Raw genomic sequence first — 57,671 nt, forward strand, 5'->3', positions numbered from 1 at the left:
ACTTTGCTGGATAAGGCGCCGAGTTGCCGGCGTTGTGCGGGCGCACCCGTGTGGTAATTTTCCCATAAATTCGTTCGGTAAGCAGGCGGTAAAGGTACCCCACTATCCTCCGGGACTATACACCTAGGGCGGTCAGACCGGACCGTTCAACCCGCGCCCGGTGGCAGCCGGATAAATCTGGGCAAGGACAAGACCACAGGGCCAGGGCTGGAAATCCAGACAGGGAATAAGTCAACTACCGGCGCTTCAGCGGCGGCTTTTTGGCCTTGGGCTTCGCGGCACCGTCCACCAGCAGGCCGTTGCGGTAAGTCACGGTGCGGTCCACGGTCTGGCCGTCTGCCTTGTAGTAAGTCCACACGCCGCTCTGCTTGCTGTTGCGGTATTGCCCGCTCACGGCCGCCGTGCCGTCCTCACGCAACTCGCGGAAAGCGCCCTGAATCTGGCTGCGCACGTAGGTCGTTTCCTTCCGCAGCTTGCCCGAGGGGAAGAATTCCTGCCCGATTCCACCCATGAAGCCGTTCAGATACGGCTGCCGGCTTTGCACCTCCCCGTTCTCGAAGTAGGTGAGGCGGTCGCCCAGCAGGCGGCCGCTGGGGCCGTAGGTTTCGGCTTTGCGCACGGCCTTGCCATCGGGGTAATACTCGCGCCAGGTGCCGGCCGGGCGGTTGTTCCTGAACTGTTCTTCGGCCTGCACCACCTTGCCCTCGGCATCCTGGTAGCGCGCGATTTTGCGGTCGCGGCCGTTGTTGGCGTAATCCGTTTCCTCGCGCAGGTGGCCGTTCTCGAAGTATTCGAGGCCCTTGCCCGTCGGGATGCCGTTGCGGTAAGTCAGCTTGCTTTTCACCTGCCCGCTCTCGAAGTAGCTGGTAGCGGGGCCGTCGAGGTTGCTGGTGCCGGTGGGCGGGGCCACGCGCTTGGTCAGGTCATCGCCGAGGGCGTTGCGTACCGGTCGCTGCACCAGCGGGGCGGGGGCGTAGGTGCTCTCGGTCTGCAATTTGCCGCTTTGGTAGTAGCTGCGGTAGCGCCCGCGCCCGTTCTTGTCGGCCAGCACCTCCACCTCAATCTGGCTGTTCGGGTAATAGGTTTTGTAGGGCCCCGACAGCAGCCCGCGCGTGAAGCTGCCCTCACTCTGCACCGCGCCGTTGGGGTAGTAAAACTTTACCGCGCCGCTGGGCTGTCCGTTCTCATAGTTTATCTCGGCCTGGGTCTTGCCGTCCGGATACACGGCGCGTAAGGCCCCATTTGGCTGGCCCTTCACCAGCGTGGTTTTCAGGCGTACCGAGCCGTCGGGGTGAAAGTAGGTCAGCTCGCCATTCGGCTCGTCGTCCACAAAAAAGCCGGCCTGCGCCACCTTACCATCATCATAGTATGTTTTGAAAGGCCCCTGCCGGATGCCATCGCGGTACGTCGCCTCCAGCCGCCGGGTGCCGGTAGAATGAAATTCCACGTACGCCGAGTCGCGCTTGCCCTGCGTGAAGCTGGTTTGCTGCTCCAGCTTGCCATTGCGATAAAAGCGCTTGTACGAGCCCTGCGGCACGGTATCGGCCGCCACCAGGGCCGTGTACACCTCGCGCCTGTGGATTTTAGTCGAGTCGAAAAACGTAATGAACCGGCGCACCCGCTGGCCCTGCGAAGGGAAAGCCAGCGTTAGCAGAAGCAAGGGCAACAAATATCTCATAAATCACTGATTATCGCTGATTAACCGTGATTTCACAGATTAACCGCAGAATGCAAACGGTAACCGCTCCGTGTTTCGTTTAATTGAGCGGCATTTCTCCCTAACAAAGAAAGAGCCACTCCAATAAAGGAGTGGCTCTTCTCAATTTATCTCACCTGCTTCCTGACCAAAAAATCAGCAAAGAATAACCGGCAAACTAACAAGAAAAATCAGCGAAATCACGGTTAATCAGCGACAATCAGTGATTTACAGCAGGGATTCTACTACAATGGCGCTGGCCCCGCCGCCGCCGTTGCAGATGCCGGTGACGCCGATTTTACCGCCTTCGTTCTTCAGCACGTTCATCAGCGTAGTCACGATGCGCGCGCCCGAAGCGCCCAGCGGGTGGCCCAGGCTCACGGCCCCGCCGTACACGTTCACCTTGCTGCCTTCCAGGTTCAGGAGCTGGTTATTAGCCAGGCTCACCACCGAGAAAGCCTCGTTGATTTCGTAGAAATCCACATCTGCCGCCGTCTTACCAGCGTTTTTCAGCGCCTTCGGGATAGCCAGCGAGGGCGAAGTGGTGAACCACTCCGGCGCCTGCTCCGCGTCGGCAAAGCCCAGAATGCGGCCGATGGGGGTGAGGCCCAGGGCATCCGCTTTCTCACGGCTCATCAGCAGCACGGCGGCCGCGCCGTCGTTCAGGGTTGAGGCGTTGGCGGCCGTCACGGTGCCGCCATCTTTGATGAAGGCCGGTTTCAGGCCGGGTACTTTGCTGAAATCGACTTTCAGGTATTCCTCGTCGTCCTCAATCACCGTGGTTTTGCCGCGGCTCTCGATGGTTACGGGCACAATTTCGTCCTTCTTCTTGCCGGCCTTGGCGGCCGCCGCGCTGCGGGTGTAGCTCTCGATGGCGAAGGCGTCCTGCTGCTCGCGGGTGATGCCCATTTCCTTGGCCGTGTTCTCGGCCGCGTTGCCCATGGCGTAATCGTTGTACGGGTCCCAGAGGCCGTCCTTCATCAGGCCGTCAATCATGGCGCCGTGGCCATATTTGGCCCCAAAACGGGCTTTGTCCAGGTAATAAGGCACGTTGCTCATGCTCTCCATGCCACCAGCCAGAATCACATCGGCCTGCCCCAGCATAATGGCCTGGGAGGCAAACATAATGGCCTTCGAGCCCGAAGCACACACTTTATTCACGGTCGTGCACTCCACGGTATCGGGGAGGCCGGCTTTCTTGGCCGCCTGCCGGGCCGGAGCCTGGCCCAGGTTGGCCGAAATCACGTTGCCCATAATCACCTGCTCTACTTCCGAGGCGGCAACCCCGGCTTTATCCAGGGCCCCTTTCAGCGCAATGGCGCCCAGCTCAATGGCCGAGAGCGAAGCCAGCGCCCCTCCAAACGAGCCAATGGGCGTGCGGACGGCAGATATGATGACAACTTCTTTGGTTTGCATACAGTGAGATTAAGTGAGTTGGATGGGAGGTTGAATCAGGCCGCAAAAGTACGGATTTAACGGTCCCGAAGCGGATGCCGCTCCAGCTGCGCCCGCCGGCACCTGGTGGCTGCCACTTGCCCTGACTCACCACGTCGGCTGGTTGGGGTCGGGCTTCTGGGTGGCCGGCCGCGTGACTTGCTGCAAATACTGCCGCTCCTGGGCCCGCAGGGTTTCCAGCAGCTGCCGCGCCTGAGCCGGACTCAGGTTCATGGCTTGCAGCCGCTCACGCTGGGTTTGCAGGCTGAGGTCAGCCCCGGTGGCGGCATCCGTGCCGGGGCGGTTGCCGCGCGCACGTCCCGCCGGGTTCGCCGCGGCCGAGGTCCGGTCGAGCCCGCGCTGGGTGCCGGGGGTGGCCCCGCTGGCCACCGGCTGGGGCGCACCATCGCCCGGCCCCCGGCCTCCTGCTACATCCCCCGGTCCCGCGCCGGGCCGTTGGTTATCGGGCTGGCCGGCGGGGTCGGGGCGGCGCTCGGGAGGAGGAGTGGGGGATGCCGGGGCTGGCTTTGGCGTATTTATTTCGCCCTGGCGCTCGGTGCCCGCCTTTTCCGCCGGCTTATTCTTCTCAGAAGCATTCTTTTCGGGCGAAGGCTTTGGTGCGCCGGGCGCGGGAGCCGGCGGCGGTGGCCCAATCCGTGGGCTGTTGGGCCGATGCGCGAGGTAGTCGCTCAGGGCTTCATAATTGGCCCGGGCACCAGCATTGCGCGGGTCCATAATCAGGGCCTGCCGCAGCAGGCCCAGCGCCTGCGCCAGCTCGCCCTGCCGGGCGGCCTGCACGGCCAGCTGCTGCCGCGCCACACTGCCCAGCCCGGCCGGGCTGCCGCTCAGCAAGCGCCCGTAGGTAGCGTGGGCCGCCCCGGGCCGCCCCGCCCGCGCCAGCGCGTGGGCCAGATTGAGCAGCAGGCGCGGGTCCGGCTTGCGGTGCGCCGCCGCCGCGCTTGCCGCCGCCCCAAATGCCTGCGCCGCCCGTTCGGCGTCGCCCCGGGCATAGGCCGCCGTGCCGGCCGCCACCGCCTGGTTGCGGGCTCGTACCCAGGTAAGCAGGCTCCACGAGGGCCCGCCGGCTAACAGCGCCAATAGCAGCAGGTACTTCATGAGGGCCGGATGATAGTAACCGTTAAAACAATGTCCAGCAGCAGCAGCAGCAGCGCCGCCGCCAGGGGGTAGCGGTAGCGGTTGTCGGCCACGGCCACGGTACGTACCTGCTCGGCCGTGCCTTGCATCGTGCGCAACGACTGCCCTAACATGGTAAAGCCGTTTTGCTGATTATTCAACTCCCCGTATTGCCCCCCGGTTTGGGTGGCCAGCTGCCGCAGCGGGGCGGCCCGCAGGCGGCTCCTCACCACCCTGCCGCGTCCATCGCGCACCACGGCACCCCCCGCCTTCGGGATTTCGGCCCCCTCTGCCGTACCCACCCCCACCGCGTAGATGCGGGCCCCGGTGCGTCCCAGCGCCCGCAGCACCGGCTCCAGGTTTTCGCCAAAGTCCTCGCCATCGCTCACCACTACCAGCGCCGTCGCGCGTGGGGCCGTCGCTGCCGGCACGGTCGCCCCCGCCGAGGGCGTGAGGCGGCTCAGGACCAGCTCCAGCGGGGTGCGTAAGGTCGTTGGTCCGGCGGGCAGCAGACTGGTGCGCAGGGTGCTGATGAATACCTGCACGGCGTCCTGGTCGAAGGTCAGGGGGCATTGCACCACCGCTTCGGCCCCGAATACCACCAGCCCCAGCCGGTCGGCCGGAAACTGCGCCACCAGGGTTTGCAGCTCGGCCTGGGCGCGCAGCAGGCGCGAAGGGGCCACATCCGGCGCATCCATTGACCGCGACACGTCGACCAGCAGCCACACATCCTTGCCGGCCGTGCGCACCGGCTGCTGGCTCACGCCCAGCGCGGGCCCCAGCGCGGCTCCCAGCAGGCAGGCGCCTGTCAGCAGGCGCAAAACCAGCTTCCAGCCCCGATGCCGGGGCCGGCTGCCCAGGGCGCGGCCCAGGCGGCCGGCGCGCCGCCACTGATTTAGCAGCAGCAGCAGGCACCCGGCCAGGGCCAGCCCCACGACTACAAAATCAGGATAAGCCCAGGTCAGCACGGTCCGGTTAGGTTGTTGGGTAGTAGTTGTCGGGTGTCCGGTCTAGGGTAGTCAACTGACTAACAATTGACAACGAGCACCAGACAACTGGTTTGCTTTTGAACGACTACTTAATAAAGGTCAATATTACGGCAGCATTGCGGCCATTACCGCCTAGGGCCGCTTGTGCCGCCAGCTGGTCTGGCCAACCAGCAGCCCACATCCTGAAAAACAGGCCGCACAATTTTTTTAGCGATAAAAAGATAAATTTTTTACCCAAAGTGTGGTTTTCTGAGTTGTGCCCGTATATTTGCACCCGCTTCAGACGGAAGCGAAACCGACCTGGAGAGGTGGGTGAGTGGCTGAAACCAGTAGTTTGCTAAACTGCCGTAGCTCTAAAGGTTACCGGGGGTTCGAATCCCCCCCTCTCCACTATAATGTTGGGTTGCGAAAGCTTCCCGTTGGGGCTCCACCCAGTAGGGGGCAGTCAAAACTCAGCATTATTTTTTTCGGGGTGTAGCGTAGCCCGGTATCGCGCCTGGTTTGGGACCAGGAGGTCGTAGGTTCGAATCCTGCCACCCCGACATTTTCCCGTTTCGACCCCGTAGCTCAGCTGGATAGAGCAACTACCTTCTAAGTAGTCGGTCTTTGGTTCGAATCCAAACGGGGCCACTGCAAAAGTCCCTTCCCGGAACGGGGGAGGGACTTTTGCATTTTTGGCAACGGTAGCTTGATTTAACTAAGGTGAGAATCCTGACCAGTGCCAGTCAAGCTGTTACCTGACCAGGGTGCAATTGCAAAATACGGCGGTTGCCGCGCAAAACTCGGTTCAATTTGCTATCTTGGGCCCGCAAACCCGTTTGTCAAACATCGGTCGCGCGATGTATTTCAGTCTTTTCAATCGTTAACCACCCCCGTTTTCAATTCTCCACTCCATCCATTTTCAGCGTTAAAACACTTGTTGTCATGAAGAAATCGTTACTTTTTTTGGGCTTGCTTGGCTATGCAAGCAGCGTTAATGCGCAAACCACTCCCAACCTCGGTCCCTGGGTTCTGGTAAATACCGTCAACCCCGGTTCATTTGCCCCCGGCTACCTGGTGCGCGATATGAAAACCGTTTCGCCAACCGTGGCTTGGGCCGTGGCTGAGGAAAACACGCCAGCGGGCGTTTCCAATGCCTTTTTCGTGACCAACGAAGCAACCGGCACTCAGTTCGACTTCGGCGCTATCAACGCGGCCAACGGTGCCCAGAACTTCCAAACGGGTAATATCTCGCCCGTGGGCGTGGCTGGCACGCCGGCTGCGGCTACTACGGCCGTTGCGGCTACTTACCCGGCTGGTGCTGGCGGCGAGATTCTGCGCACCACCAACGCCGGCATCAGCTGGACTAAAGTGACCACCGCCTCGCAGTTTATTGGAAATCTGGGAGGCTTCTGCAACTTCGTTCACATGTTTGACGCGCTCGAAGGGGTGTCGCTCGGCGACCCGACCAACGGCTCGTTTGAGATTCTGCGTACCACCGACGGCGGCGTGACCTGGACGCGTCTTCCTGCCGCAAGCTCACCCGCTCCGCTGACCGATGAATACGGCCTGGCCCGTTCGTTCTTCGCCCGTGGCAACACTATTTGGGCTGGTATGGGCTCGTCGAATGATGCCAACCGAGTGCGCATATTCAAGTCGACCAATCGTGGCCTGACCTGGACTGCCAGCGCCGTTACCACTTTGCTGGGCAGCACCAGCCGTCTGGCATTCAAGGATGACCTGAACGGGATTGCGTACAACGTGAAAGTGGTAGCTGGTGCCGTGAGCGAAGTTAACGTCATCCGCACCAGCGACGGCGGCGCTACCTGGTCGCCGATTACCCCGATAAATACGGCCACCGGCAGCTTCTTCCGCTACGATATCGATGCCGTAAACGGCCGTTATTACAGCGTAGGAGTTCGTTACCCTAATGCCACGCCCGCTGTGGCTGCCGACTTCGGTACCTCCTCCAGCACGGACGGTATCAACTGGACCAATATCAACACCAGCCAGGGCTTCTTTGCCTTCGACCTGATTGCAAACGGCACGACCAATGCCCAGGGCTACGCCGGCGCTGCAACCGATGCCACGGGTTCCGGTGGTATCTATAAAGCCGCAAGCGTTATCACCGCTACCAAAGATGCCGCGCTGCAAAGCACGTTGAGCGTGTACCCCAACCCAAGCGCCACCGGTGCCTTCACCGTGGACCTGGGTTCTACCCTGCAGGCCGGCGCCCAACTCACCGTAGTGGACGCCCTTGGCCGTCAGGTGAAGGCCCAGACGCTGAATGCTACGGCCATTGGTTCGAAGAAACTGAACCTTGACCTGAGCAGCGAGAAATCGGGTGTCTACACCCTGCAAATCCGCACGGCGGCTGGCATCGCCACCCAAAAGCTGGTGGTTGAGTAACCAACTGGTTTACCCAAGTTGAAAAAGGCCTTTCCTCGCGGGGAAAGGCCTTTTTTTTACAGCTTACGATTGGCCCAAAACGCGCTTTTTTTACCGTCAAAGCGAGTGCGGTGCGAATAAAAAAATACAAGGACCAAAGCCGCAAAAATCGTTAAAAATGGGATTAATTAGGTACTTTTGAGTGTTCAGTACCTAGCGGCCCGTTGGGCTGTTTTATGACCTGATTTAATCCCGCCCTCATGAGCGAAACAACAGCAAAAATTCCCCAGTCGGACTATTCGGCCGATAGCATTCAGGTACTCGAAGGGTTGGAGGCCGTGCGCAAGCGGCCCAGCATGTACATCGGCGACACGGGCATGAAAGGCCTGCACCACCTGGTGTGGGAGGTGGTCGACAACTCCATCGACGAAGCGCTGGCCGGGCACTGCGACCTGATTAACGTTACCATCAACGAAGACAATTCGGTGACCGTGCGCGACAACGGCCGCGGCATTCCCGTCGATTTTCACGCCAAAGAAGGCCGCTCGGCCCTGGAAGTGGTGCTGACCGTGCTGCACGCCGGCGGCAAGTTCGATAAAGGCTCCTACAAAGTATCCGGCGGCCTGCACGGCGTGGGCGTGAGCTGCGTGAACGCGCTCAGCACCGACCTGAAAGTGACCGTGCGCCGTAACGGCCACAAGTACGAGCAGGAATACAAAATCGGTATTCCGCAGTACGACGTGAAAGAGGTGGGCCTGAGCGAGGAGCATGGCACGGAAGTGCAGTTTCTGCCCGACGCCAGCATCTTCACCGAAACTGAATACCGCTATGACACCGTGGCCGGCCGCCTGCGCGACTTGTCCTACCTCAATAAAGGCATCCGCATCACACTCACCGACCGCCGCGAGAAGCTGGAAGGCGGCGTGTTCCGGGGCGAGGAGTTTTACTCGACCGGCGGCTTGCGCGACTTCGTGCAGTACCTCGACGGCGAGCAGCGGCCTTCGCTGCTGTCCGAGCCCATTTACGTGGAAAGCGAGAAGGGCGGCACGCCCGTGGAAGTGGCGCTGCAGTACAATACCTCGTACCAGGAAAACGTCTATTCCTACGTCAACAACATCAACACCATTGAGGGCGGTACGCACGTAGCGGGCTTCCGCTCGGCGGTGACGCGGGTGCTCAAAACCTACGGCGATAAGAACAAGCTGTTCGAAAAAGCCAAGGTAGAAATCACCGGCGACGACTTCCGCGAAGGCCTCACGGCCGTAATTTCGGTAAAAGTGCAAGAGCCCCAGTTCGAAGGCCAGACCAAAACCAAGCTCGGCAACTCCGAGGTGAGCGGCGCGGTAAACTCGGTAGTGGGAGAGATTCTGACCCAATACCTGGACGAGAACCCCAACCAAGCCAACCGCATTATGGAGAAGGTGATTCTGGCCGCCAAGGCCCGCATCGCCGCCCGCAAGGCCAAGGACATGGTGCAGCGCAAGGGCGTACTATCGAGCAACAGCCTGCCGGGCAAGCTGGCCGACTGCTCGGAGTCGGACCCCGAAATCTGTGAGCTGTACCTCGTCGAAGGAGACTCGGCTGGTGGCACGGCCAAGCAGGGCCGCAACCGGGCGTTCCAGGCCATTTTGCCGCTGCGCGGTAAAATCCTGAACGTGGAAAAGGCTCAGGAGCACCGCATTCTGGAGAATGAGGAAATCAAGAACATGATTACCGCCTTGGGCGTCACGTTCAACGAGCGTAAGTCGCTGGCCTTTACCACCGATGACGATGGCACGGAATCTGGCCCGCTGAACTTCAGCAAGCTGCGCTACCACAAGGTCATCATCATGACCGACGCCGACATCGACGGCTCGCACATCCGGACCCTGATTCTGACCTTCTTCTTCCGCTACATGCGCGAGCTGGTGGACCGGGGCATGATTTACATCGCCCTGCCGCCGTTTTACTTGGTGAAACGCGGCAAGGAGGAGCGCTACTGCTGGACCGAAGAGGAGCGCATGGCCGCCCAGGTAGAACTGGGCCGGGGCAAGCCCGACACCGTGAGCGTGCAGCGCTACAAGGGCTTGGGCGAGATGAACGCCGAGCAGCTGTGGTCGACCACCATGCAGCCCATGACCCGTACACTGAAGCAGGTAACGGTGGAATCGGCAGCTGATGCTGACCACCTGTTCTCCATGCTGATGGGCGATGAAGTGGCCCCCCGCCGGGACTTCATCGAGCGCAATGCTAAATACGCCAAACTGGACGTCTAGTACCGTAAATTATACAGATTTCGTCGATTGAAGAAGGGCAGCCGCATGCGGCTGCCCTTCTTTTTTCATCTTGCTTCGTGTCGCGGGGCTTCGGGTGAGGCGTGAGAAATTTCAAGGAACTGATGCGACAATTAATTTCTTCCGGGAGGGATATTCGTGACTGGCATTTCACAGTGGGAAGCGGTAGAGCGTATGCACACAGAAGTATTCGGGGACATTCGACTGGCGACTTCGGTGCTGGAAATTAAGGCATTTATTGACCCACGGAAGTTGGTAGAAATCGAAGCCACAGCCATTATTTCTGCGTAAAGTATTATTCGTAGGGCAGATTTCACGTATTTTGCCCTGCATTCCATTACCCACTATGAAACTGTTCAAGTCCGCCGACCTTATCCGCAAAAGCAAGTACATCAGCCGCGACCTGAGCTGGCTCCGGTTCAACTACCGGGTGCTCGACCAGGTGCAGGACCCCAGCCGGGCCCTGTTCGACAAGCTGAAGTTTCTGGCTATCACCAGCTCTAACCTGGACGAATTCTTTATGATTCGCGTGGGGTCGCTGTACAACTACCTCGATTATGGCAAGGAGCGGATTGACTATTCGGGCCTGCGCGAGCTGCCGTTCCGGCGCAAGCTGCTTGATTTCGCGCACCGGTTCGTGAACGACCAAAGCCTGACGTACCTGAATGAGTTGAAGCCTAATTTTGAGAAAAACGGCTTCAATATTCTCAAGATGGCCGACCTCACGGAGCTGGAGGTGAAGAAAGCCGACGGCTACTTCAAAAACACGGTGTTTCCGCTGCTCACGCCGATGATGTACGACTCGTACCACGGCTTCCCGCTGATGATGAACCAGATGCTCATCTTTGGCGTGGTGACGCGCATTGGCAGCAACGGCGCGGTGGGCCTCGATGGGGAAGCTGAAAAAGGGCAGGAGCGACTCACCTTCGTGCAGATTCCGCAGAACCTGACCCGCTTCTTTGAACTCACGCGCAAAGACAAGGTCATCTTCGTGCCCATTGAGGAAGTGGTGCGCGAGTTTCTGCCGCGCCTGTTCCGCAACGTGGAAATCATTTCGGCCGACCTGTTCCGCATCACCCGCAACGGCGACTTTACGCTGGAAGAGTCGGATGATATCGATAACGACTTCATCAAGGAAATTCAGGTGGGCCTGAAAACCCGCAAGCGCGGCCGCGTGGTGCGCGTGGAGGTGGAGCCCAACGCCTCGGCCGTGCTGATGGCGGTGTTGCGCGAGCGGTGGAATATTGATAACGGCAACGTCTTCGTTATTAATTCGCTGATTGATTTGAAGGGACTGTGGCAGATTGTGCGTCATGCCAGTTTCCGGGGCAAGGCGGCCCGGCAGCCGGCTTCCGTGCCGCCGCTCAGCCTGCCCGAAGGGGCCGACGACAACCTGTTTGAGTACCTCAAGCACCACGACGTGCTGCTGCATCATCCTTATAATAGCATCGACCCGATGGTGCGGCTGCTGGAGCAGGCCGCCGTGGACCCCCACGTACTGGGCATCAAGCAAACGATTTATCGCCTGGCCGACGACTCCCGCGTATCGGCCGCGCTGCTGAAGGCGGCGGAGAACGGCAAGCACGTTTCGGTGCTGTTTGAGGTGAAGGCCCGGTTTGATGAGGAGAAGAATATCCGGGAAGGGGCGCGGCTGGAGAAGGCCGGCTGCTTCGTGATTTACGGCGTGAGCAAGTACAAGACGCACACCAAGCTGCTCATGATTATCCGCAAGGAAGGGGAGAAGGTGACGCGCTACGTGCACATCGGCTCGGGCAACTACAATGAGCAAACGGCCCGCCTCTACACCGACGTGAGCCTGCTGACGACCAACGACACCTACGGCCACGACGTGTCGGAATTCTTCAACGTCATCACCGGGCACTCGCAGCCCGACGACTACGAATACCTCATCACCGCGCCCAAGGATATGCGCCAGCAGCTCATTCACCTCATTCGGGAGGAAGTGAAGCAGGCCAAAAAAGGCCAGCCCAGCGGCATCGTGATGAAGATGAATTCTCTGGAAGACAAGGAAATGATTGATGAGTTTTACAAGGCCGCGAAGGCTGGGGTGCCCATTCGGTTTATCGTGCGCGGCATTTGCTGCCTGCGGCCGGGGCGGCCGGGCCTGAGCGATAACATCGAGGTGCGCAGCATCGTGGGCGAATACCTGGAGCACACCCGGCTGTTCTATTTCCACAACGGCGGCGTTGCCAAGGTCTACGCTGGCTCGGCCGATATCATGGTGCGGTCGTTCGACCGGCGCATCGAGGCACTGTTTCTGATTGTTAATCCGCAGCTCAAGCGCGAGGCTATTAATATTCTGATGATGAATATGATGGATAATCAGAATAGCTACGTGATGCGCGAGGACGGAGCCTACATTCGGCAGCAGCCGGCCCCGGGTGAGCCGGTGGTGAATGTGCACCGCGACTTCTTCAAACGCGACGAGGCGCAGTTGGCCACCGCTACGCCCGAGGGACTAATGGCCTTGATGGGGGTGCAGGCCCAGCGTCGGCTCGACGTTGCCACGGCCCTGCTGGAGTCGCAGCAAGCCGCTATCGCCGAGGCCGCTGAGGCTGCCGAGACGGACGTGGACGACGGCTTTGGTGAAAGCGAGCAGGACGAACTTTGCGAAGATGACTCCACCCCCGTCGGGCATATTGATGAGGAAGGCGTTGGGGCTGATGTAGTGCCCGAGCAGCCCGTTTCGCTTGGCAAACGGTAGATTTTTCCGCCTGGCATTCACTGGCCCGGGCGTCAACAAAAAGCCCCGAATCATTCGCGAGTCGGGGCTTTTTGCTACGTACGAAACTTACTCCATTTCGGCCGGATGGTTTTGCACGTCGGGCACCGGGAGTTTGGCGGGGTGGCCGCCTTCGGCGTTCATCTCGTCGAAGAATTCTTCGAACAGCGCTTGCAGCATGCCATCTTTCAGGCCAATGTCGGGCACGACCATGGTGTTGATGTTGGCCCACTGCATGGCGGAAAGGTAGATGTGGCCGGCCGGAATGATGACATCGGCGCGGTCAGGGTTGAGCATGGCTACGTTCACGCGCTCGGTCATGCTCAGGCCGGCGAGGCGGTTGAGGGTGGCCTCGATGCTGCGCCGGGTGATATGCTTGTCGGGGGCGGCGGCGGTGAGGCTGTAGATTTTGTTGATGTTGCCGCCCGTGCCAATGGCGCGCGTGACGTGGTATTTGCGGGCATTCTCCCGCACCCAGGCTTCCATGCGCGTCCAGAGCTCGGCCTGGTCCTCGGTATTGGCGGTTCCGCTTTCTTCCTGCTGCATGCGGCGGATGGAGCCGATTTCGAACGACTGCGCGGCCACCTTGCGGCGGTCGTGGTAGATGTTGAATTCGGTGCTGCCGCCGCCTACGTCGATGTGCAGATAATGACGCTTGTCTTCCAGCACATGCTCGATGACGCGGTTGATGTAGAACGCTTCGTCTTCCCCATCAATCACCTTTATTTCCATGCCCAGCTCATCGCGCACGCGGGCCGCAATGGCCGCGCCGTTGGCCGCCGAGCGCATGGCCGAGGTGGCGCACACGAGGTAATGGGCCACGTCGTGCACTTCCATCAGCAGCCGCAGGGAATGCAGGAATTTGACGAATTTCTCTTCCTTGGCCGGCGAAATTTTGCCAGTAGCAAATACGTCTTCGCCCAGCCGCATGGGAAAACGCACGTATTCTATGCGCTTGAGGCGGTAACGCCCTTGATAATACAGTACTGCCGATATCTGGCACCGCACGGCGTTGGACCCAATGTCAATAGCGGCGAGTTTACGGAGGGGGAAATTCATACCGCAGATGGTAAAGATTTTTGGATTTAGTAAGATACTGCTGGCGCGGGACCGCAGATTAGGTAGATTTTTGAATTAAGTGAGATGCGAGCGGTTGTAGCTCTGCTGGGGTTTATTTGGGGGGCAGCTGGACTGATTTGGTGCTGATTAAGCGCCGGAATTCCAGGCTCGGCGCACCGAAATTTATTAGTAGTCCGGTACCGATGCCAAAAGCTTCGAGGTAGTTGAGGCCTTGGGCTAAATGCACTTTTTCGAGGAGAGCCACGGCTTTAAGCTCAACCAAAATTAGGTCCTGAACGAAGAAATCGACGCGGCGCAGGCCAATTTGCTGGCCATCATAAAAAATGGGCATCTCCACTTCGCGGGCGAAGTGCAATTTGCGCTTGCCCAATTCGATGGCCAGTGCCCGCTGATAAATGACCTCCTGAAACCCATTGCCCAGCACGTTGTGTCCCTGCATGGCACAACCTATAATGCGCCCAGTCAGCTCCTTGTGCTGGTAAAATGCTTCCGTGGACCGCAGATGGCAAAGATTTTTGGATTTAGTAAGATGCAGGCGTAGACGTGACTGCAAATTTGCGTCACGAATCCTGAATCGTACTCAGTCCGACAATCATTACCGGTGATGGTCCCGCGCCAGCAGCATCTTATTTAATCCAAAAACCTACCTAATCTGCGGTCCCGCGCCAGCAGCATCTTACTAAATCCAAAAACCTGCCTAATCTGCGGTCTCGCGCCAGCAGCATCTTACTAAATCCAAAAACCTGCCTAATCTGCGGTTTCGCGCCAGCAGCATCTTACTAAATCCAAAAACCTGTCTAATCTGCGGTCCTACTTGTCGAGCCGGAATCCGATGCCAACCTGAATCAGGTTACTCTCCACCGACTTTTGGTAGGACACGGCTAAGGCCAGGGTTTCCACCACCGGGGCAATGTAGAAACCGGCCCCGTAGCCGGTTTTCCAGCCGCCGGGCGAAGCGCCCTCATAATACACGCGGCCCTGGTCATAGAAGCCAAATACGCCGTAGTAGAACGGCAGGAAGCCGTTTTTGACCTGGCCCAGGGCCAGCCGCAGCTCCGTGTTATAATACAGCGCGGCGTCGCCGCTGAAGCGGTTGCGGTAGTAGCCGCGCAGGCCTTCGTTCTGGCCGATGCTGGCGAATTTGTAGAAGGGAATGGCGGCATCGGGGCCGTAGTTTTTGGCCCCGCCGCCTTTGACAACCAGTGTTACAGGAATGCCAACCTGCACGGTGCCGTAATATTCGGCGAAAGCCTGGGTGAGGCCGAAGGTGGATTTTTTGATGTTGGTGCCCTCAGAATTGTCGTTCAGCTGGGTGTAGCTATCGTGCTGCACCCGAATGCGAACGCCGCGCTGGGCAAAGCTGGGGCGGTTGCGCAGGTCGAGGTCGAATACGCCATTCAGGCCCAGCAGGCGCTGAGGGCTGGTATTGGGGCGCACATCCACGGGGCGACTGTCGATGGTGCCGAGGTAGCTGTTGTCGGCGAAGCTGCTGGTGTAGTTTTCGTAGGTTGGCCCTACCCGAATCACGCTGCGCTGAAAGAACGTGCGCTCCAGAAAGGCGTTGAGGGTGTAGCCTTTGTAGCGCGCATTGTAAAATCTATTGTCGTACGCGGTCTGGTCGAAGCCGGTATTGTTGCCCAGCCCAAAGAAGCGGTAGAAGGGGAAGTAGCTGCCCAGGCGGGCCTCGGCGCCCACGTCGATTTTGCCAATGGCGTAGCGGTAGCGGGTGCTGGCCGTGAGCTGTAGCAGGCCGTTGGCGCTGCCCTGCACATCGAACTTGTACATGCTCTTGTAGCCCGGCTTGCGGAAACCCTGGCGCAGGAACGTAACCCCCGCGCCGGCACCAAATCCGTCGTTGGCGTTGTAGAACAGCGAAACGCTGGGGCGGTAGGAGTTGAATTCGAACTGCTCCCGGTCGTACTCGTTCACGCCGGGGCGGGTGCTGGTGCGGTTGTCCGATTCGGGCCCGAGCTGCATCTCGGTATCGGGCAGGTCGTAGACTTTGGTGCGGGCGCGCAGGCCGGTAGCCGTGGAGTTGTCGGCGATGCGGTCCTTGCCATCGCCGCCGATGACGCGCACCAGCACACTGCGCTTGCCGCCCTCGCCGGTTACCGTAAAAATGTCGCGGCCGCCGAGGCCGTACAAGCAGACTTCTTCGGTTTCGTTGGGCTTGAACGTACGGTCAAACAGGGCCGCGCCTTTGGGGTTTTCGGTGTCGCCGGCGCGGTCAAATAGCTGCACACGCACCAGGCCATCGGGCGTGCGGTTTACCTGGAAAACCTCACCTTTATTGGAACCGACCACATCAACACGCCGGGCCAGGAGCAAGTAATACTCGTCAATAGCTTTGGGCAGTTGCTGGATGCGCGACTTCAACTTGCGGTTGATATCCTTTGCGGATAAGCGCTGAATTTCAGCGGGTAGCTGGGCGGTGGCTTCGTCGATAACGGCAGGGGTAATTTTGCCTTGCAGGTACTTGGCGGTTTCCTGCCACTGCTCACGGCTGAGGTTTTGGAGCAGGAATCTATCGAGGTGCCGGGCGGGCCAGTTCAGGCTTTTCATGTCCTGAAAATCAGTCTGGAAACCCTCGATGCTGGGCACGGCCCACTCGCGGTTGGCGAGGGAGGTGAGGAAGCCATTCCAGAGGGTGAAGCTCTGGTCGCGGTCGCGCGGGATGGGGCGGTAGAGCGTGCCGCCATCCTGCTGCTTGTAGCCGGCCCACTTCCAGTTGTCCTCGTGCTTGCCGAAGTCGGCCACCAGCATATCAAAGGCGCGGGCCCGCGCCAGAGCCGGGGCGTCTACCTTGTTGTCGTGGTCCTTGTAGAGCTTGCGGAACAGGCCGAAGCTGCGCGTGACCTCATCGGAGCCGCCGAAGCCGGGCAGGTTGGGCTTGGGGTCTTTGGGCGAGTCTTCGAGAGTGCCCAGCAGGTTGGCGTATTGCTCGCGGTAGGCCCCGAGCTGCTGGTTGTCGGGCAGGCGGAACAGGCGCGGCCGGGCGTGCAGAATGTCCGTCTGGTCCAGCATGTAGCTGATGGGCAGGTTCGAATACGGGTTGGCCGTGGCCGTCACATCACGCAGGATATCGGAGGCAATGGAGTTGCGCAGCTCGGGCGGCAGAATTTTGGTCACGTCCTTATCCACCGAGCGGAAGACGTACTCCGAGCTATCGGCCGCGATGAGCTTGAGGGAAGTGGTCTGGCGCCCGCCGCCCTTGCCGGTGGGTCGCAGGCCGCCTTTCTCCGCGTTCAAATCGAGCGTCTTCACGGCCACCGGCTGCAGCCAGGAGGAGCGGTAGACGTCGCCGATGAAGAAGCTTTTGCTGCCCGTGGGCTTGTATTCCGGGCCGGGTACCACCGTGGTGGTGGCCTGGAAAGGCGCGTCGGGCTTGGCTTCGGCTACGGTCCGGGTCACGCCGGGGCAGTTGGTGATGAAGGGGTTGGCGGGAACGGCTCGGCTGTCAAGCTCACCCCCCCGGCCCCCCGCAAATGCTTTACTCGCATTACCCGCGGAGAGGGGGGAGCCTTGCGATTCGCAGGCGGAGCGGAATAGAGTGGTGGCGAAAGCGTCTTTTGCAGCCTGGCCTTTATCACCGAAGGTGAAAACGTGCGCCTTCACCGTACCGTCGGCAAAGTATTCGAGGGTGGTATAGCCCTCCTCGCTTTGGCTGTAGAGCGACTCGCCTTTGGCTCCTACATGCTCACTTTTGGCAATGCTGCCGCTCACAATGTGGTAGTTACCCTGGAAGGGCGTGATTTGCAGGCTGTAATCGTGGGCGGCGGCGTAGATGACGCCGGGGTTGCTTTGCAGCGTATTCAGCAGCTCTTTGCGCAGCTCCTGGTAGCGCGGGTTGGCCAGGTCGCGGGGGGTGCCCACGTTCTGGCGGTAGGCCGCGTAGATGGTGCCGAACACTGGCGGGCTGAGGTGGCGCGAAAGCGGCTCGTGGCCGCCGTACACGCCGTTGCTCACCACGGGGTGGTGGCCGAGCAGCAGCACGTTCTTGTTCCTGGTTTCGTCAATCAGGTCCTGCAGCTGCTCCCGAAACTCCTCTTTGGTGAGGGTCTTGCAATCGGTATCGGGCGCTTCGGGGCGGTCGAAGGGATGCGTGAACCAGGGCGTGTTGATGGCCACCAGGCGCACCAGCGGGGCCACATCCACCACTTCGGGGCCGGGGCAGCCGTTGGTCGGAATAAAGGCATTCTGGCCGGGCAGCTGCTTCTCGATGTACTTTTCGAGGCGGCGCACGGCCTTGAGGCCATCGGGGCCGGAGTTGGCCCAGTCCTTATCGCCGGGCAGGAAGTAGATTTTGCCCTGCGGCAGGCCGCGTACCAGCGCTATCAGGGCATCGGCGCGGGTGCGCTCGGCCTGGGAAGTGGCAGTGTCACCTTTGGCCATGAGGCCGGTATTGCCCACGATATCGCCCAGGTGCACCACGGTGAAGGGGCCGGATTGCCGCTCCAGCGTCTGACGCAGCTGCTGAAGGCGGGTGGCCGGTAGACTAGCTTGGTCGGTGTTGCCCAGCAGAAAAACGGTGTGGGCCGGGGTTTGGGCAACAGCAGGAGTAGCAGCGGCGAAACCCAGCGCGACGAGCAGGGTGCGAGCGTAATGAAATGGCATAGTAAAGTCGATGTAAGGCCTTCTTCTACGATGGAAAGTCCCTTGGGGGTTGATTTCCTGGAGCAGCCTGCACAGTAGCTAATGGCTATTGACCCGTTTGCGTCCGGATTGTTCCTGGATTTGGGAATGAGAATAGCGCCCGATATGCTAATTATCGGGGCTGGCCCGGTCAGCTGCTGGCGCTGGAGCTGTGCCGCCACGGTGCCCGGCCGCGCGTAGTGGATGCCCTGCCCGGCTCGGCTCGGCGCGTCGCCCCTGAGCCGAACCCTAGAACTGCTCGACCGCCACGGACTGGCCGGGTAGTTTGTGGACCTGGGCGAAGTGCTGCGCGGCGTGGGCCTCCGCCGGGCCGGAGACCTGGCAGCCATTGCCCTGCTGGGGCGCATCGGGGAGGGGGTCAGCCCGTTTCACTTTCTGCTCATGATTTCGCAGGACCAAACCAAGGGCCTGCTGCGCGAGGCCGTCAACCTGGGCTGGAAGCTGGCGGCGGTGCTCACCAGTGCCGTGCCCACCGCCCTGTTCGCTACCTACGAGACCGAGCGGAGGCCCTTTGCCCAACGGCTGGTGGCGAGCACCGACCGGGCCTTCACGGCGACGACGCGGGCCACAGCCTGGGCCGGCTTCGTGCGCACCCAAGTGGTGCCGCGCCTGGCTCCGCTGGCGCTGCGGCTGCCCTGAATGCGGCAGTTTATGCTTCGCACGGTATCGCAAATCGCCATTGCCCACCCCGATTCGTCCCTGAGCCAGGGCACCGCGCCCGGTGGCGGGGCGGGTGGGGCGCGCCTGACCTGGGCACCGGGGCGCTACGAGGGGCTACGGGCGAAATGGCCGGTACGGGTTACCTCATGCGGCCCGATAGCTATATCGGTTTAGCAGCGGTAACTTTCAGCTACGCCGAGTTTGGGGCATATGCCGCGCAATGGGCAATCGGCCGCTACGGGCTGAAAACGGCCTTGCCCAAAAGTATGCTTTTACCAGCGATGAATCATGCCGCAACGTTCGAGCGCGGACAGTCCCACGATGACCACTGCTATGATGAGAGCTTTAGGCCAGAATTCGCGCCAAAAGCTGTGCTTAGACGGTGGGAGTGTCATCGGGGCGCCACGTGAGCACGGCGCGATGCACAGGCAACACCACGAATTCGGGGTAGTGGCGGATGTCTTCGTGGTTGTTCAGGGCCCAGTCGAAGGCAGCTTGCTCGGTTTCAAACTCATGCGGCACCCCCGAAATGGGCTTGAGTACCATGTAGTTCGACTGGTGTACCGGGTCGGTTTCGTTACGCAGGCCGAGGAGAGAATATTTGGTTACAATTCTATACATGGGGCGAAGGTAAAAAGAAGGGGGGATTTCAGGCCGCAGTTTTATGGAAGGTTTCGTAAAAAAATACCCTCCGTAAGCTCGCAGGTTGGCCGGACGGTCAACCGTTAGGGGCGCTTTGTGCCAGCCACCAGCTCCTTCAGCACTTTGGCCACGCCGGTGCTGGCGGGCTCCACCACGTAGCGCACGCCGCGCCGGCCGGCTTCGGGCTGGTGCGGGTCGATGACGAACACGGGGCAGGTGGCGGGGGCGTAGTGCAGCAGCCCGGCCGCCGGATACACTTGCAGCGAAGTACCCACGATGAGCAAGGCATCGGCGGTGGCCACGGTTTCGGCAGCTTCCTCGATGGCGGGTACCATCTCGCCGAACCACACGATGTGCGGGCGCAGCTGAGCGCCGTCGGGAGCGAGGTCGCCGAGGTTGATGTCGCCGGGGCAGTCGTAGACGGTGGTTTCGTCGGCCACCGAGCGCATCTGGTTCAGCATGCCGTGCAGGTGCAGCACGTCGGAAGAGCCGGCGCGCTCGTGCAGGTCGTCCACGTTCTGGGTGATGATGCTGACGCGCCAGCCGGGGGCTTCCTCGAAGCCGGACAGGGCGAAATGGGCGGCGTTGGGCTGCACGGTGCGGGCCTGGGCGCGGCGCTGGTTATAAAAATCGAGCACCAGCGCGGGGTTGCGGGCAAACCCCTCGGGCGAGGCCACGTCTTCGACGCGGTGGTCTTCCCACAGGCCATTGGTGTCGCGGAAGGTGCGGATGCCGGACTCGGCCGAGACGCCGGCCCCGGTGAGGACAACGAGGTGTTTCATGGTTGTGGGGTAGGTGGGTGTGCGGGTAGGAGGGTAGGAGTTGGGCGGTCAGCGGAACAAAATAACGTCATGCAGAGTGCAGCCGAAGCATCTCTACCGCAATAGTAAATCCTCTCGACTGGATTACCCGCGCGGTGGAGATGCTTCGGCTGCGCTCTGCATGACGTTCTTCTTGTGACTTTTCTTCGATGGCCTACTTGGGAATTGTTCAGTGATTAATCGGGCACTCAATGAGCAAAAACCGCGTACCGGCCGCCGCCGCAATGCTCACATGGTCCGTTTCCCAGATGCCGAGGCTGTCGCGGGCGCCCACGTCCTGGCCGGCCACCGTCACGCTGCCGCTGATGACGAACAGAAACAGCGGCTTGAAGGCGTAGGCCACCGTTTGGGCCTCGGGGTAGTAGCCGAGGGAGAGCCTGGCGTTCTGGTTAATCCAGCAGTGGGCCTGCCTGCCGCCGCTCCTCAGAATTGCGCCAGCTCGTCGGGGGCGAATGCCCACTCCGGAGTAGCCACAATACTCGCCTCCGTATCGACCCGAAACCACGGGCTGGCCTCCCAGTCGGGCCGTAAAATGTGAATATCCTGGGCCGGCATGTAGCTCTGGGCCAGCAGCATGAATTTCTCGTGCGTCGCGGGGCTCTCCGCTACATCTACCACCAGCACGGCGTGGCCGGGCGCGCCGCCGTGGATGAGCACCTGCCCGGGCTGCACCGCCGCCAGCGCCACGGGCCGCAGCTCCCGGCTCAGCGACAGCGTGCCCGCGTAGCCGAACGTGGGGATGAGGTAGCGGCCCAGCGCGGCGTGGGTAGGGGCTTCGGCCGGCCGGCTGGCGGGTGTCACGTCCTCGCCGCGCACCTTGAAGGTTTTGCCGGCTACGAAGTCGGAAAACCAAAAGTCGTAGCCCGTCGTGAGGTGAAAATGTACCTTATTCGGGTCGTGGCTAAACACGTATTCAGCCCGCAGGCGGATTATGGCATCGGCGCACTGCTGCAGGTCCTGGGTGCCCGCGTCAATGTCGACCACGGCGGCCACCACTTCGGCCCGGGCTTTGGGGGTGCCGTTGTAGAGGAGGGCTTTGCTGCCGGCGGGCCGCAGCGGCAGGTAGCGCAGCCACTCGCCCCAAGAGCCCGCCGCCACCGCCACGCGTCGGCAGCCGGCCGGTGCCGGAAACCGCGCCGCCAACGACTGCCCGGTCGGGCCCAGTTGCGCTTGCCACGGGTAGGAGAGGCCCGCCGGACGTACCACCGGCGCGGGCTTTTTACCCGGAGTCTGGGCGGCCGGCGCGCCGGCCGGGCAACCCGTCAACAGGCCCATTGCTGCCAACGGAAGGAGAATTCGAATGTTATTCATAAAACCAAAGCACAAGAAAAAAGCCCGCGGGGTGCGGGCTTTTTCAGGGATTCTAACGCGGGTGCCGGCTACTTATTTTGCCTTGGCAGCGGGCTTCTTGGCGGCCGTGGTTTTGGTTGCGGGTTTCTTCGCAGCCGTGGCCTTTTTGGCGGCCGGTTTCTTTGCGGCTGGCTTTTTGGCCACCGGGGCTTTCTTGGCCGGCTTATCTGACTCCTTTTCCTCTTTAGCAGGCGCGGCTTTCTTGCCGAAGCGGCCACCTTTGGCGGGTTTGTCGGGGGTGGCATCGGCCAGCTCCTGGCAGCGCTCCAGGGTCAGCTCGGTGGGCTCCTCGCCCTTGGGAATCTTCACGTTCTTCTTACCCGCCACGATGTACGGGCCGAAACGGCCGTTCAGAACCTGAATTTCGGGGTTTTCGGGGAAGGCCTTAATGAGGCGTTCGGCGTCGGTTTTGCGCTTTAGCTCAATGAGCGTTACGGCTTCCTCGGCGTTGATGGTGTGCGGGTCCTGCTCCTTGGTGAGGGAGAAAAACTTGCTGTCGTGGCGGATATAGGGGCCGAACCGGCCGAGGGCCGCCGTCATGGGCTTCTCCTCAAACTCGCCCACCACGCGGGGCAGCTTAAACAGCTCCAGCGCATCCTCCAGCGTGATGCTCTCGATGAACTGACCCTTGCGCAGGTTGGCGTAGGCGGGCTTGGTTTCGCCCTCGGTATCGCCCAGGGCCACGTAGGGGCCGTATTTGCCCAGGCGGGCCGAAATGCGCTCGCCCGTTTCGGGGTGCACGCCCAGCTCGCGGGTGGCCCCCACGGTGCTGCGGTCAATGTCCTGCCCGGCCTCAATGGTCGCGTGGAACTTACCGTAGAAGCCGGTCAGCATCTTCGTCCAGTCCTCGTGGCCGTTGGCAATCTGGTCAAACTCGTCCTCCACCTTGGCCGTGAACTGGAAGTCGACAATCGTGGGGAAGTGGGCCACCAGAAAGTCGTTCACCACCATGGCCGTATCCGTGGGGAACAGCTTGGCTTTTTCGGCTCCGTAGTTCTCGGTTTTGACTTCGGTCTGCACCGCGTTTTCGTCCAGCGTCAGCACATGAAACTTACGCTCCTTGCCTTCGCGGGTGTCTTTTTCCACGTAGCCGCGCTTCTGCACCGTGCTGATGGTGGGGGCGTAAGTTGAAGGCCGGCCGATGCCCATTTCCTCCAGCTTCTTCACCAGCGAAGCCTCGGTGTAGCGCGCCGGGGGCGACGAAAAACGCTCGGTAGCGCTCAGGCGCTGCAAGGGCAGGTCCTGGCCCACGCTCAGCGGCGGCAGGCCGCGCGAGAAGCTCGATTCGGCGTCTTTGGCCTCGTCCTCATCCTCGTCGTCCTTGCTTTCGGCGTACACTTTCAGGAAGCCCTCGAAGGTGATGACCTCGCCAGTGGCCGTGAGCGTGGTGCCCGGCTGGGTGCTGATGCCGATAACGGCCGTGGTGCGCTCAATCACCGCTTCCGACATCTGCGAAGCCATGGCCCGCTTGCGAATAAGGTCGTAGAGGCGCTGTTCCGACGCGTCAGCGCCCGCTTTCACGGTGCTGAAATCGGTGGGGCGAATGGCTTCGTGGGCCTCCTGGGCCGATGCCGACTTGGTTTTGAACGTGCGCGTGTGGTGGTATTCGGCCCCGTAAGCGGCCGTGATGGTCGCCTGCGCCCCCGCCATGGCCTCGCCCGACAGGTTCACCGAGTCGGTCCGCATATAGCTGATTTTACCGGCTTCGTACAGCTTCTGGGCCACGCTCATGGTTTGGGCCACCGAGAAGCCCAGCTTGCGCGAAGCTTCCTGCTGGAGCGTAGACGTAGTGAACGGAGCGGCCGGGCTGCGCTTGCCGGGCTTTTTGTCCAGGCTCTCAATTTGATACGAAGCCCCCACGCAACGCTCCAGGAAAGCCTCGGCTTCGGCCCGTACCTTGTAACGAGTGGGCAGCTCGGCTTCCAGCACCGCGCCCCGGCCGGCATCGAAGCGGGCCACGATGCGGTAGGCGCTGGCCGAAAGGTGGCTGGCCACTTCCCGCTCGCGCTCCACTACCAGGCGCACGGCCACCGACTGAACGCGGCCGGCCGACAGGCCCGGCTTCACCTTCTTCCAGAGCACGGGGCTGAGCTCGAAGCCCACGAGGCGGTCGAGCACGCGGCGGGCCTGCTGGGCATTCACCAAATCCTGGTTCACCGTACGCGGCGACGCGATGGCGGCCAGGATGGCATTCTTCGTGATTTCGCGGAACACGATGCGGCGCGTTTTGGCGGCCGGCAGGTTCAGGGTTTCAGCCAGGTGCCACGAAATGGCTTCTCCTTCGCGGTCATCATCACTCGCCAGCCAGACGGTTTCGGCTTCCTTGGAGAGTTTTTTCAGCTGCGCGATAAGCTCGCGCTTATCGGCCGAAACCACGTAAGTGGGCTTGAAACCGTTGGCAATATCAATGGCATTGTTGTCTTTCGGCAAGTCGCGCACGTGGCCGTAGCTGGAGCGCACCACGAAATCCTGGCCGAGGTAGCCTTCAATGGTTTTGGCCTTGGCCGGCGATTCGACGATAACTAAATTCTTGACCATGTGGGCGGGTAAGGGGTAACAGCAGGCAGGCAGGAGGAGCTTGGGGAGATTGAAACGGCCAGCCGTCGCGAAATGTTAAAATTGGCCGCAAAGATGCCGCATTATTCCCATCGGCAACGCATCGGGCCGGAATCCGTTTGGGGGCGGAGCCGCAACAAGGGCCGGCTCGGGGCTGGTTCACTGCCTTGCCCGGTAGGCATATCTTTGCTTATTCACGGCTGAATCCCGTACTTCGCCCTCCCATCTTGCCTTTTCCTCATCCGACTGATTCGTATAGTATATGGCTTCCCCTAAGACTCCGCTCTCCAAGCCTCGTCGGGCCTCCACAGTAGCTGCTTCGGATGATTTTACCATCGAAATGCCCGATGCCGGGGCCATTTCGGTCCTCGATGTCACCCGGACCAACAACGACCTGACCCGCAAAAAAGGCGGTTCGCGGGGCTCAATTGAAACCCAGGACCCCGGGTATGTCAACGAGCAGCTCAACCGGGTGCTCTATGCCCTCGATGCCTTCAAAAAAGGCGACGTGTCGGTGCGCCTCACCAAGCAGAACGACGATATTTTCGCCGAAATCGCCGAAGCTTACAATTCCATGGTGGAAATGATTGGCGGGGTGGGGGGCGAAGTTTCGCGTATCTCGAAGGTGGCCGGGGTGGAGGGCAACCTCAAGGCCCGGGCCTCGGCCGACGGGGCCGCCGGCTTCTGGCGCGACATGCTCAACAACATCAACGGCCTGGTGGACAGCATCGCCGTGCCGGTACTGGAAGTAAGCAAAGTATTGAAGAACATCAGCCGCGGCAACCTGGACGAAAGCTTCCAGATTCCGGTGTCGGGTGACTTCAAGCTGATGGCCGAAACCATCAACAAAACGATTGATAACCTCAATATTTTCGCCAGCGAAGTAACCCGCGTGGCCCAGGAAGTGGGCACCGAGGGCAAGCTCGGCGGCCAGGCCAGCGTGCCCAACGTGGGCGGCATCTGGAAAGACCTGACCGATAACGTAAATAACATGGCCTCGAACCTGACTTCTCAGGTCCGGGACATTGCCAACGTGGCCACCGCGGTAGCCAAGGGCGACTTGTCGCAGAAAATCACCGTTGATGTAAAAGGGGAATTCCTGCAGCTGAAGCAGAACCTCAACCAGATGGTGGACTCGCTGAACCTGTTTGCCGGCGAGGTAACCCGCGTGGCCCAGGAAGTGGGCACCGAGGGCAAGCTCGGCGGCCAGGCGGTGGTGCCCAACGTGGCCGGCGTGTGGAAAGACCTGACGGACAACGTAAACTACATGGCCTCGAACCTGACGAGTCAGGTACGGGACATTGCCAACGTGACCACGGCCGTGGCCAAAGGCGACCTAAGCCAGAAAATCACGGTGGATGTAAAAGGCGAGCTGCTTCAGCTCAAGCAGAACATCAACCAGATGGTAGACTCGCTGAACCTGTTTGCCGGCGAGGTAACCCGCGTGGCCCAGGAAGTGGGCACCGAGGGCAAGCTCGGCGGCCAGGCAGTGGTGCCCAACGTGGCCGGCGTGTGGAAAGACCTGACGGACAACGTAAACTACATGGCCTCGAACCTGACGAGCCAGGTGCGGGACATTGCCAACGTGACCACGGCCGTGGCCAAAGGCGATTTGAGCCAGAAAATTACGGTAGATGTAAAAGGCGAAATCCTGCAGCTGAAGCAGAACATCAACCAGATGGTAGACTCGCTGAACCTGTTTGCCGGCGAGGTAACCCGCGTGGCCCAGGAAGTGGGCACCGAGGGCAAGCTCGGCGGTCAGGCCAGCGTGCCGAACGTGGCCGGGGTGTGGAAAGCCCTCACCGACAACGTAAACGACATGGCCGCGGCCCTCACCTCGCAGGTACGCGACATTGCCAACGTGGCTACGGCCGTAGCCCGCGGCGACCTGAGCCAGAAGATGACGGTGAACGTGAAGGGCGAAATCCTGGAGCTGAAGAACATCCTCAACCAGATGGTGGACTCGCTGAACATCTTCGGCGACGAAGTAACCCGCGTGGCCCGCGAAGTGGGTACCGAAGGCAAACTCGGTGGCCAGGCCGTGGTGCCCCGCGTAGGCGGCACCTGGAAGGAGCTGACCGACAACGTGAACACGATGGCCAGCAACCTGACCTCGCAGGTACGGGACATTGCCAACGTGGCTACCGCGGTATCGAAAGGCGACTTGAGCCAGAAAATCACCGTTGATGTAAAAGGCGAGCTGCTGGATTTGAAGGACAACCTCAACCAGATGGTGGACTCGCTCAACATCTTCGCCGGCGAAGTAACCCGCGTGGCCCGCGAAGTAGGCACCGAGGGAATCCTGGGCGGCCAGGCCAACGTGCCGAAGGTTTCGGGCACCTGGAAGGATTTGACGGACAACGTGAACACGATGGCCAGCAACCTGACCTCGCAGATGCGGGACATTGCCAACGTGGCCACCGCCGTAGCAAAGGGCGACCTGAGCCAGAAAATCACGGTCAACGTGCGCGGTGAGCTGTTGCAGCTGAAGGAAAACCTCAACGAAATGGTGGACTCGCTGAACACTTTCGGCGACGAAGTAACTCGCGTGGCCCGTGAAGTAGGTACCGAGGGCAAGCTCGGCGGCCAGGCCAAAGTGCCGAATGTTCGGGGAACATGGAAAGACCTGACGGACAACGTGAACACGATGGCCAGCAACCTGACTTCGCAGGTGCGGGACATTGCCAACGTAGCCACCGCTGTATCGCGCGGCGACCTGAGCCAGAAAGTATCGGTTGACGTGAAAGGCGAGCTACTCGACCTGAAGGACAACCTGAACCGAATGGTGGACTCGCTCAACATCTTCGCCGGCGAAGTAACCCGCGTGGCCCAGGAAGTGGGCACCGAGGGCAAGCTCGGCGGCCAGGCCAGCGTGCCCGGCGTGGCTGGCGTATGGAAGGAGCTGACCGACAACGTAAACTACATGGCCTCCAACCTCACCACGCAGGTGCGGGGGCTGGTGAAAGTAGTAACCGCCGTATCGAAAGGCGACCTGACCCAGAAGCTGACCCTGCAAGCCAAAGGCGAAGTGGCCGACCTGGCCGACACCATCAACAGCATGGTGGACGACCTTAACCGCCTCGCCGTCGAAGTTAGCCGCGTGGCGAAAGTGGCCGGGGTGGAAGGCAAGCTGACGGAGCGCGCCACGGTTGGCGGCGTGTCGGGCTCGTGGAAAGAATTGGTGGATACGCTCAACGCCCTGCTCGAATCCATTGCCTCGCCGGTGCTGGAAGTGAGCCGCGTGGTGCGGGCCATCTCGGAAGGCGACCTGACCCAGCGCGTGGACGTGCCCACCACGGGCGACATCCTGGCCATGGCGAACGCCCTGAACCTGGCCGTGGAAAACCTGAATGAGCTGCTCGGCGAAATCAACGACTCGTCGCAGATTGTGGGCACTTCTTCGGAAGAAATGGCCGGCAAAGGTCAGGAGATGAGCCGCGTAACCGTCGACGTGGCCCTGGCCATGCAGCAGATGGCCGAAGGTGCTCAGAACCAGGCCTTGAAAACCGACCAGGCCTTCAAGCTGATTGAAGAAATCATGCAGGCCACCAAGGAAACGGCCAACAAGGCCGATGTGGTGAACAAATCAGCCATTCTGGGTGAGCAGACTTCGCAGCTCGGTCTGAAAACGGTGGCCGAAGTGGTGAAAAACATGGAAGAAATTTCCAGCGCCGCTTCGCAGACTTCGCGCACCATTGAAGTGCTCAGCACGCGCTCGGGCGAAATCAGCAAGTCGCTGGGCGTAATTACCGACATTGCCTCGCAAACCAACCTGCTGGCCCTGAACGCCGCCATCGAAGCCGCCCGCGCCGGGGAAGCTGGCCGTGGCTTCGCCGTGGTAGCCGAGGAAATCCGCAAGCTGGCCGAAGGCTCCCGTAAGTCGGCCAACGAAATTGCCACGCTGGTGGAGGATGTTCGCAAGGACACCACTTCGGCCGCAACCGCTATTTCAACCATGGAAAACCGGGTATTGAAAGGCAAGAACGCCACGTTCGAAGCCAGCTCGGCCTTTAAAAACATTGCCACCAGCAGCGGCGAAACGCTCCGCACTTCACGCGACATTCTCACGGCGACCGAGGTGCAGAAAGCCTCGATTGGCGACGTGGTGAAATACGTGGAGGAAGTAGTAGCCATTGCCGAGCAAACGGCCACTGGCACCCAGCAGGTAGCCGGCACGGCCAAGCAGCTTTCCACGGCCATGCAGGAATTGACGACCAGCTCGCAACGCCTCACCGACATCGCCGACGACCTCCAGGCCGGCCTCGAAACCTTCCAGCTCAGCTCCTACGAGCCCGAGCCGGAGCCCGAGCCAGTCCGTCGCAGCGCCCGGCACCGCGACGACTACCGCCTGCGTGAGTCTTACGCCCCTGCCCCGCAAAGCAACATATCGAACCGCCGCACCCAAAGCCGGCCCGATGCAGCAGTTGCCCCGAGCGACAACAGCCGCCCCAACGGCATGATGCGGCGCCATATCCGCCCCGAACCAGCGGCCCCGGCCCCGGCCCCAACTCGCCGGGAGCGGCCCATTCGCCCGGCCCGCGTCGAACCCGTAGCCGCTCCCGCAGCTGCGCCCAAGCCAATCGCAAAGGCCGGTAAAAGTGCCGAAAACGGAGTAGTGGCAAAAGCATCCGCTCCTAAATCAAAAGCCAAATAAGCAAGTAGTACCTGCCAGGCGGCTTTGGCAGTTAAGCTCCGTAAAGATTGCTGACTGCTAAAGACGAATACCCACTACCCACTGCGGATTACTAGTTATATGGCTGAAATTGAATTGTCTGTTCCTGCTGCCAAACCAGAGCGTGCCAAACCGGCCGAGCTGGTGCAGCTCATCGTTTTTCGCCTTGGCGATGAGGATTATGGTATCCGCATCGAGCAGGTGAAAGAAGTAACGGTGACCCCGGATGTGGCGCGCATGCCCAAAACGCCCCCGTTCATCAAGGGGATTGCCAACCTGCGGGGCGATATTATTGCCATCCTCGACCTGGAGGAGCGGTTCCGGCTGCGGCCGGCCGGCCGGCCGGTGCCCGAACGGAGCTACACGGTGGCCGTGGAAGCCGCCGACTACACCCTCGGCCTGATGGTGCGCGAGGTGCCCCGCCCATTCACGCTGCCCCAAAGTCAGATTGAACCGCCTCCGGACTTCGTGCAGGACTCCAGCACCCGCGACAAATACCTCGAAGGCATTGCCAAGCTACCCGACGGTAGCATTATCATCGTACTCGACATGCGCAAGCTCCTGACGCCAAGTGAGGTAATGCGCCTGCCGGGCAAAAGTGCATCTTCGTAGGCGCGCACCCGTACAAGCAGGGCCTACCCGCTGGGTTCGGCTCCTGTCCCGTTTTACCTATTATGTTACCCACCTCCATGAACAAGCGCATCCTCATCGTCGACGACTCCTTTTACATGCGCACGATGCTCAAAAATATGCTCACCGATGCCGGCTACGAAGTAGTGGGCGAGGCAGCCAATGGGGCCCAGGCCCTGGAAATGGCAACGTCCACTTCCCCCGACCTGATTACGCTCGACGTCATTCTGCCCGATAACACCGGTCTGGACGTGCTCAAAAGCCTGCGCCAGATTCAGCCTTCGGCGAAAGTGGTGATGTGCAGTGCCGTTGGGCAGGAGGTAATTGTGACGGAAGCCATCGAGAATGGCGCCCTGGCTTACATCGTGAAGCCCTTCTCGGAAGAGAAAGTCCTGGAAATTGTGGGGGCCGCGTTGCAAAACGATGCCGCCGAACCAGCTGCCTAACGTGTTCTGTCAGCGCACCGTTGCCAGGCTGCTACCCATCGGGAACGATGGGTTATGCTCCTATGCGGCGGTGCGCCGTTTGGTAGTCATTACTAAGTCCGGCCAATGAAAACGCGCGACCAGGAATATCGGGAGCTGTTTATGGCCGAGGCGCTGGAGTATTACGACTCCATGAGCCGGCACCTGAGCGAGCTGGAACGCAACCCCAACGCCGGACCGGCACTGAATGAGCTGTTCCGGCTCATGCACAACCTGAAGGCCAATGCCCGGGCCATGGGTTTTACCGACCTGGGCGAAGTGGCGCACCACCTCGAAACGCTCTTTGGGCTCATTCGGGACCAGGAACGCACCTTCAGCGGCCCGCTGATTCGGGTGGTGTTTGCCGGGGTCGATGCCTTGGGGAATATGATTCGGGCGGTAGGAGCGAACCAGCCGCTGCCCGAAGCCACCGTGCTGCTCGACAACCTTGACCGCCTCGTGCGCGGTGAAGCGCCAGTGCTGGATGAGGTGGACGAAGGAGACACCGAAGAGGAGTCGAATCGCAAGATGGAGCTCTCCGACCTGGTGTATATCCAGGTTAAAAAGCTCGATAACCTACTGAATCTGGTAGGTGAGCTGGTGATTGACCGCGACCGGATAATGACGCTGGCCCAGGAAATCGGCAATCCGGCCCTGTTGGCCACCGCGCAGCACCTGTTCCGCATTTCCGACGATTTGCAGTACAGCGTAATGGATGCCCGCCTGGTAGGGGTGGGTGTGCTGCTCAATAAGTTTCCGCGCGTGGTGCGCGACGTGGCCACGGCCGAAAGCAAAGAAGTTGAGCTGACCCTCAGCGGCCAGGACGTTCAGATTGACCGCAACATCCTGCAAATCATCACCGACGCGCTGTTGCACCTGGTGCGTAATGCCGTCAGCCACGGCCTCGAAACTACCGCTCAGCGGCAGGCCGCCGGCAAGTCGGCAATCGGGCACCTTACCCTTTCGGCCCTCACCGAGCGCGATAATGTCCTCATCCAGGTGCGCGACGATGGCCGCGGCATCAACACGGAAGCCGTGCGCCGCAAAGCGGTAGAGCGCGGCCTGGTGACCACGGCCGCTGCGGCCAACCTCGACGAGCAGGGCGTGTGGGCCCTCTTGTTCGAGCCGGGCTTTTCGATGGCCGATAAGGTGACCGATATTTCTGGCCGGGGAGTGGGTCTCGACGTGGTGAAGCTGGCCCTGGATTCGTTGGGCGGGCAGCTGCGCGTAGAATCACAGCTCGGCGTGGGCACTACGTTCACGTTGGTGCTGCCCACATCTATCGCCGTGAAGGGGGCCCTGCTGGTTGAAGTGGATGACCGGCCCTACGCCTTGCCCCTGATGCACACCGATACCGTATTGGCCCTGCAGCCCAGCCAGATTTCAGTGGTAGGTGGGGTAATGGTTACGCATGTGCAGGGCGTGGCGGTGCCGCTGGTGCCCCTGCGCATGCTGCTGCACGATGAGGGCGACGAAGTTTTGCCGCTGGCCAGCAAGGACGACCTGGCCGGTTCCCAGCAGGTGTTGGTCGTCAACTATAATAACCGCCGTTTGGGCTTGGTGGTCGACCGGTTTATCCGGCAGCAGAATATCGTTATCAAGCCCCTGAGCAAACCCCTGGATACTATTGACCTCTTTGGAGGAGTTACACTTCTGGGCAGTGGGCAGGTCTGCCTGGTGCTCGATGTGCCCGCCCTTACCCGCCTGTTTCTAACCAAACGCCCCTAATTTTCTCTTTTTTCACCCCAGTCCTCGCAGCTGCACTTCCCCTAGTTTGACGTTATGGATTTATCGATGACCGACTTAGAGCGTGATATAATTCGCGAGATTTTGAACATCGGCCTGGCTCGCGCTGCCGATTCGTTCGCCATTATTGCCAAGGAGCGTGTCCTGTTGGAAGTGCCGAACATCGACCTGCTCATGAGCGACGACATCCTGCAACGGGTGCGCGAGTACCAGTCCAGGCATGTACCCATTCAGTCCGATATCCGGGGTGATTTCAACGGCACTACGCTCATGTTTTTCTCGGGACAGCACGTGCAGCGGCTTTCCCGGGTTTGTCTGCGCATGCAAACCTCTGAGACGCTGGAAGTCAACGAGCTGCAGGAATCCCTCTTGCTTGAAATCAGCAACATCATTACGGGTGCCCTCGTGACGCAGCTGGCCAATATTCTCAAGGCCAACATCTACGGCGCGCCGCCCATTGCGCCGCGCGGCGACATTGCAACCAACCTGCAAAGCCTGATTCCCGAGCAGCAGCTCCAGCCGCTTATTTTCACGGTCATCACCCAGTTTTCGGACAAGGACAACATGGTGGAACTGCCACTAATATTGTTTTTCGACCGCGTGACTTTCGTGAAAATCCTGGAAATCATTCGCAGCTACGATTTCCTGGGTAGTCAGATGTCGGCTTAAATTTCTATTCAATCACAAATCAGTGCGTCATGTTGCGCCTGCCTGAGAGTTGTTTGGCGAGCCGTACATGGTTGGTCAAAATACTTTGGTAGAAGCGGCGTGACGCACTTTTTCACCCCGCCGGCTCAATTCCCGGCCACTGGGGCTTGCCTTGTTTTTCTTCGTTTATTTAATGACTATGTCAAAAGCAGCCGCTGCTCGTGCCGAAAAAATAGCTTCCTTCGACCCCAATGCACCCGGTGACGCCGATGGCGGCCTTTTCGGTCTGCCCTTTACCACCGAGGAGGCCCAGGTAGTAGTAGTGCCCGTGCCCTGGGAAGTGACCGTGAGCTACCGCGCTGGCACCGCCGACGGCCCCGCCGCCATTCGCGAGGCCTCTTTGCAGGTCGACCTCTACGATTCTGACGTGCCCAACGCCTGGCAGATGGGCCTGGCGATGGAAGAAGAGGATGAGACCATCGCGGCCGCCAGCCGTGCCCTGCGCCCCCTGGCCGCCGACTACATCACCTGGCTCGAAGAAGGCCAGCCCGAGGCCGGCCGCAAGAAGTTTGAAGGCGTGCCCGCTCAGGCTACGGCCGAAGGCGAGAAAATGCTACAATGGCTGAAAGCCAAAACCGGAGCCCTGCTCGACGCCGGCAAGGGAGTAGTGGTGCTGGGCGGCGACCACAGTACTCCACTGGGCTACCTGCACGCCCTGGCCGAGCGCCACGAGGAGTTCGCCATTCTGCAGTTTGATGCGCACTGTGACCTGCGGCCCGCCTACGAAGGCTTCCGGTTTTCGCACGCCAGCATTATGCACAATGCGCTGGAGCTGCCCCAAGTGAAGAAATTGGTGCAGGTGGGCATTCGCGATATGTGCCAGCAGGAGGCCGAGCTCATCGAGCACTCCAACGGGCGGGTGGCGCTGTTCAGCCAGCGGTTTCTGAGCGACGAGAAGTTCGCGAAGAAGTCCTGGAAAAAAGTATGCGGCAAAATCATTGCCCAGCTACCGAAGAAAGTCTACATCAGCTTCGATATCGACGGTCTCGACCCCAAGCTTTGCCCTGGTACCGGTACGCCCGTGCCCGGCGGCCTGGAGTACGAAGAAGCCACGTATCTGATACGCGCCATCGTACGGGAGGGCATCCAAATCATCGGCTGTGACCTGAACGAGGTAGCTCCCGGCGATACCGACTGGAACGGCATAGTGGGCGCGCGCCTGCTCTACCAACTTTGCAACTGGATGGCCGTATCCCAGGGCCGGCTCACGGCCAAAGGCATGCACGCCGAGTAATCTGATTTCACCCTAAATCCATTCGAAATGGTTGGTTTCATCCTCAAATTCGTACTTACCGCCGTGTTGGTTTATGGCCTCAGCATGGTGCTGCCGGGCGTGACGCTGAGCGGCGTAGGCGGGGCAGCCATTCTGGTGCTCGTGCTGGGCCTGCTTAATGCCGTGGTCAAGCCGATTCTCAAGATTCTGGGCTTTCCCATCACCATACTTACGCTGGGCCTGTTCCTGCTCGTTATCAACGTCATCATCGTGAAGCTGGCCGATTTTCTGATGAGCAGCTTTGACGTTCACGGCCTCCTTAATGCGCTGTTGTTCAGCATCGCGCTGTCGGTAGTGAATGCCGTGGTGGATTTAGTGATTGACTAGACGCCCTGTGGGCTTCATACCGAAAGAGCTCCACCGCTGTACCAGTTATGGTGCGGCGGTGGAGCTCTTTGCTAACCAATGCGTGGTTTCAGGGCAGTGGACTACAGGGCGAGCGACAGGCTTTGCACGACGACTCGCTGCCCGTAAAGTCAACAATAAAAATGCCCGACGGGAAGGTCGGGCATTCTCGTAAAATCAATAGTCAGGCCAGCTACAGCCGTCGGATATCGGCCCCCAGCGCGTTGAGGCGCAGGTCGATGTTCTGGTAGCCGCGGTCAATCTGCTCCACGTTTTCAATCGTGCTTTTGCCTTCGGCCGACAGTGCGGCGATGAGCAGGGCCACGCCGGCCCGGATGTCGGGCGAGGTCATGGTGATGCCGCGCAGGCGGGTGCGCTGGTCCAGGCCGATGACGGTGGCGCGGTGCGGGTCGCAGAGAATCACCTGCGCGCCCATGTCGATGAGCTTATCGACGAAGAACAGGCGCGACTCGAACATTTTCTGGTGGATGAGGACCGTGCCTTTGGCCTGACAGGCCACCACCAGCACAATGCTCAGCAAATCGGGGGTGAAGCCCGGCCAGGTATGGTCCGACACCGTGAGGATGGAGCCGTCGAGGTAGGTGGCAATTTCGTAGTGCTCCTGGGCCGGAATGTGGATGTCGTCGCCCCGGAATTCGAGTTGAATGCCCAGCTTGCGGAAGGTGTCGGGGATGAGGCCGAGCTCGGCAATCTGGCAGTCTTTGATGGTGATTTCGGAGCCCGTCATGGCCGCGAGGCCGATGAAGGAGCCAATCTCAATCATGTCGGGCAGCATGCGGTGCTCGGTGCCCCCAAGGCGCTCCACGCCTTCGATGGTGAGCAGGTTTGAACCAATGCCCTGAATATTGGCCCCCATGCGCACCAGCATCCGGCAGAGCTGCTGCAGGTAGGGCTCGCAGGCCGCGTTGTAGATGGTCGTGATGCCTTCGGCCAGCACGGCGGCCATCAGAATGTTGGCGGTGCCGGTCACCGAGGCTTCGTCGAGCAGCATGTGGGTGCCGCGCAGCCTGCCCTCGGCCTTGATGCGGTAGAAGTCGGTACCTTCCAGCGTGAGCTTGCCGCCCAGCTTCTCAAGGCCCAAAAAGTGCGTGTCCATTGGCCGGCGGCCGATTTTGTCGCCGCCCGGCTTGGGCAGCTGGCAGCGGCCGTAGCGCCCCAGCATCGGCCCGAGAATCATCACGGAGCCGCGCAAGGCGCCAGCCTGAGCCACGAATTCCGGCGAGTCCATGTAGTCGAGGTTCACGCTCTCAGCCTGGAAAATATAGGTATCCGTGGCTAGCTTGCCCACTTTCACGCCCATGTCGCGCAATAGCTCGATGAGCTTATTGACGTCGCGGATATCGGGAATGTTGCTGATGGTGACGGGCTCCGAGGTGAGCAATACCGCGCAGAGAATCTGGAGGGCTTCGTTTTTTGCGCCCTGGGGCGTGATTTCACCGCGCAGGGCTTTGCCGCCGCGTACTTCAAATGCTGCCATTCGTTTGGTTGTCAGTTGTGCTGGTAACATGCACGTCATGCTGAGCTTGTCGAAGCATCTCTATCGCAGGAGTATTTAGTTACTGCTGCGGTAGAGATGCTTCGACAAGCTCAGCATGACGTGCAATTAAATATTTACTGCGGGGGCTGCTGCGGCTCCTGGCTGCGGCCTTTTTTGCGCTTCTTGCCGTTTTTGTTGCCGAAGCCATTGCTGCGGCCGTCGCGGTCGCGGCCTTCGCGGCGGTCGCGGCTTTGGCCTTCGCGCTGCTGGGGCTGCGGCACTACCAAGGCCGGTGTACGGCCCGGGGCGGCAACGATGCCAGCGGGCATTTCAAATAGGTTTTCGCTGTCGACCAGCTCGGCATCCAGCTTGAGCTGGCCACCCGATAGCTCGCCCAGATGGCGCAGGATGGTGACATCCTTCGCATTTTCCTTATTGTGCTGCCGATACAGGAACTTCATGGTCCGGCCAATCTGAATGGTGGCCTGCTCGCGCTCGGCGGCATCCTCCAGCGTCAGGGCTTTGGTAATCAGCGCCTCGATGGCGGCCCCGTAGGCCCGCAGCTTGGGGGCCGTGCGCGGGTAGGGCACGCGGGCCGGCTTTTCGGTCCGTACCGTAAGGCTGCGGAGGGGCACGGGGGCTTCCAGGGCCACTTCTTCGCCAGCCAGGGCGTGCAGGTGGTTCCAGAGGCGGGTTTGCACTTCGGGCAGCTCACGCAGTGCCGGCTGCAAGCGCAACATCAGCTGCACAATCTGCCCGGCGCGCCTGGTGCGCTCGGCCACGTCCTCAATATCCTTGAGGCCCAGAATGAGCTGGTAGGTGCTGTGCCCGTATTCGCGCACCAGCAGTTGCAGGTGGAAGGGCAGGGAGAGAATATCGGTCATAAAAAACAGGAGGGAGGCCGCCAGGGGCAGGGCTCAGGCCAAAGATACGGAGTTGGGCGGGTGTGAGAAAATGCAAACAGTGCCACAATATGAGAACGTCATGCTTAACCTGGCGTCCGCTTGTCGAAGTATCGCTACCTCGGAAGCAACTCAACCGGTCCCGCGAAGCGGCAGAGATGCTTCGACAAGCGGACGCCAGATTAAGCATGACGGGCAAATTATGCCACCTGCTGGCTCATATCGTTAATGCACGCGCAGCTTGGCAAAGCTCAGCAGCAGCACTTTCTCGCCTACTTCCTCAAACTGGATAGTGGCCTTGGTGGTACCCTGCTGGGTTTCGAGCGCACTCACCGTGCCGAAACCAAACTTGGCATGCTCCACGCGCTGGCCGGGTTGCAGCTTGGACGTATCAGAAGGAGCAAAATCAGCCGGAGCCACGTATTTGGTGGCCTGCACCTTGCGGGGCGGGGTCGGAATCAAATTCGAGCGGCGCTCAAATACGTGCTGAAACGGCGATGCCTCGCCCGTGCCCGGCCCGGCCGCAAATTTGAAGTTGACGTATTGCGGGTCGATTTCGTCCAGAAAACGGCTTTTTTCGCAGCTGCGCAGGTTGCCCCACTGGTAGCGCGAGGTGGCATAGCTCAGGGTGAGCTTCTTTTCGGCCCGCGTGATGGCTACGTAAAAGAGCCGGCGCTCTTCCTCCAAATCAGCCCGCGAGGTAATCATCATCTGGCTGGGGAAGAGGTTTTCCTCCATGCCCACGATGTACACGTTGCGGAATTCCAGGCCCTTGGCCGAGTGAATGGTCATCAGCGTCACGGCCTCGCCTTCCTGCGCCGCGTCCTTCAGGTCCGAATCTGTGACCAGGGCAATGTCCTGCAGAAACGCGCCGAGGCTCTTGTCCTCGCGCTCGGGGTCGTCCACGTACTCCTTGATGCCGTTGAGCAGCTCCTGCATGTTTTCGTAGCGGGAAAGGCCCTCGATGCTCTTGTCGGCATACAGTTCTTCCAGCATGCCGGAGTTTTTGGCGATGAACTTGGCTGCTTCGAAGGCATCTTCCTTCCCGGCAATTACCACGTAGCTCTTGATTTTCTCGGCAAAACCCACGACCGGGTTCGATACCCGCGCGGCCAGGAACTGGTCGGCGTGCGACACTACTTCCCACAGCGAATGGTTGTTTTCGTCGGCCGTGGTAATGAGCTTACTAATGGTGGTATCGCCAATGCCGCGCTTCGGATAATTAATTACCCGCCGAATAGCCTGCTCGTCGTTTTGGTTAACTGTGAGGCGCAGATACGCTACTAAATCCTTGATTTCCTTGCGCTGATAAAACGACAGGCCACCAACAATTTTATATTTGATATTTAATTTCCGCAGCGATTCTTCCATCGCGCGGCTTTGCGCGTTGGTGCGGTACAGAATGGCGAAATTATCGTAGGAAAGGTGCCCATTCATCTTGTCCTCGAAGATGGAATTAGCTACTAATTTGCCCTCTTCGTTATCCGAAGCCGCTTTCAGAACTTCAATCAGCGTGCCTTCTTCATTCTCCGAAAATACATCCTTGCGTAATTGCGCCTGGTTATTTTTGATAACTGAATTGGCCGCCCACACAATGTTTTTCGTGGAGCGGTAATTCTGCTCCAGCTTAAATACCTGCAATTCGGGATAGTCTTTCTCGAAATTGAGAATATTGGTAATATCCGCGCCGCGGAAGGCGTAAATGCTCTGCGCGTCATCGCCCACTACGCAGATATTCCGCTCTTTGGCGGCCAGCTTTCGCGTAATTAAGTACTGTGAATAGTTGGTGTCCTGGTACTCGTCCACCATCACAAACCGGAACATATTCTGGTATTTATTCAGAATATCAGTGTGCTCTTTGAACAGGACGTTGGTGTTGAAAAGCAGGTCGTCGAAATCCATCGCGCCGGCCTTGAAGCAGCGCTGCTGGTACTGCTGGTAGAGCACCCCGATTTTGGGCCTTAGCGCGGCCTCATCATCAGCCTTGATGGCTGCGTCGTTGAGATACTGACTCACTGAAATCAGCTTGTTTTTCGCGGCTGAGATGCGGCCCAGCACCAGGCTGGATTTGTAGAGCTTATCATCCAGCTCCAGCTCCTTCACAATCTGGCCCATCAGGGTTTTCGAGTCCTGCGAGTCGTAGATGGTGAAGCTGCGCGGGTAGCCGATTTTGTCGGCCTCAGAGCGCAGTATTTTGGCGAACACGGAGTGGAAGGTGCCCATCCACAGGTTGCGGGCGTTGGGGCCGACCACCTTTTCCACGCGGGCGCGCATCTCCTTGGCGGCCTTGTTGGTGAAGGTGAGGGCGAGAATGTTGAACGGGTCGACGCCCTTTTCGAGCAGGTGGGCAATGCGGTAGGTGAGCACTCGGGTTTTGCCCGAGCCGGCCCCGGCGATAATCATGCAGGGACCGTCGGTTTGCATCACCGCGCCGGCCTGCGACGGATTCAGGAGGGAAAGATAATCTAAAGCCATGTGCGAATAAGCCGCGTTTTTGGCGGGTTTACAAAGGTACGGAGCCGTGGGCAGGGGCAGGCCATCAATTTTGGCTCGGGCCCGTGGGGTTATCTTTGTGAATGATTATTATCCAGGAAACGGTCATTTCCGACGACATCGCCGACAATTTTTTCGTGTGCAATCTCGAAGCCTGCAAAGGCGCGTGTTGCGTGGAGGGCGACCTTGGCGCACCCCTCGAAGAGCCCGAGCTGAAGATTCTGGAGCAGGAATACGCCAACATCAAGCCTTTCCTCACCGATGCCGGCCGCGCCGCCATTGAGGCGCAGGGCCTTTATATTAAGGACTGGGAGGGTGATTTCAGCACCACCACCATTGAGGACAAGGAGTGCGCCTACGCCCTGTGGGACGAGCGCGGCATCCTGAAGTGCGGCATCGAGCAGGCGTACCTGGCCGGGGCCACCACGTTCAAAAAGCCCATCAGCTGCCACTTATACCCTATTCGCATCACGAAATACGAAGGCTTTGATGCGCTGAACTACGACCGGTGGGGCATCTGTAACCCGGCCTGCGCATTCGGTGGCACGCTGGGCGTGAAAGTGTACCAGTTTCTGAAGGAGCCACTGATTCGCAAGTACGGCGAGGGCTGGTACGGGCAGCTGGTGCAGGAGATTGAGAGCCCGACGGAGAAGAAAAAGTAGGCTGAAAAAAGAAGAACGTCATGCTGAGCGGAGCCCAAGCATCTCGCGTGTAGCAGTAAACCAATCGATTGAGTTACTACCACACGCGAGATGCTTCGGCTCCGCTCCGCATGACGCTCCCGAATGTTCAGGAGGCAGCTTACGCCTCCTTCACCACGATTTTCTCGATTTCGTCGTTGGCGGTAATCTGGTCGATTACCTCAACGCCCTCCACTACTTTGCCGAATACGGTGTGTACACGGTCGAGGTGCGCGGTATTGTCACGCGAGTGCACCACGAAGAACTGCGAGCCGCCGGTGTTTTTGCCAGCGTGGGCCATGCTCAGCGCGCCGCGCTCGTGGTACTGGTGGTCGCCGCTGGTTTCACAGTCGATTTTGTAGCCGGGGCCACCGGTGCCGGGCTGGCCCTTAGCACCTTCGCGGGTATTCGGGCAGCCGCCCTGGATGACGAAATTTGGGATGACGCGGTGAAATTTCAGGCCATCGTAGTAGCCTTTGGCGGCGAGGTCGGTAAAGTTTTTAACGGTGTTCGGAGCATCCTGCTCGTAGAACTCAACTTTCATTACACCCTTTTTGGTGTGGATTTCAGCGGTTTTCATGAATCGTGAATTTTAGCGGTTTAAAACAAATTCCTCGGAAGCAGGGTCTGCTTCAGACCAACGAAGGTAATAATTTGGGGGTCTTGAAAACATCCGGGGCGGGTTGTTGCTTCGTAAGCTCGCAGCCGTATAAGTACATACGTTGCTAACATTTTTCTGCTTACCCAATTTTTCTTCTTTCACACCAACCATTTCATGAAAAAATCTTTTGCTCCCCTGCTGGCTGCTTTCGCAACGAGCCTGCTCCTCGCAAGCTGCGGCAGCGAACAATCCACCGAAACTGCGGTGACCACGGCGAACCCGGCGGACTCAGTAGCCGCAATGGCTGGTGATTCGGCCCGCATGGCCAAGCCCGAAGGCGTGATGGTAGACGGCGTGGCCATGACGGCCGATAAGAACATCGTGGAGAATGCTGCTGGCGCCAAAAGCGTAAGCACGCTGGTATCGGCCGTGAAAGCCGCCGGCCTCGTTGAAACGCTGAGCGGCACTGGTCCCTTCACGGTATTCGCGCCCACCAACGCCGCTTTCGACAAGCTGCCTAAAGGTGCAGTAGCCGGCCTGATGGACCCTGCCAGCAAAGCCAAGCTGGCCGGTGTGCTCACCTACCACGTTATCCCCGGTCGCCTCGTGGCTGCCGACCTGAAAGACGGCCAGGAGCTGACCACCGTGAACGGTGAGAAGCTGAAAGTGACGGTGAAAGACGGCCAGGTGATGATTGGCAACGGCAAAGACGCCCCCGCCACCGTGCAAATCGCCGACGTGATTTCGAGCAATGGCGTGACCCACGTAATTGACACCGTAATTCTGCCCGCGGCCAAGTAAGGCCACCTGTCATTGCGAGCGGAGCGAAGCAATCCGTCCTGTTCTCAGCGACAAACGCTAATGATATGAAAATCCCCGGCTCTGCTCAGAGTCGGGGATTTTTGTTGTCGGTAAATGCTTTTGTCAAAAGGATTCATTAAATCTCAGGGCGAGTCGCTGAGAACAGCACGGATTGGCGCCGCTTGATACGCGGAATGTCCTTCATCCTCGCAATGACGGTTAATGCCGATTATCCTCGCCGGCCAGCATGCTGAGGTAGCTGTCGTAGCGGGGCAGGGCAATGCGGCCCTGGTCTACGGCTTCGCGCACGGCGCAGCCCGGCTCGTGGGTGTGCTGGCAGTTGTGGTAGCGGCACTGGCCCAGCAGGGCCCGAAACTCGGGAAAGTAGCCGGCCAGCTCCGTGGGCGGAATCTCCACTAAGCCGAGCTCCTTGATACCGGGCGTGTCGATGATGAAGGTGCCGGGGCGCACTTCGAGCATTTCGGCGAAGGTGGTGGTATGCACGCCTTTGTCGGAGAATTCGCTGATTTCGGCGGTTTTCAGGTCGAGGTCGGGCACCAGGGCGTTGATGAGCGTGCTCTTGCCCACGCCGGAATGGCCGGCCAGCAGGCTCACCTTCCCATCGAGCAGCTGGTCGATTTCGGCCACGCCCTCGCCCGTAGTAGCGGCGCAGGTGCGGCTGGGATAGCCCAGGCTGGCGTACATGCCCGCGATTTCGGCCTGATACTCGAAGCCGTCGGCATCGTACAAATCGGTTTTGTTGAAGAGTAGCGTGACCGGAATGTGGTAGGCTTCGGCCGTGACCAGAAACCGGTCGATGAACCCGAACGAAGTGGCCGGCGACACCAGCGTCACCACCAGCAGCGCTTGGTCGAGGTTCGCGGCCACGATGTGAACGTGGCCGGTTTTGTGCACCGAGCGGCGCACGATGTAGTTGCGCCGCGGCGCGATGTGCGAAATCACCGCCGCCCCCTCGCCCTGGGCCTCAACCGTGAAATCGACCAGGTCGCCCACGGCCAGCGGGTTGCTGGCTTTCAGGCCTTTGATTTTGAATTTGCCGCGCAGCCGGCAGCGGTACAGCTCCCCGGTGCCGAGGCCGCGCACCGCGTACCACGAGCCCGTGGATTTTACCACGATGCCGTGCAGCAGCCCCGCGGGGCTGGTTGGGAGGGAGGTTTTGGAGGAGGTCATGAGGGAGTGAGGCCACGCAGCGCGGCCATGATAATGCGGGTAGCCCCGGCCTGGTCGTGCACGTAATCAAGAATGGTGTCCTGAAGGCGCAGGCGGGCGTCGTCGTGGTTCCAGAGGTAGGTGAAAGCAGCCTCCAGCTCCGCAGCGTTGTGCACCGGGAAAGCGCCCTTCATGGCCACCAGCTCCACGGCTTCCTGAAACTTGGTATAAGTGGGCCCAAAGAACAGCGGCAGTCCAAAAGCAGCGGCTTCCAGCGTGTTGTGCAAGCCCTTACCAAACGCCCCGCCAATGTAGGCATACTCCCCAAATCGATAGAGCTGACTCAGCAGGCCCACGTTGTCGAAAAGTAGCACGCGGGCCTGGGCTACGGTGGCTACATCGGCCTGCGAGTAGCGCTGCACCTGGCCCGGCAGCACGCTCTCGGCCAGGCGCAGGTTGGTTTCGGTGACCTCGTGCGGGGCTATCAGCACGCGTATTTCGGGGGCGTAGCGCAGCAGCAGCGGGCGCAGCACGGGCAGGTCTTCAGGCCAGCTGCTGCCTACCACCAGCACGGGCGCGCCATCGGCTACGAAGGCATCAACCAGCGGCAGGGAGCGGGCGGGGGAGAGGGCCGTGGCTACCACCGTGTCGAAACGGGTGTCGCCGGCCACGCTCACCCGCGTCAGGCCGGCCGTGCGTAGCAGGTGGGCCGAGGCTTCATTCTGGGTGAAAATATGAGTAAAGCGGGAGAGGATTTTACGGAAAAAACCGCCCCAGGGCTTGAAAAATACCTGCTCGGGCCGAAAAATGGCCGACACCACCACCGCCGGAATCCGTCGCCGGTGCGCCTCATTCAGGAAGTGGTACCAGAACTCGTACTTCACAAATACCACCAGCCGGGGCTGCACGAGGTCGAGGAAAGCCCGGGCGTTGGCGCGGGTATCCAGCGGGAGGTAGAAAATGTAGTCGGCCCCAGGCCAGTCTTTGCGGATTTCGTAACCCGAGGGCGAGAAAAACGTGAGCACCAGCTTAGTGCCGGGATGCGCCAGCCGGTAAGCTTCCAGCAGGGGGCGGCCCTGCTCAAACTCGCCCAGCGAGGCGCAATGAAACCAGACCCGGGGCGCGGGGTCGGAGCTGATGGTATGCCGAATGTGGGCCAGCAGCCCTTGGCGGCCCGCCACCCAGGCCGCTGCCTTGGGCACGAACGGAGCCAACAGCCGGAGCAGCAGCCCGTAGAGGCTCAGGGCGATATCGTAGAGGAAAAGCAAGCCCCAAAATTACGCACTCCGCGCCCAGTCGATGATTACGGCCACGACTAAAGGTTTTTATCGGCTTCCCAGTCAACAGGGCAGGCCTCGCCGTTTTGCTCGAAGTATTGCAGCGCGTCAATCATCCGGATGGCCTCGTTGAGGCTGCGGCCCAGCGGCCGGTCGTTCACCAGCTGGTGGCGCACAATACCGTCTTTGTCGATGAGAAACAGGCCCCGATAGGCCATCGGCGAGCCCACGTAGGTCATTTCGCCCTGCTCGGTGTAGTCGTAGTGCCCGCCCAGCACGTCGTAGTTGGCCGAAATGGTTTTGGTCGCGTCGGCCACCATCGGATAGGTCACGCCCGCGATGCCGCCCTGGTCGCGGGGCTGCTCTACCCAGGCCAGGTGGGCGTAGTGCGAGTCCGTTGAGCAGGCCACCACGGCCACGCCCCGGCGCTCAAATTCCTCCAGCCGGTCCTGAAAAGCCAGAATTTCGGTAGGGCACACCCGGCTGAAATCGGCCGGGTAAAAGTAAAATAACACATGCTTCTTGCCCAGGTAGCGGTCCAGAGAGAATTCTTCTTCGAATTTGCCGTCAATCACGGCTGTAGCTTTAAAGGAAGGGGCACGCTTGCCCACGAGTACTGACATGGCAGGGGGTGTTGAGGAGTAAAGTTGGAGGAGTACGGAAGTACGAAGAAAAAGAACGTCATGCTTCGGCAAGCAGACGCCAGATGAAGCATGACGTTCTAGCGGCCTTTGAATTCCGGCTTGCGCTTCTCCACGAAAGCCGCCATGCCTTCCTTCTGGTCTTCGGAGGCGAAGGTGAGGTAGAAGTTTTTGCGCTCGAAGTGCAGCCCTTCATCCAGAGGCGTTTCGAAGGCGCGGTTGATGGATTCCTTGGCCAGCCGGGCTGCCACCGGGCTCATGGCCGCGATGCTGGCCGCCAGGCGGTAGGCCTCTTCCAGGTACTGGCCCACGGGCACCACGCGGTTTACCAGGCCCACGCGGTGGGCTTCATGGGCCGAGATAAACTCGCCGGTGAGCACCATTTCCATGGCTTTGGCCTTGCCCACGGCGCGGGCCAGGCGCTGGGTGCCGCCCGCGCCCGGCATGGTGCCGAGGCGGATTTCGGGCTGCCCAAACTGGGCCGTTTCCGACGCGACCAGCATGTCGCAGGTCATGGCCAGCTCGCAGCCGCCGCCCAGCGCGAAGCCCGACACCGCCCCAATCAGCGGCTTCCGAAACTTGCGAATCTGCTCCAGGGTAGCGAACCGGTCATCCAGAAACATATCCACCGCCGTTTTGCCCGCCATTTCCTTGATGTCGGCCCCGGCCGCGAAGGCCCGCTCATTGCCCGTAATAATGACCACGCGCACCGTTTCATCGGCATCGAGCGCCAGCAGCGCATCGCGGATTTCGCGCACCAGCTGCCCGTTCAGCGCATTCAATTCCTTGGGGCGGTTGAGTTGGACGAGGGCCACGCCCGGGCGGGACTGCGGCGTTACGAGGAGGAATTCCATGGGGTTAATTTTGATTAGAGGTTTGAAGGCACGTCATGCCGAGCTTGCCGAAGCATCTCTACCGCTTAAGTAAATAATTGCTATTGAGGTAGAGATGCTTCGGCAAGCTCAGCATGACGTTCTCACATGACGTGCTCGCTTACTGGCACACAAACTGAAACGTGCCCCGCGTGCGCTGCTCCAGCAGCAGCCGGCGCCCCTCGGTGAGGCGCGCCACGCTGGCCGCATCGTAGTTCTTAATCGTGAAGAGCGTGAGCCCCGTGTTGTAGTGCAGCGTGAACTGCTCGCGCAGCAAATCGAGTAGCTGATGCACGCGCCGCTCCGAAAAATCGACGCACACCGAAAAGCTGATGGCCGAGTTCTGCATAACGTTAATCTTGAGCTTGGCCTGCGCCAGTGCCCCGAAAATCACCGCCAGGTTTTCCTCCGAAATAAACGAGAAGTCCTTGCTCGAAAAAGACAGCAGGCACTGGTCCGTCTTGCGAATGAAGGCCGGGGCCAGCGGCGGATGCTGGCAGTCGTGGATGAGCGTGCCCTCGGCCGCCGGGTCCAGAAAGGACTTCACCCGCAGCGGAATGTTGCGGTCGGCCAACGGCTTCAGCGTTTTGGGGTGAATGACGGACGCGCCGTAGTACGCCATCTCAATGGTTTCGCGGTAGCTTATTTCGGGGTAGCGCACCGTGTCCGGGAATGTTTTGGGGTCGGCGTTGAGCAGGCCCGCCACGTCTTTCCAGATGGTCACGCTCTCGGCTCGCAGGCAGTAGGCCAGTATGGCGGCCGTGTAGTCGGAGCCCTCGCGGCCGAGGGTGGTGGTGCGGCCGTCGGCCGTGCCGCCTACGAAGCCTTGGGTTACAATTGTCTGAACTTCCTGAAAGCGCGGCAGCACCTCGCTTCGCAGGCTTTCTTCTGTTGCTTGCCAATCCACGAGCCCTTCCCTCCAGTTTTCATCGGTGCGCAATAGCGGGCGGCAATCGAGCCAACGGGTGGGCCGTAAATCATTCAATACATGGGCCACAAACGCTGAGGCTAACAATTCCCCATAGCTGACGACCTGGTCGTATTGTTCGTCGTAGTCCCTGAGGGCGCTGACAGTTGCCAACTGCGCTTCTAAGGCCTCGAAAGCATCCCGAAATCCTTCGTTGACATCCGCCATCATGTAGGGGCCAGCACCGGCTGCTAACGATTCAGCAACTTCACGATGAAAGGCCTTGACGCGACCCAGCGCACCAGCATAGTCTTTGCCGTTGTAAGCGAGTTCAAAAACATTTTCCAGTGCATTGGTCGTCTTGCCCATCGCCGAGACTACAATGACCAGCGGCCCTGAATGTGACCCAACAATTCGCCGAAGATTGAGAATGGCCGCCGCGTCCTTCACCGATGCGCCACCGAATTTGTATACCTGAAGTCCCGTCAGCTCGCTCATAAGCCCCAAAAGTAGGCAGCCCGGCCCCAAAAGCAGGTTTGTTGGCCAGGGTAGCCCAAGGCCCGGCGAGAGAAAACAACCCGCCGCCGCTTCCCGCCACCTTGCCGGCCCTTCCGGGCGACTTGTTGCCACGCCGCTGGTTTCTCAGCGTTTTGCAGGTAATTTTGCCTCCCGCTGTTCCCACTCAACCCCACACATGGACCACACTAAACTGGCGCTGCCCGTCGGCACTACCCTCGACCGCTTCATTATGCGCAAGCAGGAGGACTTTCCCTATGCCACGGGTGAATTGTCCCAATTGCTGCGCGATATCGCCCTGGCCGCCAAAATCGTCAACCGCGAAATCAACCGCTCCGGCCTCATCGACATTGCCGGGGCCTACGGCAGCCAGAACGTGCAGGGCGAAGACCAGCAGAAGCTCGACGTCATCGCCAACATTCGTTTCATCCGGGCCCTGCGCAACGGCGGCGAAGTCTGCACCATCATCTCCGAAGAAGACGATGAGATGATTCAGACCGGCAACAACCAGGGCAAGTACGTGGTGGCCATCGACCCGCTCGACGGCTCGTCGAATATCGACGTGAACGTGAGCATTGGCACCATATTCAGCATCTACCGCCGCGTGTCGCCCACCGGCCGCGAGGGCACCGCCGCCGACTGCCTGCAGCCCGGCACCCACCAGGTGGCCGCCGGCTACATCATCTACGGTTCCAGCACCATGCTCGTGTACACGACGGGCAACGGCGTGAATGGCTTCACCTACGAGCACTCGCTGGGCGAATTCTTCCTTTCGCACCCCGATATTCAGACGCCCAAAACCGGCACGGTCTACTCCGTCAACGAAGGCAGCTCGCACTCCTTCTCGCCCGGCATGACCGAGTTTCTGGAGCAGTGCAAGGGCAACGACTTTTCGGCCCGCTACATCGGCTCGCTCGTGGCCGATTTTCACCGCAACCTGCTCAAGGGCGGCATCTACATCTACCCCGCCACCGTCAAAAACCCCTCGGGCAAGCTGCGCCTCATGTACGAGTGCAACCCCCTGGCCTTCATCGTGGAGCAGGCCGGCGGCAAAAGCAGCAACGGCCAGCAGCGCACCATGGAAATTGAGCCCCGCGTGCCGCACGAGCGCTGCCCGGTCTTCATCGGCAGCAAAGTATTGGTTGAGCAAGCCGAAGCCTGCCTCGCCCGCGAAGCCAAAGCCGTAGCCAAGTAGCGCGAAGCGGTGCTTCGGGTCCCCGCGCCGTTCACGCGGCTCTAACGGCGCGGGAACGCGAAGCGCCGCTTCGCGCTACCAGAAAGGCCGCTCCTGATTCAGGAGCGGCCTTTCTGGTAGTCGTAATCGCTGGAAAGCTATTCGGCTTTCTTACGGCTTTTCTTGGCCGGAGCCGCGGCCTCGGGGTTGCCGGCGGCGTCGGGGGCCTCATCGGCGGCACCAATCACGCCACCGGTGCTCAGGGGCTCATCGGCGGTCGGCTCGTCGGTTTTGGCCTTGCGCTTGGCCTTGGGGGCCGTTTCGGTCGCAGTTTCGGCGGGGGCCTCGGTGGGCTCAGCAGCCTCCTGGTAGGGGCGGTGCTTGCTCACGATGCCGTACCAGGTGGTCAGCTTTTTGATGTCGGACAGGTACACCCGGTCGCGGTCATAGTCGGGAATCACGCCGGCCATGAAATCGGTCAGCTCGCCTTCGCTCGACTTGGCCGTTACCGGCGATGCCGTGCCGTGCTTCTGATAGATGCGCTCGAACACGTCGGTGAGCGGCACCGTCTGGTCGGGGTCCTGGGTATAGATGGAAATTTCCGACAGCAGCGACACTTTGTTGCGGGCCGGAGCCAGGGTGCGGGTGGCTTTCTCGTCGAGGCTTTCGACCAGCACACCGTGGCGGGCGGCCTTCACCAGGCGGTAGAGGCCGGGCATGCCGCTGATGGCGGCCAACTCTTGCAATTCGTAGGGCATTCTTGAAAAAATTTGAATGTTAAGTGTTGAATGTTGAGTGAGAAAACCGGCGGCGAATGAGGATTAGCATCCAACCCTCAGCATTCAACACTCAAAATTACAACTATTGTCCTTCCATCGCGTTCGAGCCGGTCACGCCCATCTTGAACGTGATGGGCAGGCTGGTCAGAATCGGGTATTCGGGCTTTTTGAATTTCATCAGGCGCACCACGCGCAGGGCCTCTTCGCCAGTGCCGCCGCCCACTTGCTTCACCAGCTTAATGCCCGACATGGTGGCATCCGGGTTCAGCGTGAAGCTCACGATGCACTGGCCCTGAATGCGGTTGCGCTTAGCCATCAAGGGGTATTTCAGCTCCTGGCCAATGAAGGCATACATGGCTTCCTGGCCCCCTTCATAGTAGGCCGCCACCGGAATAACTTTACCCGCCGAAGCGATGCCCGTGCCTTGCTCAGCCTGAGTTTTGGGGGCGGGGCTGGTGTTGGGGGCGGTTTGGGCCAGGGCCGGCGCGGTGGCCGCCAGCAGCAGGCCCAGGGCCAGCTTCGATAGGCGATTGGAGTTGGTCATCGTAATAATAATAGTGGGAGCGGAGAGGAAAATGATTGATAAGTAGCCCAAATCGGGCCGGGCGGCAATTGGCAATTTAGGGGCCAATCTACGCATTGTCCGCGGCATCGGCCTTCCAGTCCTTGTTCACGCCGGCAATGAAGTCCAGTAGCTCGTCGCGCCCCAGGCCGGTTTCGGCTGAGGTCTGGAAGTAGCGCGGCAGCTCATCCCAGATTTCCGACATTTTGGCCAGATAAGCCGTGAGCAGGGCCTTGGTTTGCGCCGTCGACTGCTTGTCCGACTTCGTGAACACCATCACGAAGGGAATGCCCTCTTCGCCCAGCTTCTCCATAAACTCCAGGTCGGCGGCCTGCGGCGCGTGGCGCGAGTCCAGGAGCACGCACACGCACATCAGGTTGGGGCGGTGGCGCAGGTAGAAGTTAATCATCTTCGCCCATTCGGCCCGCGAGGTTTTGCTCACCTTGGCGTAGCCATAACCCGGCAAATCGACCAAAAACCAATTATCGTTAATTACGAAATGGTTAATTAATTGCGTCTTGCCCGGCGACGACGATGTTTTGGCCAACGCATTGCGGCCCGTCAGCATATTAATTAGCGACGACTTGCCCACGTTGGACCGGCCGATAAAAGCGTATTCGGGCAAGGCGGGGGCGGGGCACAAGTCGGCGCGCGAGTTGCTGGTTAAAAAACGGGCATCGTGAATAATCATCGGGCAGCTACGAAATAGCGAATTGGTACGAACCGCAAAATTACATCTTAAACCCAGCGGCAGGTGGATAAATAAATAAGTGTGATAAGGTGGCTATTTCATTGATGCTTCTATATTTGCGCGTCCTGCCTACTCATGCCGAGGGGCATTACCACTGCACCTGTCCGTTACCAAATGGCCGATTTTCCGCCAAAAACCGCATTTTGCAAGCAAAGAACCTATCTTTGCCCGTCATTGGCCTTTCCATGGAAGGGCCCTTGGCGAAGTTTAGTGTTGGCTACTACGGTTACCTTCTGCGTAAACGGGCATTAAAATCTAACCCTGCGGCTTTTTTTCAGTATAAGCCCAGAATACTGCTAGCTGCTCCAGCTCCAGCTTGCATGCGGCGCTTCAACGTAAATCAACCCCTTCAGAAATTTCTTTTTTTCAAAAATCTCCTCCAATGGACAACTTATCCAGAAGGTTACTACAAGCGTCGTGCGCTGTTGCCCTCACCGCTGCCGTGGCCAACCCGGCCGCCGCGCAAAGCACGCGTAAGGACCTCAAGGCCGGCAACAAGTTATTCGAGCAGGATAATTACCGCGCTGCCATCCCGTACTACGAGAAGGTGCTCGCCAAAGACCCCAACAACGCCAAAGCACTGTTCAACGCGGGCATCTCTTACATGTCGTTCGACAAAGAGAAGGCCAGCGACTACATCTACAAGGCGCAAAAAATCAAGCCCAAAGTTGATAAATCTGTTGAATACTGGCTCGGCCGGGTCGACCACCTCAACTACAACTTTGATGAGGCCGTTGCCCACTTCCAGGCCTACAACGCCACGCTGAAGAAAAGCGACCAGCGCAAAGAAGAACTGGCGCAGCTCATCGCGCACAGCAAGAATGCCAAAGTGCAGTTCAACTCGCCGAAGGATATTTTTGTCAAGAACCTCGGCCCTACCATCAACACGCAGTACTCGGAGCACAGCCCGGTTATCTCGTCTGATGATAAGACGCTCATCTTCACCTCGCGCGGCGAGGCGGTAACGGGTGCTACCGGCAACATTTCGGATAAGAAAAACAAGAGCATAGCCGCCGATGGCGAGTACTTCGAGGATATTTTCGAAGCTACCCGCGTCGATGACGAAAACTGGCAGAAGCCGCGCTCGCTGAGCGGCGTGCTCAATGGTAAAGGCCACGATGCCTCGACGCAGCTGTTCGATAATGACAGCAAGCTGCTGATGTACCGTAACGACAACAACGGCGACATTTTTGTGTCGGACAAGTCGGGCGGCGACTGGGGCGTGCCGAAGCCTTTGGATGCCAACATTAACTCCAAAGCGTACGAAGGTGATGCCTACATCACGCCGGACGGCCTGACCCTGATTTTTGCCACCGGCAAATATTCGGAGGACGGTACGCTTGACCTGTTCCAGTCGACCCGCGTGGCGGGTGGTGATTTTGGCCCGGCTAAGTCGCTCGGTGCTAACATCAACACCAAGTACGACGACGACAGCCCCTACATGAGCAAAGACGGCAAGACGCTGTACTTCTCGTCGCGCGGCCACAACACCATGGGCGGCTACGACATCTTCAAGTCGGAGTACGATGAGGCCGCCCGCAAGTGGGGCCCTTCGCAGAATATGGGCTATCCCATCAACACCCCGGATGATGACTCGTACTACCGTTTGAGCCCCGATGGTTCGTACGCTTACCTGAGCTCGTACCGCATTGGGGGCTACGGTGAGAAGGACATCTACACCATCAACTACATCAAGAACGCCAACATCATTGGCAAGGTGTTCTCGAAGCGTGACAGCACCACCGTTATTCCCGGTGTGGAGCTGGTGTTCAGCGGTGCGCAGGCCGACAAAACGGCCCTGAGCTTCCGCGATATCACCAAGCCCGATGGCGCTTACCAGGTGGCCGTGCTTTCGGGCCGTACCTACCAGGTGGCCGTGAGCAAGGATGGCAAGAACATTGAAACGCAGGAATTCGCCGTGCCGGTGTCGACCAACGACTCGACCACCATCACCAAGAATTTCTACGTCGATTACATCGACACGACCAGCACGGGCCTCGCGTTCAAGAATATCTACTTCGATACCGACAAGTACAAGCTGCGTCCGGAGTCGATTACGGAACTGAATAACACCAGCCAGGTGCTGATGGCCAACACCGGCATCAACATCTCGATTGAGGGCCACTGCGACTCGCGCAACACCGACGAGTACAACATGGTACTGGGCCAGAACCGCGCCGAGGCAGCCTACAACTATCTCAAGAAGCAGGGCATCGCCGAAACCCGCATGACGACCGTGAGCTACGGCGAGCGTCGCCCGGCCGCGCCGAACGATTCGCCCGAGAACATGCAGCTTAACCGTCGCGACGAGTTCAAGGTGGTGCTGAAAGAAGGTGAGACGATGCCCGTAGTGGCACCGGCTGCCCCGATGACCGAGCCTACTGCCGCGCCGCTCACCCCCGGCAAGAGCAAAATGAAGATGGCCGACGGCACCAAGGTGAAAACCAAAGTGGACGAGGATTCGGACAAAGTGAAGGTGAAAACCAAAGGCCCGACCGGCGACACCAAAACCAAAACCAAAAACGGTGAAGTGGATGCCAAAGCCAAAGACGCTTCGGGCGAAAAAACCAAAATCAAAGCCAAGAACGAGTAGTCGTTCTGACCTTTGACCAGGGAGGCGGGCCGGGCAGATTGTCCGGCCCGCCTTTTTTTATCCCTGTCGCCCGGCCGATACTGCACCTTTGTGTGGCCCGCGCCAACAAACCGGGCCCTTTGGGCGTTGGGGAGGAACAATTTTCTCGCTTCAATTCCGTTCTTTGCGCCCGCTCATGGCCGTAGTACCTTACAAAGACAATTCCGCCGATAAGAAATCGCAGGTTGCCCAGATGTTTAACTCCATCGCGGGCAAGTACGATTTTCTCAACCATTTCCTCAGCGCCGGCACCGATATCTATTGGCGGCGTAAGGCGGTGGATGAGCTGAAAGCCCTGCGCCCTGCGCGCATTCTGGACATTGCCACCGGCACTGCCGATTTCGCTATTGAAACCCTGCGGACTGCCGCGCCCGACGCGCACGTGACGGGGGTAGATATTTCGGAAGGCATGCTGGAAGTAGGCCGGCGCAAGCTGGCCGCCAAAGGTCTGGGCCACCGCATTCAACTGGAGCTCGGTGACTCGGAAAACCTGCCTTTTGCCGATGGGGAATTTGATGCCGTGACTGCTTCTTTCGGAGTGCGCAACTTCGCGCATCTGGAAGTGGGTCTGGCCGAAATGCGCCGGGTGCTGCGGCCGGGTGGCAAGCTGGTAATTCTGGAATTCAGCAAACCGACTGCTTTTCCGCTTAAGCAAGCGTATAATTTTTATTTCCGTCAGGTACTGCCGGTTTTTGGCAAGCTTATTTCCAAAGACAATTCGGCCTATACCTACCTGCCCGCTTCGGTGCAGGCATTTCCCGACGGCTCCGATTTCCTGGCTATTCTGGCCAAAGTCGGCTTCAAAGAACCTGCATGGCAACCTCTCACATTCGGTATCAGCTCGATTTACACGGCGCACAACTAAAGCGCCTGGCGCTACTGGGCCTGCTGGTGCTGGTGGCACCAACGGTGGCCCTGGCCCAGCGCAAATCCAGCTCCCGCATTTCCCGTAACAGCAAAGGCGTCGTGAAATCGGTGACGGTAAAGAACCTGCCGGCTTACGATGAGCGGTGGTTTCATCCGGGGATGTACGTGGGCTTCACGGGCTCGAAGTTCAATATCGAACAGTCGCAAACGTACATCAACAACCGGAACGTCACGGCCAACTCGATTATCAGTCCGAGCCTGACGGTGGGCTTTATCGGCGATGCCCGGTTGGGTGGGCCGGCCTCGCCGTTTGTGCTGCGCTTTGCGCCGGGCGTAAGCTTCCTCACCCGCAAGGTGGAGTTTCGGCCGCGGGGCTACCCCAATCCGGATTCCATCGTGACGCAGGAGCTTACCTCAACAGTGGTAAATTTTCCGCTTCTGGTGAAGTATCAGTCCGACCGGCGGCGCAATACGCGGGCCTATATGATTGCCGGTCTGAACCCCAGCCTCACGGCCAGCACCCGTCGGAGCGACCCCCTGCGCAACCAATTGCAGGCCCTGAACAGCGACCTCACGCTGGAGTACGGCGTGGGCCTGGAGCTGTTTTATCCGCTGTTTAAGCTGGCTCCGGAGCTGCGCTTTTCGCACGGACTGCGCAACTTGCTGGTGCCGCACAAGGATGTGTTCAGCAATAGCCTGCAAAGCATGAGCACGAACTCAGTGACGCTTTACATCAATATTCAGAACTAAAAGTGGTGCCTGGTGCCTGGTGCCTGGTACATAGTGCCGGGCATAGAACAGGGAGGCACAACCAAGCACCAGGCACCAAGCACCATGCACCAATTATGAAAACTGCATTCGTAACCGGCGCGTCGTCGGGTATTGGCCGGGCTACGGCGGTAGCGCTGGCCAAGGCTGGCTATGAGCTGGTGGTGACGGGCCGGCGCCGGGAGCGTCTGGATGCGCTGGCGACCGAGCTGGCCCCATTGCCGGTGCATGTACTGGCGTTTGACGTGCGCGACCGGGCCGCCGTGGCCGCTGCCGTGGCCTCGCTGCCGGAGGCCCTGCGTGCGCCCGATGTGCTGATAAACAATGCCGGTGGGGCTCACGGACTGAGCCCGATTCAGACCGGCGACCCGGCCGACTGGGACCAGATGCTGGACGCCAACGTGCGCGGCCTGCTGAACGTGACCCACGCCCTGCTGCCCGGCATGACAGCCCGCCAGACCGGCTTTATCGTGAACATTGGTTCGATAGCCGGCCAGGAGGCGTATGCCAATGGCAACGTGTACTGCGCCACCAAAGCGGCGGTGAATATGCTCACCAAAACCATGCGGCTCGACTTGTTGCCCACCGGCGTGCGGGTGGCCGAAGTGAACCCCGGCGCGGTGGAAACGGAGTTTTCGCAGGTCCGTTTCAAGGGCGATGAGGCCCGGGCGGCCAAGGTGTATGAGGGGTTTCAGCCGCTCAGAGCGGAGGACGTGGCCGAGGTAATCGTATTCATGGTGACCCGGCCGCCGCACGTAACCATTGCCGAGGTGCTGGTACTGGCGGGTGCGCAGGGTGCCGCTACCACCATCTCGCGAAAGGCGTAACACGGGGGGATAGTTCGGGAAGCTACCGCAGAGGTACGCGGAGAATTGCGCAGAGGTACGCTGAGTGTGGACGGCTATTGGCGGGACCCGTATGCCAGCTTCTCTAGTATTGCGCGGTTCAGCTCATGCTTGCCCCGGAAGGTGTGCAGCTGCGGCGTGGCCCCAAGCTGCTGAAGCTGCTGCTGGATGGCGGCCGTTTGGGTTGGGGAGATGTATTCATCGTCGGTGCCGACAACCAGGGACAGCGGCAGATTTTGAAGCAGGTATTGGGCGGCGGCTGCGGGCAGGTCGTCGGGGAAGCTGCCGGCCCAGAGGATGAGCTGCGCGGGCCGGAAAGCTGCCTGGGCCAGCCAGCGGCCCACGGTGGCCGTGCCTTGGGAGAAGCCCAGAACCGTGACCTCAACATCGGCCGGGCAGTCGGCTAATACGTTCCCGGCAAGCTGATTGAGGAAATTGATGTGGTCCTGAATTTCGTTAAGCCGGTCGTCGCGGGTCATCCAGCTGGCACCCACGCGCCCGCCGGTGCCATTCAGGTAGAAGCGCGACAAGCCTTCGGGAGCAATAACGACGGTGGCCGGGTCGGTTTCGGTGAGGAACGCGAAATGGCGCACGAAATAGGCCGCCAGCTGGCCATAGCCGTGGCACACGAACCAGACGCGCCGCGTGTGGGCCGACAGCGTGCCCAGCTGCTGATAACGGGCCGTGCGCGAAACGGTGAGATGATGCTCCACGGTCCGGGCTAGCTCACGGCGGGCAGGTCGTCGGCCGAAAAGCTGAAGGGCATCAGGGCACTCAGGGTGCTGAAGCGTAGGATGGTGCCGTCGCGGCCCGGTAGCAGCAGCGGAATGGGCTGGCCCTGGCGGGTTTCGTACTCCAGCATTACCTGGCGGCAGGCCCCACAGGGCAGCGCGGGACCAAAATCGCCGTTGCTGGGCCGGGCGGCCACGGCCATGCCCACAATGGGCGCGTGGCCGGGCTGCGCCGCCGCGAGGCCAAACAAGGCTGTGCGCTCGGCGCAAAGACCGGAAGGGTAGGCAGCGTTCTCCTGATTGGTACCCCGGAAAATAGTACCATCGGCCAGCAGCAGCGCGGCTCCTACGTGAAAGCCGGAATAGGGGGCGTAGGCGTGGTCGGTGGCGTCGCGTGCGGCCTGCCAGGTGGTTTGTTCGGCCGGCGTGAGGTCGGTATGGGAGTCCAGCTCTTCGAAGGCGATAAGCTGCTGGCGGGAAATTCGGGCCATGCGGAGGGGATTATGGGGCGGCGAAGGTAATACGCTTGGTAGGAATTAAGAATTAAAAATTAAGAATGGCTGCTGGCCGCAGTTTAGCGCGTAGCGCGTAACTGCTGGCTGATGGGTAATGCAAGTCTGGGACTCGCCTGCCGCAATTGCCGCTTTGCGGCAGCGAGTTGCAAACGCGCGTTACGGGTTAGCCAGCAGTTACGCGCTGCGCGCTAAACTGCGGCCAGCGGAACTGCGGCCAGCGGTGTAAACTGCGGCCAGCGGTACCCCTCATTCCTCATTAAGCCGAAGGCGTTCTACTTTTGCCGCATGACTTCCCGCCTTTTGCTTCTGGGGGCCGGCCGCTCGGCCTCGTCCCTTATTCAGTACCTGCTGCGCCACGCGCCCACCGAAAACTGGTTTCTAACCGTGGCCGATGTAAACCCGGCCCATCTCGTGCCGGTGCTGGCCGCGCACAGCGAGTACGCCCGCGCCGTGCCCTTCGACCTGGCCGATGAAGCCGGGCTGGAGGAGCTGGTGAGCCAGGCCGATGCCGTGATTTCGATGCTGCCGGCCACGCTGCACCCGGTGGTGGCGCGGGCCTGCGTGCGCCACGGCCGCCACCTGGCCACGGCCAGCTACGTGAGCCCCGAGATTCGGGCGCTGCACGACGAGGCGGCGGCGGCGGGCGTGACGCTGCTCATGGAATGCGGCCTCGACCCCGGCCTCGACCACATGTCGGCCATGCGGGCCATCGAGCACATCCGGGCGCGGGGCGGGGTTATCACCTCCTTCAAGAGCTACTGCGGTGGCCTGCTGGCCCCGGCGGCGGAGGGCGACAATCCCTGGAAATACAAGTTTACCTGGAACCCGCGCAACGTGGTGCTGGCCGGCCAGAGCACGGCCAAGTTTCTCGAAAACGGCCACCCGCGCTTCATTCCCTACCAGCAGCTGTTTGCCCGCACCGAAACGTTGGTGGTACCCGAGTACGGTGAGTTTGAGGGCTACGCCAACCGGGACTCGCTGAGCTACCGCGCCCCGTATGGCCTGGATGCTATTCCGACCATTCTGCGGGGCACGCTGCGGCGGCCGGGCTACTGCGCCGCCTGGCATGCGCTGGTGCGTCTGGGCCTCACCGACGATTCGGTGAACCTCGATAACCCCGAAACTATGACCTGGGCCGAGCTGGTGGCAGCTTACTTGCCCGCCACGCAGGTGCCGCACCTCGATTTGGCGCAGCGGGTGGCTACGTACCTCGGCCTGAACCCAGTGGGCGAAGAAGTAGCCCGCCTGACCTGGCTGGGCCTGTTTTCGGACCGGCCGGTGGGCCACGCCCACGCCACGCCCGCCCAGCTGCTGGAGCGCCTGCTGAGCGAAAAATGGCAGCTGCAACCCCACGACCACGACCTGATTGTGATGCAGCACCTCTTCGAGTTTGAGCTGGACGGGGCCACCCACCACCTCACCTCGTCGCTGGCCGTGCTGGGCGACGATGCCA

General features: G+C 60.1%; 46 protein-coding genes and 3 tRNA genes (1 of these 49 running past the window's edge). 23 read left to right on the forward strand and 26 right to left on the reverse strand.

Annotated features, from left to right (window positions below; genetic code table 11):
- Positions 1 to 235 precede the first annotated feature (235 nt).
- From ABD819_RS01865 to ABD819_RS01880, 4 genes are all read right to left on the reverse strand, one after another.
- Positions 236 to 1,660, reverse strand: coding sequence for a toxin-antitoxin system YwqK family antitoxin (locus ABD819_RS01865; protein ID WP_345120363.1), 1,425 nt, complete (start codon positions 1,658 to 1,660; stop codon positions 236 to 238).
- Between the two features lie 264 nt (positions 1,661 to 1,924).
- Positions 1,925 to 3,112, reverse strand: a complete 1,188-nt coding sequence (locus ABD819_RS01870) for an acetyl-CoA C-acyltransferase (RefSeq protein WP_345120366.1) — start codon at positions 3,110 to 3,112, stop codon at positions 1,925 to 1,927.
- Between the two features lie 126 nt (positions 3,113 to 3,238).
- Entirely contained in the window at positions 3,239 to 4,246 is a 1,008-nt protein-coding gene (locus ABD819_RS01875) for a hypothetical protein (protein WP_345120368.1), read from the reverse strand.
- Positions 4,243 to 5,232, reverse strand: coding sequence for a VWA domain-containing protein (locus tag ABD819_RS01880; RefSeq protein WP_345120370.1), 990 nt, complete (start codon positions 5,230 to 5,232; stop codon positions 4,243 to 4,245). Before ABD819_RS01880 ends, ABD819_RS01875 begins: the two co-directional genes overlap by 4 nt.
- Positions 5,233 to 5,555: 323 nt before the next feature.
- Between ABD819_RS01880 and ABD819_RS01885 the strand changes: the two genes are divergently transcribed.
- The 6 genes from ABD819_RS01885 (at position 5,556) to ppk1 (ending at position 12,618) form a co-directional block, all read left to right on the forward strand.
- Positions 5,556 to 5,643 (forward strand) — tRNA-Ser (locus ABD819_RS01885).
- Positions 5,644 to 5,721: 78 nt separating this feature from the next.
- Positions 5,722 to 5,795, forward strand: a tRNA-Pro gene (locus tag ABD819_RS01890).
- Between the two features lie 14 nt (positions 5,796 to 5,809).
- Positions 5,810 to 5,883 (forward strand) — tRNA-Arg (locus tag ABD819_RS01895).
- Between the two features lie 435 nt (positions 5,884 to 6,318).
- Positions 6,319 to 7,641, forward strand: a complete 1,323-nt coding sequence (locus ABD819_RS01900; RefSeq protein WP_345120372.1) for a T9SS type A sorting domain-containing protein — start codon at positions 6,319 to 6,321, stop codon at positions 7,639 to 7,641.
- A 239-nt stretch (positions 7,642 to 7,880) separates the two neighbouring features.
- Positions 7,881 to 9,875 (forward strand): DNA topoisomerase (ATP-hydrolyzing) subunit B, encoded by a 1,995-nt coding sequence (gene gyrB, locus ABD819_RS01905; protein ID WP_345120374.1) that lies wholly within the window; start codon positions 7,881 to 7,883, stop codon positions 9,873 to 9,875.
- 364 nt (positions 9,876 to 10,239) lie between these two features.
- On the forward strand, positions 10,240 to 12,618 hold the full coding sequence (gene ppk1, locus ABD819_RS01910) for a polyphosphate kinase 1 (protein ID WP_345120376.1): 2,379 nt from the start codon (positions 10,240 to 10,242) through the stop codon (positions 12,616 to 12,618).
- Between the two features lie 87 nt (positions 12,619 to 12,705).
- Here the strand turns inward: ppk1 and ABD819_RS01915 are convergent, their stop codons facing one another.
- From ABD819_RS01915 to ABD819_RS01925, 3 genes are all read right to left on the reverse strand, one after another.
- Positions 12,706 to 13,695, reverse strand: coding sequence for a Ppx/GppA phosphatase family protein (locus ABD819_RS01915; protein ID WP_345120378.1), 990 nt, complete (start codon positions 13,693 to 13,695; stop codon positions 12,706 to 12,708).
- 112 nt (positions 13,696 to 13,807) lie between these two features.
- Positions 13,808 to 14,251, reverse strand: coding sequence for a GxxExxY protein (locus ABD819_RS01920; RefSeq protein WP_345120964.1), 444 nt, complete (start codon positions 14,249 to 14,251; stop codon positions 13,808 to 13,810).
- A 275-nt stretch (positions 14,252 to 14,526) separates the two neighbouring features.
- On the reverse strand, positions 14,527 to 18,330 hold the full coding sequence (locus tag ABD819_RS01925) for a BamA/TamA family outer membrane protein (RefSeq protein ID WP_345120380.1): 3,804 nt from the start codon (positions 18,328 to 18,330) through the stop codon (positions 14,527 to 14,529).
- A gap of 306 nt (positions 18,331 to 18,636) precedes the next feature.
- Here ABD819_RS01925 and ABD819_RS01930 point away from each other — a divergent pair, with 306 nt between their 5' ends.
- Positions 18,637 to 19,008 (forward strand): FAD-dependent monooxygenase, encoded by a 372-nt coding sequence (locus ABD819_RS01930; RefSeq protein WP_345120382.1) that lies wholly within the window; start codon positions 18,637 to 18,639, stop codon positions 19,006 to 19,008.
- Between the two features lie 12 nt (positions 19,009 to 19,020).
- Complete coding sequence (locus tag ABD819_RS01935) at positions 19,021 to 19,203, forward strand: hypothetical protein (protein ID WP_345120384.1); 183 nt, start codon at positions 19,021 to 19,023, stop codon at positions 19,201 to 19,203.
- A 201-nt stretch (positions 19,204 to 19,404) separates the two neighbouring features.
- Here ABD819_RS01935 and ABD819_RS01940 read toward each other — a convergent pair whose 3' ends face one another.
- The 5 genes from ABD819_RS01940 to topA all read right to left on the reverse strand — a co-directional run bounded on the left by ABD819_RS01940 (position 19,405) and on the right by topA (position 24,380).
- Positions 19,405 to 19,650, reverse strand: coding sequence for a hypothetical protein (locus ABD819_RS01940; RefSeq protein WP_345120386.1), 246 nt, complete (start codon positions 19,648 to 19,650; stop codon positions 19,405 to 19,407).
- A 104-nt stretch (positions 19,651 to 19,754) separates the two neighbouring features.
- Entirely contained in the window at positions 19,755 to 20,453 is a 699-nt protein-coding gene (locus ABD819_RS01945) for a Sir2 family NAD-dependent protein deacetylase (RefSeq protein ID WP_345120389.1), read from the reverse strand.
- 208 nt (positions 20,454 to 20,661) lie between these two features.
- Positions 20,662 to 20,952, reverse strand: a complete 291-nt coding sequence (locus ABD819_RS01950) for a pirin family protein (protein WP_345120391.1) — start codon at positions 20,950 to 20,952, stop codon at positions 20,662 to 20,664.
- Positions 20,916 to 21,803: a DUF4846 domain-containing protein gene (locus ABD819_RS01955; RefSeq protein WP_345120393.1), complete on the reverse strand. Its 888-nt coding sequence runs from the start codon at positions 21,801 to 21,803 to the stop codon at positions 20,916 to 20,918. Before ABD819_RS01955 ends, ABD819_RS01950 begins: the two co-directional genes overlap by 37 nt.
- Positions 21,804 to 21,875: 72 nt before the next feature.
- Positions 21,876 to 24,380 (reverse strand): type I DNA topoisomerase, encoded by a 2,505-nt coding sequence (gene topA / locus ABD819_RS01960; RefSeq protein WP_345120395.1) that lies wholly within the window; start codon positions 24,378 to 24,380, stop codon positions 21,876 to 21,878.
- A 280-nt stretch (positions 24,381 to 24,660) separates the two neighbouring features.
- Here topA and ABD819_RS01965 point away from each other — a divergent pair, with 280 nt between their 5' ends.
- The 7 genes from ABD819_RS01965 (at position 24,661) to ABD819_RS01995 (ending at position 34,218) form a co-directional block, all read left to right on the forward strand.
- Positions 24,661 to 29,052 carry a HAMP domain-containing protein gene (locus tag ABD819_RS01965; protein WP_345120397.1) on the forward strand — a complete coding sequence of 1,464 codons (4,392 nt, stop codon included), beginning with the start codon at positions 24,661 to 24,663 and terminating at the stop codon, positions 29,050 to 29,052.
- A gap of 99 nt (positions 29,053 to 29,151) precedes the next feature.
- Entirely contained in the window at positions 29,152 to 29,682 is a 531-nt protein-coding gene (locus ABD819_RS01970; RefSeq protein ID WP_345120399.1) for a chemotaxis protein CheW, read from the forward strand.
- A 62-nt stretch (positions 29,683 to 29,744) separates the two neighbouring features.
- A complete protein-coding gene (locus tag ABD819_RS01975) occupies positions 29,745 to 30,146 on the forward strand; it encodes a response regulator (protein WP_345120401.1) in 402 nt (133 codons plus the stop codon).
- 105 nt (positions 30,147 to 30,251) lie between these two features.
- On the forward strand, positions 30,252 to 31,892 hold the full coding sequence (locus ABD819_RS01980; protein ID WP_345120403.1) for a chemotaxis protein CheA: 1,641 nt from the start codon (positions 30,252 to 30,254) through the stop codon (positions 31,890 to 31,892).
- A 54-nt stretch (positions 31,893 to 31,946) separates the two neighbouring features.
- Positions 31,947 to 32,579 (forward strand): chemotaxis protein CheC, encoded by a 633-nt coding sequence (locus ABD819_RS01985; protein WP_345120405.1) that lies wholly within the window; start codon positions 31,947 to 31,949, stop codon positions 32,577 to 32,579.
- Between the two features lie 178 nt (positions 32,580 to 32,757).
- Complete coding sequence (locus tag ABD819_RS01990) at positions 32,758 to 33,852, forward strand: agmatinase family protein (RefSeq protein WP_345120407.1); 1,095 nt, start codon at positions 32,758 to 32,760, stop codon at positions 33,850 to 33,852.
- Between the two features lie 27 nt (positions 33,853 to 33,879).
- Positions 33,880 to 34,218: a phage holin family protein gene (locus tag ABD819_RS01995; protein ID WP_345120409.1), complete on the forward strand. Its 339-nt coding sequence runs from the start codon at positions 33,880 to 33,882 to the stop codon at positions 34,216 to 34,218.
- Between the two features lie 211 nt (positions 34,219 to 34,429).
- Here ABD819_RS01995 and murA read toward each other — a convergent pair whose 3' ends face one another.
- The 3 genes from murA to ABD819_RS02010 all read right to left on the reverse strand — a co-directional run bounded on the left by murA (position 34,430) and on the right by ABD819_RS02010 (position 39,111).
- The gene (gene murA, locus ABD819_RS02000; RefSeq protein ID WP_345120411.1) at positions 34,430 to 35,734 is read right to left on the reverse strand and encodes a UDP-N-acetylglucosamine 1-carboxyvinyltransferase; all 1,305 of its coding nucleotides are present in this window, start codon (positions 35,732 to 35,734) and stop codon (positions 34,430 to 34,432) included.
- A gap of 134 nt (positions 35,735 to 35,868) precedes the next feature.
- Positions 35,869 to 36,618 carry a DUF4290 domain-containing protein gene (locus ABD819_RS02005; RefSeq protein WP_345120413.1) on the reverse strand — a complete coding sequence of 250 codons (750 nt, stop codon included), beginning with the start codon at positions 36,616 to 36,618 and terminating at the stop codon, positions 35,869 to 35,871.
- Between the two features lie 243 nt (positions 36,619 to 36,861).
- A complete protein-coding gene (locus ABD819_RS02010) occupies positions 36,862 to 39,111 on the reverse strand; it encodes an ATP-dependent helicase (RefSeq protein WP_345120415.1) in 2,250 nt (749 codons plus the stop codon).
- Positions 39,112 to 39,212: 101 nt separating this feature from the next.
- Between ABD819_RS02010 and ABD819_RS02015 the strand changes: the two genes are divergently transcribed.
- Complete coding sequence (locus ABD819_RS02015) at positions 39,213 to 39,791, forward strand: DUF3109 family protein (RefSeq protein ID WP_345120417.1); 579 nt, start codon at positions 39,213 to 39,215, stop codon at positions 39,789 to 39,791.
- Positions 39,792 to 39,930: 139 nt separating this feature from the next.
- Here ABD819_RS02015 and ABD819_RS02020 read toward each other — a convergent pair whose 3' ends face one another.
- Positions 39,931 to 40,389, reverse strand: coding sequence for a peptidylprolyl isomerase (locus tag ABD819_RS02020; RefSeq protein WP_345120419.1), 459 nt, complete (start codon positions 40,387 to 40,389; stop codon positions 39,931 to 39,933).
- 195 nt (positions 40,390 to 40,584) lie between these two features.
- Here ABD819_RS02020 and ABD819_RS02025 point away from each other — a divergent pair, with 195 nt between their 5' ends.
- Positions 40,585 to 41,211, forward strand: a complete 627-nt coding sequence (locus ABD819_RS02025; RefSeq protein WP_345120421.1) for a fasciclin domain-containing protein — start codon at positions 40,585 to 40,587, stop codon at positions 41,209 to 41,211.
- Positions 41,212 to 41,430: 219 nt separating this feature from the next.
- On the opposite strand, the gene rsgA is transcribed toward ABD819_RS02025, so the two are convergent.
- The 5 genes from rsgA to ABD819_RS02050 all read right to left on the reverse strand — a co-directional run bounded on the left by rsgA (position 41,431) and on the right by ABD819_RS02050 (position 46,576).
- Positions 41,431 to 42,402, reverse strand: coding sequence for a ribosome small subunit-dependent GTPase A (gene rsgA, locus ABD819_RS02030; RefSeq protein ID WP_345120423.1), 972 nt, complete (start codon positions 42,400 to 42,402; stop codon positions 41,431 to 41,433).
- Positions 42,399 to 43,649 carry a 3-deoxy-D-manno-octulosonic acid transferase gene (locus tag ABD819_RS02035; protein ID WP_345120425.1) on the reverse strand — a complete coding sequence of 417 codons (1,251 nt, stop codon included), beginning with the start codon at positions 43,647 to 43,649 and terminating at the stop codon, positions 42,399 to 42,401. Before ABD819_RS02035 ends, rsgA begins: the two co-directional genes overlap by 4 nt.
- A 47-nt stretch (positions 43,650 to 43,696) precedes the next feature.
- Positions 43,697 to 44,281 (reverse strand): peroxiredoxin, encoded by a 585-nt coding sequence (locus ABD819_RS02040; RefSeq protein ID WP_345120428.1) that lies wholly within the window; start codon positions 44,279 to 44,281, stop codon positions 43,697 to 43,699.
- Positions 44,282 to 44,379: 98 nt separating this feature from the next.
- Positions 44,380 to 45,153 carry an enoyl-CoA hydratase-related protein gene (locus ABD819_RS02045; protein ID WP_345120430.1) on the reverse strand — a complete coding sequence of 258 codons (774 nt, stop codon included), beginning with the start codon at positions 45,151 to 45,153 and terminating at the stop codon, positions 44,380 to 44,382.
- Positions 45,154 to 45,292: 139 nt separating this feature from the next.
- Complete coding sequence (locus ABD819_RS02050; RefSeq protein ID WP_345120432.1) at positions 45,293 to 46,576, reverse strand: aspartate kinase; 1,284 nt, start codon at positions 46,574 to 46,576, stop codon at positions 45,293 to 45,295.
- A 196-nt stretch (positions 46,577 to 46,772) separates the two neighbouring features.
- Here ABD819_RS02050 and fbp point away from each other — a divergent pair, with 196 nt between their 5' ends.
- The gene (gene fbp / locus ABD819_RS02055) at positions 46,773 to 47,789 is read left to right on the forward strand and encodes a class 1 fructose-bisphosphatase (protein WP_345120434.1); all 1,017 of its coding nucleotides are present in this window, start codon (positions 46,773 to 46,775) and stop codon (positions 47,787 to 47,789) included.
- Between the two features lie 137 nt (positions 47,790 to 47,926).
- Here fbp and ABD819_RS02060 read toward each other — a convergent pair whose 3' ends face one another.
- The 3 genes from ABD819_RS02060 to yihA all read right to left on the reverse strand — a co-directional run bounded on the left by ABD819_RS02060 (position 47,927) and on the right by yihA (position 49,800).
- Positions 47,927 to 48,526 (reverse strand): DUF5606 family protein, encoded by a 600-nt coding sequence (locus tag ABD819_RS02060; protein ID WP_345120436.1) that lies wholly within the window; start codon positions 48,524 to 48,526, stop codon positions 47,927 to 47,929.
- Between the two features lie 103 nt (positions 48,527 to 48,629).
- Positions 48,630 to 49,091, reverse strand: a complete 462-nt coding sequence (locus ABD819_RS02065; RefSeq protein ID WP_345120438.1) for an energy transducer TonB — start codon at positions 49,089 to 49,091, stop codon at positions 48,630 to 48,632.
- 88 nt (positions 49,092 to 49,179) lie between these two features.
- Entirely contained in the window at positions 49,180 to 49,800 is a 621-nt protein-coding gene (gene yihA / locus ABD819_RS02070) for a ribosome biogenesis GTP-binding protein YihA/YsxC (protein WP_345120440.1), read from the reverse strand.
- A gap of 442 nt (positions 49,801 to 50,242) precedes the next feature.
- Between yihA and ABD819_RS02075 the strand changes: the two genes are divergently transcribed.
- The 4 genes from ABD819_RS02075 (at position 50,243) to ABD819_RS02090 (ending at position 54,954) form a co-directional block, all read left to right on the forward strand.
- Positions 50,243 to 52,453 carry an OmpA family protein gene (locus ABD819_RS02075; protein WP_345120442.1) on the forward strand — a complete coding sequence of 737 codons (2,211 nt, stop codon included), beginning with the start codon at positions 50,243 to 50,245 and terminating at the stop codon, positions 52,451 to 52,453.
- A gap of 175 nt (positions 52,454 to 52,628) precedes the next feature.
- Complete coding sequence (gene ubiE / locus ABD819_RS02080) at positions 52,629 to 53,357, forward strand: bifunctional demethylmenaquinone methyltransferase/2-methoxy-6-polyprenyl-1,4-benzoquinol methylase UbiE (protein WP_345120444.1); 729 nt, start codon at positions 52,629 to 52,631, stop codon at positions 53,355 to 53,357.
- Positions 53,306 to 54,109: a type IX secretion/gliding motility protein PorT/SprT gene (gene porT, locus ABD819_RS02085; RefSeq protein WP_345120446.1), complete on the forward strand. Its 804-nt coding sequence runs from the start codon at positions 53,306 to 53,308 to the stop codon at positions 54,107 to 54,109. The genes ubiE and porT overlap by 52 nt, the downstream gene beginning before the upstream one ends.
- A gap of 95 nt (positions 54,110 to 54,204) precedes the next feature.
- Positions 54,205 to 54,954, forward strand: a complete 750-nt coding sequence (locus ABD819_RS02090) for an SDR family NAD(P)-dependent oxidoreductase (RefSeq protein ID WP_345120448.1) — start codon at positions 54,205 to 54,207, stop codon at positions 54,952 to 54,954.
- 74 nt (positions 54,955 to 55,028) lie between these two features.
- On the opposite strand, the gene ABD819_RS02095 is transcribed toward ABD819_RS02090, so the two are convergent.
- Positions 55,029 to 55,685, reverse strand: coding sequence for an alpha/beta hydrolase (locus ABD819_RS02095; protein ID WP_345120450.1), 657 nt, complete (start codon positions 55,683 to 55,685; stop codon positions 55,029 to 55,031).
- A gap of 8 nt (positions 55,686 to 55,693) precedes the next feature.
- The gene (cdd, locus tag ABD819_RS02100) at positions 55,694 to 56,194 is read right to left on the reverse strand and encodes a cytidine deaminase (RefSeq protein ID WP_345120452.1); all 501 of its coding nucleotides are present in this window, start codon (positions 56,192 to 56,194) and stop codon (positions 55,694 to 55,696) included.
- Positions 56,195 to 56,503: 309 nt separating this feature from the next.
- On the opposite strand from cdd, the gene ABD819_RS02105 reads away from it, so the two are divergent.
- On the forward strand, positions 56,504 to 57,671 hold the 5' portion of the coding sequence (locus ABD819_RS02105) for a saccharopine dehydrogenase family protein (RefSeq protein WP_345120454.1). Its footprint extends 185 nt past the window's final position; 1,168 of the gene's 1,353 nt are visible here — the first part of the coding sequence; its start codon is at positions 56,504 to 56,506; its stop codon lies off the right edge, out of view.

This window comes from Hymenobacter antarcticus (assembly GCF_039539545.1).
In the GTDB taxonomy this organism is placed as follows: domain Bacteria; phylum Bacteroidota; class Bacteroidia; order Cytophagales; family Hymenobacteraceae; genus Hymenobacter; species Hymenobacter antarcticus.

Bases quoted from the DNA above. Each gene is read 5' to 3' on its own strand.
- ABD819_RS01940 (WP_345120386.1), bottom strand. From the start codon at position 19,650: ATGTATAGAATTGTAACCAAATATTCTCTCCTCGGCCTGCGTAACGAA.
- ppk1 (WP_345120376.1), top strand. From the start codon at position 10,240: ATGAAACTGTTCAAGTCCGCCGACCTTATCCGCAAAAGCAAGTACATC.
- ABD819_RS01995 (WP_345120409.1), top strand. From the start codon at position 33,880: ATGGTTGGTTTCATCCTCAAATTCGTACTTACCGCCGTGTTGGTTTAT.
- ABD819_RS02020 (WP_345120419.1), bottom strand. From the start codon at position 40,389: ATGAAAACCGCTGAAATCCACACCAAAAAGGGTGTAATGAAAGTTGAG.
- ABD819_RS01925 (WP_345120380.1), bottom strand. From the start codon at position 18,330: ATGCCATTTCATTACGCTCGCACCCTGCTCGTCGCGCTGGGTTTCGCC.
- ubiE (WP_345120444.1), top strand. From the start codon at position 52,629: ATGGCCGTAGTACCTTACAAAGACAATTCCGCCGATAAGAAATCGCAG.
- ABD819_RS02005 (WP_345120413.1), bottom strand. From the start codon at position 36,618: ATGACCGATATTCTCTCCCTGCCCTTCCACCTGCAACTGCTGGTGCGC.
- ABD819_RS02010 (WP_345120415.1), bottom strand. From the start codon at position 39,111: ATGGCTTTAGATTATCTTTCCCTCCTGAATCCGTCGCAGGCCGGCGCG.
- ABD819_RS01935 (WP_345120384.1), top strand. From the start codon at position 19,021: ATGCTTCGCACGGTATCGCAAATCGCCATTGCCCACCCCGATTCGTCC.
- ABD819_RS01875 (WP_345120368.1), bottom strand. From the start codon at position 4,246: ATGAAGTACCTGCTGCTATTGGCGCTGTTAGCCGGCGGGCCCTCGTGG.
- ABD819_RS02045 (WP_345120430.1), bottom strand. From the start codon at position 45,153: ATGGAATTCCTCCTCGTAACGCCGCAGTCCCGCCCGGGCGTGGCCCTC.
- ABD819_RS01965 (WP_345120397.1), top strand. From the start codon at position 24,661: ATGGCTTCCCCTAAGACTCCGCTCTCCAAGCCTCGTCGGGCCTCCACA.
- ABD819_RS01970 (WP_345120399.1), top strand. From the start codon at position 29,152: ATGGCTGAAATTGAATTGTCTGTTCCTGCTGCCAAACCAGAGCGTGCC.
- ABD819_RS01900 (WP_345120372.1), top strand. From the start codon at position 6,319: ATGAAAACCGTTTCGCCAACCGTGGCTTGGGCCGTGGCTGAGGAAAAC.
- ABD819_RS02065 (WP_345120438.1), bottom strand. From the start codon at position 49,091: ATGACCAACTCCAATCGCCTATCGAAGCTGGCCCTGGGCCTGCTGCTG.
- topA (WP_345120395.1), bottom strand. From the start codon at position 24,380: ATGGTCAAGAATTTAGTTATCGTCGAATCGCCGGCCAAGGCCAAAACC.
- ABD819_RS02060 (WP_345120436.1), bottom strand. From the start codon at position 48,526: ATGCCCTACGAATTGCAAGAGTTGGCCGCCATCAGCGGCATGCCCGGC.
- ABD819_RS01870 (WP_345120366.1), bottom strand. From the start codon at position 3,112: ATGCAAACCAAAGAAGTTGTCATCATATCTGCCGTCCGCACGCCCATT.
- ABD819_RS02025 (WP_345120421.1), top strand. From the start codon at position 40,585: ATGAAAAAATCTTTTGCTCCCCTGCTGGCTGCTTTCGCAACGAGCCTG.
- ABD819_RS01915 (WP_345120378.1), bottom strand. From the start codon at position 13,695: ATGAATTTCCCCCTCCGTAAACTCGCCGCTATTGACATTGGGTCCAAC.
- fbp (WP_345120434.1), top strand. From the start codon at position 46,773: ATGGACCACACTAAACTGGCGCTGCCCGTCGGCACTACCCTCGACCGC.
- ABD819_RS01990 (WP_345120407.1), top strand. From the start codon at position 32,758: ATGTCAAAAGCAGCCGCTGCTCGTGCCGAAAAAATAGCTTCCTTCGAC.
- ABD819_RS01955 (WP_345120393.1), bottom strand. From the start codon at position 21,803: ATGAATAACATTCGAATTCTCCTTCCGTTGGCAGCAATGGGCCTGTTG.
- porT (WP_345120446.1), top strand. From the start codon at position 53,306: ATGGCAACCTCTCACATTCGGTATCAGCTCGATTTACACGGCGCACAA.
- rsgA (WP_345120423.1), bottom strand. From the start codon at position 42,402: ATGACCTCCTCCAAAACCTCCCTCCCAACCAGCCCCGCGGGGCTGCTG.
- ABD819_RS02075 (WP_345120442.1), top strand. From the start codon at position 50,243: ATGGACAACTTATCCAGAAGGTTACTACAAGCGTCGTGCGCTGTTGCC.
- ABD819_RS01985 (WP_345120405.1), top strand. From the start codon at position 31,947: ATGGATTTATCGATGACCGACTTAGAGCGTGATATAATTCGCGAGATT.
- ABD819_RS02090 (WP_345120448.1), top strand. From the start codon at position 54,205: ATGAAAACTGCATTCGTAACCGGCGCGTCGTCGGGTATTGGCCGGGCT.
- cdd (WP_345120452.1), bottom strand. From the start codon at position 56,194: ATGGCCCGAATTTCCCGCCAGCAGCTTATCGCCTTCGAAGAGCTGGAC.
- ABD819_RS02050 (WP_345120432.1), bottom strand. From the start codon at position 46,576: ATGAGCGAGCTGACGGGACTTCAGGTATACAAATTCGGTGGCGCATCG.
- ABD819_RS02015 (WP_345120417.1), top strand. From the start codon at position 39,213: ATGATTATTATCCAGGAAACGGTCATTTCCGACGACATCGCCGACAAT.
- ABD819_RS01980 (WP_345120403.1), top strand. From the start codon at position 30,252: ATGAAAACGCGCGACCAGGAATATCGGGAGCTGTTTATGGCCGAGGCG.
- murA (WP_345120411.1), bottom strand. From the start codon at position 35,734: ATGGCAGCATTTGAAGTACGCGGCGGCAAAGCCCTGCGCGGTGAAATC.
- gyrB (WP_345120374.1), top strand. From the start codon at position 7,881: ATGAGCGAAACAACAGCAAAAATTCCCCAGTCGGACTATTCGGCCGAT.
- ABD819_RS02040 (WP_345120428.1), bottom strand. From the start codon at position 44,281: ATGTCAGTACTCGTGGGCAAGCGTGCCCCTTCCTTTAAAGCTACAGCC.
- yihA (WP_345120440.1), bottom strand. From the start codon at position 49,800: ATGATTATTCACGATGCCCGTTTTTTAACCAGCAACTCGCGCGCCGAC.
- ABD819_RS01975 (WP_345120401.1), top strand. From the start codon at position 29,745: ATGTTACCCACCTCCATGAACAAGCGCATCCTCATCGTCGACGACTCC.
- ABD819_RS01945 (WP_345120389.1), bottom strand. From the start codon at position 20,453: ATGAAACACCTCGTTGTCCTCACCGGGGCCGGCGTCTCGGCCGAGTCC.